Annotated in this window: 47 protein-coding genes, 1 pseudogene and 1 riboswitch (1 of these 49 running past the window's edge); of the genes and pseudogenes, 18 read left to right on the top strand and 30 right to left on the bottom strand. The window is 56.0% G+C overall.

The window, feature by feature from the left end:
- Nucleotides 1–91: 91 nt before the first annotated feature.
- The 12 genes from recD to rppH form a co-directional block, all read right to left on the bottom strand.
- Nucleotides 92–1930 (bottom strand): exodeoxyribonuclease V subunit alpha, encoded by a 1839-nt coding sequence (recD, locus tag V6944_RS20530; protein WP_333500301.1) that lies wholly within the window; start codon nucleotides 1928–1930, stop codon nucleotides 92–94.
- Nucleotides 1927–5466, bottom strand: a complete 3540-nt coding sequence (gene recB / locus V6944_RS20535) for an exodeoxyribonuclease V subunit beta (protein ID WP_333500302.1) — start codon at nucleotides 5464–5466, stop codon at nucleotides 1927–1929. Before recB ends, recD begins: the two co-directional genes overlap by 4 nt.
- Nucleotides 5463–8348, bottom strand: a complete 2886-nt coding sequence (ptrA, locus tag V6944_RS20540) for a pitrilysin (protein WP_333500303.1) — start codon at nucleotides 8346–8348, stop codon at nucleotides 5463–5465. The genes recB and ptrA overlap by 4 nt, the downstream gene beginning before the upstream one ends.
- A gap of 154 nt (nucleotides 8349–8502) precedes the next feature.
- On the bottom strand, nucleotides 8503–11874 hold the full coding sequence (gene recC / locus V6944_RS20545) for an exodeoxyribonuclease V subunit gamma (protein ID WP_333500304.1): 3372 nt from the start codon (nucleotides 11872–11874) through the stop codon (nucleotides 8503–8505).
- A gap of 12 nt (nucleotides 11875–11886) precedes the next feature.
- Complete coding sequence (locus tag V6944_RS20550; RefSeq protein WP_333500305.1) at nucleotides 11887–12207, bottom strand: prepilin-type N-terminal cleavage/methylation domain-containing protein; 321 nt, start codon at nucleotides 12205–12207, stop codon at nucleotides 11887–11889.
- Nucleotides 12192–12596 carry a DUF2509 family protein gene (locus V6944_RS20555; RefSeq protein ID WP_333500306.1) on the bottom strand — a complete coding sequence of 135 codons (405 nt, stop codon included), beginning with the start codon at nucleotides 12594–12596 and terminating at the stop codon, nucleotides 12192–12194. The genes V6944_RS20550 and V6944_RS20555 overlap by 16 nt, the downstream gene beginning before the upstream one ends.
- Entirely contained in the window at nucleotides 12593–13147 is a 555-nt protein-coding gene (locus tag V6944_RS20560; RefSeq protein ID WP_333500307.1) for a prepilin peptidase-dependent protein, read from the bottom strand. Before V6944_RS20560 ends, V6944_RS20555 begins: the two co-directional genes overlap by 4 nt.
- Entirely contained in the window at nucleotides 13141–13605 is a 465-nt protein-coding gene (locus V6944_RS20565) for a prepilin peptidase-dependent protein (protein WP_333500308.1), read from the bottom strand. Before V6944_RS20565 ends, V6944_RS20560 begins: the two co-directional genes overlap by 7 nt.
- Before the next feature lie 205 nt (nucleotides 13606–13810).
- Complete coding sequence (gene thyA / locus V6944_RS20570; protein WP_123650647.1) at nucleotides 13811–14605, bottom strand: thymidylate synthase; 795 nt, start codon at nucleotides 14603–14605, stop codon at nucleotides 13811–13813.
- Between the two features lie 6 nt (nucleotides 14606–14611).
- Nucleotides 14612–15484, bottom strand: coding sequence for a prolipoprotein diacylglyceryl transferase (gene lgt, locus V6944_RS20575; protein WP_185667950.1), 873 nt, complete (start codon nucleotides 15482–15484; stop codon nucleotides 14612–14614).
- 233 nt (nucleotides 15485–15717) lie between these two features.
- Nucleotides 15718–17964 (bottom strand): phosphoenolpyruvate--protein phosphotransferase, encoded by a 2247-nt coding sequence (ptsP, locus tag V6944_RS20580; protein WP_333500309.1) that lies wholly within the window; start codon nucleotides 17962–17964, stop codon nucleotides 15718–15720.
- A gap of 12 nt (nucleotides 17965–17976) precedes the next feature.
- Nucleotides 17977–18507: an RNA pyrophosphohydrolase gene (rppH, locus tag V6944_RS20585; protein WP_035893962.1), complete on the bottom strand. Its 531-nt coding sequence runs from the start codon at nucleotides 18505–18507 to the stop codon at nucleotides 17977–17979.
- A 441-nt stretch (nucleotides 18508–18948) separates the two neighbouring features.
- Here rppH and V6944_RS20590 point away from each other — a divergent pair.
- From V6944_RS20590 to V6944_RS20610, 5 genes and pseudogenes are all read left to right on the top strand, one after another.
- Nucleotides 18949–19059, top strand: a pseudogene (locus V6944_RS20590) (hypothetical protein); the annotation flags it as partial.
- A 131-nt stretch (nucleotides 19060–19190) separates the two neighbouring features.
- Complete coding sequence (gene mutH / locus V6944_RS20595) at nucleotides 19191–19886, top strand: DNA mismatch repair endonuclease MutH (protein WP_333500310.1); 696 nt, start codon at nucleotides 19191–19193, stop codon at nucleotides 19884–19886.
- 193 nt (nucleotides 19887–20079) lie between these two features.
- Nucleotides 20080–20793, top strand: a complete 714-nt coding sequence (locus tag V6944_RS20600) for a TerC family protein (RefSeq protein ID WP_333496605.1) — start codon at nucleotides 20080–20082, stop codon at nucleotides 20791–20793.
- Between the two features lie 123 nt (nucleotides 20794–20916).
- Complete coding sequence (locus tag V6944_RS20605; RefSeq protein ID WP_333500311.1) at nucleotides 20917–21135, top strand: YgdI/YgdR family lipoprotein; 219 nt, start codon at nucleotides 20917–20919, stop codon at nucleotides 21133–21135.
- Between the two features lie 126 nt (nucleotides 21136–21261).
- Nucleotides 21262–22302: an NADP(H)-dependent aldo-keto reductase gene (locus V6944_RS20610; RefSeq protein WP_333500312.1), complete on the top strand. Its 1041-nt coding sequence runs from the start codon at nucleotides 21262–21264 to the stop codon at nucleotides 22300–22302.
- A gap of 87 nt (nucleotides 22303–22389) precedes the next feature.
- On the opposite strand, the gene lplT is transcribed toward V6944_RS20610, so the two are convergent.
- Nucleotides 22390–23583, bottom strand: a complete 1194-nt coding sequence (lplT, locus tag V6944_RS20615) for a lysophospholipid transporter LplT (RefSeq protein ID WP_333500313.1) — start codon at nucleotides 23581–23583, stop codon at nucleotides 22390–22392.
- Nucleotides 23576–25735 (bottom strand): bifunctional acyl-ACP--phospholipid O-acyltransferase/long-chain-fatty-acid--ACP ligase, encoded by a 2160-nt coding sequence (gene aas / locus V6944_RS20620; protein ID WP_333500314.1) that lies wholly within the window; start codon nucleotides 25733–25735, stop codon nucleotides 23576–23578. The genes lplT and aas overlap by 8 nt, the downstream gene beginning before the upstream one ends.
- Before the next feature lie 614 nt (nucleotides 25736–26349).
- On the opposite strand from aas, the gene galR reads away from it, so the two are divergent.
- Nucleotides 26350–27366 carry an HTH-type transcriptional regulator GalR gene (gene galR, locus V6944_RS20625; RefSeq protein WP_333500315.1) on the top strand — a complete coding sequence of 339 codons (1017 nt, stop codon included), beginning with the start codon at nucleotides 26350–26352 and terminating at the stop codon, nucleotides 27364–27366.
- Here the strand turns inward: galR and V6944_RS20630 are convergent.
- Nucleotides 27327–27803, bottom strand: a complete 477-nt coding sequence (locus tag V6944_RS20630; RefSeq protein ID WP_333500316.1) for a GNAT family N-acetyltransferase — start codon at nucleotides 27801–27803, stop codon at nucleotides 27327–27329. The two genes, galR and V6944_RS20630, sit on opposite strands and share 40 nt — an antisense overlap.
- Before the next feature lie 185 nt (nucleotides 27804–27988).
- Between V6944_RS20630 and V6944_RS20635 the strand changes: the two genes are divergently transcribed.
- Nucleotides 27989–28999, top strand: coding sequence for a LacI family DNA-binding transcriptional regulator (locus V6944_RS20635; RefSeq protein WP_333500317.1), 1011 nt, complete (start codon nucleotides 27989–27991; stop codon nucleotides 28997–28999).
- Between the two features lie 75 nt (nucleotides 29000–29074).
- Here V6944_RS20635 and lysA read toward each other — a convergent pair whose 3' ends face one another.
- Entirely contained in the window at nucleotides 29075–30331 is a 1257-nt protein-coding gene (gene lysA / locus V6944_RS20640) for a diaminopimelate decarboxylase (protein WP_333500318.1), read from the bottom strand.
- A 120-nt stretch (nucleotides 30332–30451) separates the two neighbouring features.
- Between lysA and V6944_RS20645 the strand changes: the two genes are divergently transcribed.
- Nucleotides 30452–31378, top strand: coding sequence for a LysR family transcriptional regulator (locus tag V6944_RS20645; RefSeq protein ID WP_333011378.1), 927 nt, complete (start codon nucleotides 30452–30454; stop codon nucleotides 31376–31378).
- Here V6944_RS20645 and V6944_RS20650 read toward each other — a convergent pair.
- Nucleotides 31375–32067, bottom strand: a complete 693-nt coding sequence (locus V6944_RS20650) for an aspartate/glutamate racemase (protein ID WP_333500319.1) — start codon at nucleotides 32065–32067, stop codon at nucleotides 31375–31377. The genes V6944_RS20645 and V6944_RS20650 overlap by 4 nt on opposite strands.
- Before the next feature lie 143 nt (nucleotides 32068–32210).
- Here V6944_RS20650 and V6944_RS20655 point away from each other — a divergent pair, with 143 nt between their 5' ends.
- The 6 genes from V6944_RS20655 to V6944_RS20680 all read left to right on the top strand — a co-directional run bounded on the left by V6944_RS20655 (nucleotide 32211) and on the right by V6944_RS20680 (nucleotide 38609).
- The gene (locus V6944_RS20655; RefSeq protein WP_333500320.1) at nucleotides 32211–32537 is read left to right on the top strand and encodes a cupin domain-containing protein; all 327 of its coding nucleotides are present in this window, start codon (nucleotides 32211–32213) and stop codon (nucleotides 32535–32537) included.
- 648 nt (nucleotides 32538–33185) lie between these two features.
- Nucleotides 33186–34076 (top strand): carbohydrate ABC transporter permease, encoded by an 891-nt coding sequence (locus V6944_RS20660; RefSeq protein WP_185670025.1) that lies wholly within the window; start codon nucleotides 33186–33188, stop codon nucleotides 34074–34076.
- On the top strand, nucleotides 34069–34971 hold the full coding sequence (locus V6944_RS20665; protein ID WP_185670024.1) for a carbohydrate ABC transporter permease: 903 nt from the start codon (nucleotides 34069–34071) through the stop codon (nucleotides 34969–34971). The genes V6944_RS20660 and V6944_RS20665 overlap by 8 nt, the downstream gene beginning before the upstream one ends.
- 12 nt (nucleotides 34972–34983) lie before the next feature.
- Entirely contained in the window at nucleotides 34984–36111 is a 1128-nt protein-coding gene (locus V6944_RS20670) for an ABC transporter ATP-binding protein (RefSeq protein WP_185670023.1), read from the top strand.
- A gap of 14 nt (nucleotides 36112–36125) precedes the next feature.
- A complete protein-coding gene (locus V6944_RS20675) occupies nucleotides 36126–37412 on the top strand; it encodes an ABC transporter substrate-binding protein (protein ID WP_185670022.1) in 1287 nt (428 codons plus the stop codon).
- Nucleotides 37413–37481: 69 nt separating this feature from the next.
- Nucleotides 37482–38609 carry an oligogalacturonate lyase family protein gene (locus V6944_RS20680; protein ID WP_333500321.1) on the top strand — a complete coding sequence of 376 codons (1128 nt, stop codon included), beginning with the start codon at nucleotides 37482–37484 and terminating at the stop codon, nucleotides 38607–38609.
- A gap of 88 nt (nucleotides 38610–38697) precedes the next feature.
- Here the strand turns inward: V6944_RS20680 and araE are convergent, their stop codons facing one another.
- The 3 genes from araE to kduI all read right to left on the bottom strand — a co-directional run bounded on the left by araE (nucleotide 38698) and on the right by kduI (nucleotide 42095).
- Entirely contained in the window at nucleotides 38698–40116 is a 1419-nt protein-coding gene (gene araE, locus V6944_RS20685) for an arabinose-proton symporter AraE (protein ID WP_333500322.1), read from the bottom strand.
- Nucleotides 40117–40432: 316 nt separating this feature from the next.
- On the bottom strand, nucleotides 40433–41194 hold the full coding sequence (kduD, locus tag V6944_RS20690; protein ID WP_185670018.1) for a 2-dehydro-3-deoxy-D-gluconate 5-dehydrogenase KduD: 762 nt from the start codon (nucleotides 41192–41194) through the stop codon (nucleotides 40433–40435).
- Nucleotides 41195–41258: 64 nt separating this feature from the next.
- Nucleotides 41259–42095 carry a 5-dehydro-4-deoxy-D-glucuronate isomerase gene (gene kduI, locus V6944_RS20695; protein ID WP_333500323.1) on the bottom strand — a complete coding sequence of 279 codons (837 nt, stop codon included), beginning with the start codon at nucleotides 42093–42095 and terminating at the stop codon, nucleotides 41259–41261.
- A gap of 476 nt (nucleotides 42096–42571) precedes the next feature.
- On the opposite strand from kduI, the gene V6944_RS20700 reads away from it, so the two are divergent.
- Nucleotides 42572–43747, top strand: a complete 1176-nt coding sequence (locus V6944_RS20700; RefSeq protein ID WP_185670016.1) for an oligogalacturonate lyase family protein — start codon at nucleotides 42572–42574, stop codon at nucleotides 43745–43747.
- A 279-nt stretch (nucleotides 43748–44026) separates the two neighbouring features.
- Here the strand turns inward: V6944_RS20700 and V6944_RS20705 are convergent, their stop codons facing one another.
- The 3 genes from V6944_RS20705 to V6944_RS20715 form a co-directional block, all read right to left on the bottom strand.
- A complete protein-coding gene (locus tag V6944_RS20705) occupies nucleotides 44027–44743 on the bottom strand; it encodes an oligogalacturonate-specific porin KdgM family protein (protein ID WP_333500324.1) in 717 nt (238 codons plus the stop codon).
- A 478-nt stretch (nucleotides 44744–45221) separates the two neighbouring features.
- On the bottom strand, nucleotides 45222–46406 hold the full coding sequence (locus tag V6944_RS20710; RefSeq protein ID WP_333500325.1) for an acetyl-CoA C-acetyltransferase: 1185 nt from the start codon (nucleotides 46404–46406) through the stop codon (nucleotides 45222–45224).
- 111 nt (nucleotides 46407–46517) lie between these two features.
- Complete coding sequence (locus V6944_RS20715; RefSeq protein ID WP_035897651.1) at nucleotides 46518–47387, bottom strand: LysR family transcriptional regulator; 870 nt, start codon at nucleotides 47385–47387, stop codon at nucleotides 46518–46520.
- A gap of 94 nt (nucleotides 47388–47481) precedes the next feature.
- Between V6944_RS20715 and V6944_RS20720 the strand changes: the two genes are divergently transcribed.
- Both V6944_RS20720 and V6944_RS20725 read left to right on the top strand, forming a co-directional pair.
- A complete protein-coding gene (locus V6944_RS20720) occupies nucleotides 47482–47943 on the top strand; it encodes a multidrug/biocide efflux PACE transporter (RefSeq protein WP_333500326.1) in 462 nt (153 codons plus the stop codon).
- A 111-nt stretch (nucleotides 47944–48054) separates the two neighbouring features.
- A complete protein-coding gene (locus tag V6944_RS20725) occupies nucleotides 48055–49284 on the top strand; it encodes an amino acid permease (protein WP_333500327.1) in 1230 nt (409 codons plus the stop codon).
- A 184-nt stretch (nucleotides 49285–49468) separates the two neighbouring features.
- Here the strand turns inward: V6944_RS20725 and mqo are convergent, their stop codons facing one another.
- From mqo to V6944_RS20760, 7 genes are all read right to left on the bottom strand, one after another.
- Nucleotides 49469–51124: a malate dehydrogenase (quinone) gene (mqo, locus tag V6944_RS20730; RefSeq protein ID WP_333500328.1), complete on the bottom strand. Its 1656-nt coding sequence runs from the start codon at nucleotides 51122–51124 to the stop codon at nucleotides 49469–49471.
- Nucleotides 51125–51316: 192 nt separating this feature from the next.
- Nucleotides 51317–52087 (bottom strand): ABC transporter ATP-binding protein, encoded by a 771-nt coding sequence (locus V6944_RS20735; protein ID WP_333500329.1) that lies wholly within the window; start codon nucleotides 52085–52087, stop codon nucleotides 51317–51319.
- Complete coding sequence (locus V6944_RS20740) at nucleotides 52087–53058, bottom strand: ABC transporter substrate-binding protein (RefSeq protein WP_333500330.1); 972 nt, start codon at nucleotides 53056–53058, stop codon at nucleotides 52087–52089. Before V6944_RS20740 ends, V6944_RS20735 begins: the two co-directional genes overlap by 1 nt.
- Before the next feature lie 51 nt (nucleotides 53059–53109).
- The gene (locus V6944_RS20745) at nucleotides 53110–53940 is read right to left on the bottom strand and encodes an ABC transporter permease (protein ID WP_333500331.1); all 831 of its coding nucleotides are present in this window, start codon (nucleotides 53938–53940) and stop codon (nucleotides 53110–53112) included.
- Nucleotides 53941–53949: 9 nt separating this feature from the next.
- Nucleotides 53950–55296 (bottom strand): LLM class flavin-dependent oxidoreductase, encoded by a 1347-nt coding sequence (locus tag V6944_RS20750; RefSeq protein ID WP_333500332.1) that lies wholly within the window; start codon nucleotides 55294–55296, stop codon nucleotides 53950–53952.
- A 142-nt stretch (nucleotides 55297–55438) separates the two neighbouring features.
- Nucleotides 55439–56758 carry a voltage-gated chloride channel family protein gene (locus tag V6944_RS20755; RefSeq protein WP_333500333.1) on the bottom strand — a complete coding sequence of 440 codons (1320 nt, stop codon included), beginning with the start codon at nucleotides 56756–56758 and terminating at the stop codon, nucleotides 55439–55441.
- Between the two features lie 70 nt (nucleotides 56759–56828).
- Nucleotides 56829–56890, bottom strand: a riboswitch (Fluoride riboswitch).
- A 45-nt stretch (nucleotides 56891–56935) separates the two neighbouring features.
- Nucleotides 56936–57400, bottom strand: coding sequence for an Lrp/AsnC family transcriptional regulator (locus tag V6944_RS20760; RefSeq protein WP_333500334.1), 465 nt, complete (start codon nucleotides 57398–57400; stop codon nucleotides 56936–56938).
- A gap of 138 nt (nucleotides 57401–57538) precedes the next feature.
- On the opposite strand from V6944_RS20760, the gene V6944_RS20765 reads away from it, so the two are divergent.
- A protein-coding gene (locus V6944_RS20765) for a LysE family translocator (protein WP_333500335.1) crosses the window boundary here: on the top strand, nucleotides 57539–57671 show its 5' end (the start). It continues 479 nt past the right edge of the window; only the first 133 of its 612 coding nucleotides appear in the window; it begins with the start codon at nucleotides 57539–57541; its stop codon lies beyond the right edge, outside the window.

The raw sequence follows: 57671 nt of genomic DNA on the forward strand, positions 1-57671 counted from the left end.
TAACTGTTACCCATGTATCCGGTCTAAAGTGTTACCTATGTTTCCGGTTTGTACCGACGCTCGCCCGGGCTACACCGAGCACCGTGCCAACCTATTCCATCTCTGCAAAAATCGCCGACAGGCCGCTGCGTCGTTCGGTTCGCGTGGCGATTGCCTGGATAAGCAGGTTTTTATCGGCGTACATCGACAGCCGCGCTTTCGCGCGGGTAATCGCCGTATACACCAGCTCACGACTCACCACCGGGACAATCTGCGTCGGCAGCACCAGCGCGGCGTGGGTGAATTCGGAACCCTGCGATTTATGCACCGTCATCGCCCAGGCGGTGTCGTGCTCCGGCAGACGGCTTGGCTGCACCGATTTAATGGTGCCATCCGGCATCGGGAACCAGACGCGCATGCCGTCACCGCGATCCAGCGCCACGCCGATATCACCGTTAAACAGCCCCAGCGCGCTGTCGTTACGTGCAATCATCACCGGACGGCCTTCATACCAGCGGGAGTGACGCTGCGGCACTATCTGCCGGTGACGCGTCAGCAGCTGTTCAAACTGTTGGTTAAGCCCGCTCACTCCCCACGGCCCTTCTCGCAGCGCGCACAGCAGTTGGTATTCGCCAAACGCCGCCAGCACGACCTCAGGGTCGGCCTGCTCGCGTAACAGTTGAAGATAATGGCCGTAACCCGCTCGCGCATCGTCGAGCATCTCGGCGTAGTCGTCCGTCGAGTGCTGCGGTTTCAGTTCAATATCGCTAAAGCCGCGGGTAAACACGGCGTCGACCTCTTTCTTATCGCCCCGGTTCACCGCGCTGGCAAGCTGGCCGATACCGGAGTCGCTGCCAAAGCGGTAGCTGGTGCGCAGCAGGCAAAGGCTGTCGCGTAACGCCCCTGCCGTCTGGCCGTCACCGGCGGGAACCGTAGCCCCAACCAGGCGGCTAAGCTGCGCGGCGCGCTCTACCGTATAGCCCGCGTTCACCCAGCTACAGATATCGCCGAGCACCGCTCCGGCCTCCACCGACGCCAGCTGGTCGCGGTCGCCGAGAAAGATTACCCGCCCGTGCGGCGGCAGCGCGTCAATCAGCCGCGCCATCATCGGCAGGTCAATCATTGAGGCTTCGTCCACCACCAGCACGTCCAGATGCAGCGGGTTTCCGGCGTGGTAACGCATCTTCTGGCTGGCGGGCTGCGCGCCCAGCAGACGGTGCAGCGTGCTGGCATCGGTTGGCAGCATCGCTTTTTGCGCATCGGTTAAATCGAGTTTTCGCAGCGCCGCACCCAGCGATTCCGTCAGGCGCGCCGCCGCTTTACCGGTTGGCGCAGCAAGGCGAATACGACACTTCTCCGTTCCCGCCATCTGAACCAGCGCCGCCAGTAGTTTAGCAACGGTGGTGGTTTTCCCGGTGCCGGGGCCACCGGAGATAACCGAAATACGGCGCGTCAGCGCCACGGCGGCAGCCACTTTCTGCCAGTCGATCGTATCGCTTACCGGGAACAGCGCGTTGAGCGTTGCTGCAAGCTGGGCTTCATCGACGGCAAACGGCGCGTTGGTTTCGCTAAAGAAACGCGCCACGGTGAGTTCGTTACGCCACATGCGGTTGAGATAAAGCCTGCCACGGCTCAGGATCAGCGGCGACGGGCGTTCTCCACCGCTAACGGCCTCAGAGCTAAGCAAAAGGGTTTCCCACTCCTCCGGCACGTTCGCTTCGGCAAACAGCTGCTGCCAGAGTTCGCGGGCGCGGCCTTTCGGCTGCATAGAGGGGCTGAGATGGGAGAGCGGCAAACAGACGTGCCCTTCCCCGGCGTCGCGGCTCAGCATCGCAGCGGCGAGCATCACCGCCGGATGCTCATCTTTTGCCACCATCAGCGCAAACTGCACGTCGAGCGGGCGCAGCAGCTTCTGCTCGGCGGCTTCCAGTAAACGTTGTTCGAGCGTCATACGTTGCTCTCCTCTCCGGCAAACAGCGCGTCCATTGCCGTTATCAGCGCCGGGTCGGGCCGGGTGGTAAAGATTCCCTGCTGTCCCGCCTCGCCGTCCACGCCGCGCAGGAACAGATAAATCACGCCGCCGAAATGACGCTCATAGTCATAGTCGGCCATGCGATGGCGCAGATAGCGGTGCAGCGCCAGGCTGTAGAGCTGATACTGCAAGTCATAGCGGTGAGACTGCATTGCTTGCGCCATCGCCTCTTGGGTATAGGCTTCGCCGTTTTCACCGAGCCAGTTGGACTTATAATCCAGCAGGTAGTAGCGGCCATCGTGGCGGAACACAAGGTCGATAAAGCCCTTCAGCATGCCGCGCACCTGGCGGAAATCCAGCTCCGGGCAGCCTGCCGACAACGGGTCATAGCGGCGAGTCACCGCGTCCAGCGCACGCGCGTCGAGCGTTTGGCTGATAGGCAGATAAAACTCCATCTCCACCTGTTTTTGCCGCGCGCTAAGCTGATTCAGCGCAATGCCGATATCCGCCAGCGGCGCAGCCAGCACCTGGGTTATCCAGCGGGTCAGCACCGGCTCCCAGGCTTCATCAAAGCCGTTGTTTTGTAGCTTTTCGCGCATCCATTCCGGCGACACCGGCTGGGTGAAGTCGAGGTCTTCAAACAGGCTATGCAGGAAGGTTCCCGGTGAGGCGCCGCGCGGGAAGTGGTGTGGCGTCATCTCCGGCTCAGTTGGGGAGTCCACGGTACCCGAGGCGTCAATATCGATACGCGGTAGCAGGTCCTGCGCCACGCTATGCCCGCGCTGCTGTAAGCCGGAGTAACTGGTAACACGCCAGTCATCAACCACGCGGCGTAGCACCTGACGCGCCGCCAGCTCAGGCATCTCTGATTGGGTCGCCTGCCAGCGAGCGTCGTCCGGCGCGGTGGCCAGCGTCAGGGAGATATGTTCGTCACATACGGCCTGCAGGCAGGCGTGCAGCCCGGAAGCGTCCAGCACTTCACCTTTTTGCAGCAGCCTTCCCGGCGCGCTGTGGTGTAATTCCGTGTCGGTCGGTTTATCGCTGCGCCGGGCAGTTAGCGGGGCGATACCCAGACTGCAATGCCAGATGGCGCGCGTTAAGGCCACATACAGCAGGCGCAGGTCTTCCGCCAGACGCTCGGCCTCTGCCAGCTCCAGGCTCTCGTCGCTTTCGTTGAGATCCAGCACCGCTTTGAAGGATTCACGGTCATGGTAAAACGCCTGTTTCTCTTTACGGAAACGGGCGATAAACGGCAGCCAGACCAGCGGGTACTCCAGCCCTTTTGACTTGTGAATAGTGACTATTTGCACCAGATGTTTATCGCTCTCCAGACGCATCTGCTGACTGGAGGCATTGGTGTCCGGCTCGGCGACCTGCTGGTTAAGCCAGCGCACCAGCGCATGCTCGCTTTCAAGCTGGGTGGCTGCTTCCTGCAGCAGCTCGCTCAAGTGCAGAATGTCGGTTAAGCGTCGCTCGCCGCCGTGGGTCGCCAGCAGATTTTCCGCCATTGACCGTGCGCTCATCAGGGCGCGAATCATCGGCATCACGCCGCGCCGCTGCCAGATAAGACGGTAGTCGCTAAACTCTTCCACCAGCGCATCCCAGGCGTTTTCATCCTGGTTCAGCCGTTCGATATCCTGCGCGTTCAGGCCAAACATCGCCGTCGCCAGCGCGCTACGCAGCGTATTTTCTCGCTCAGGCGTCAGCACCGCCTGAAGTACCCACAGCAGTTCCTGCGCTTCCGGGGTTTCAAACACGCTGTCGCGGTTGGAAAGGTAGACCGACGGGATCGCCAGCGCGTTCAGGGCATCGCGGATTAGCGACGCTTCCTGGCGGTTACGCACCAGCACGGTGATATCCGACGCCTGTACCGGGCGAGCGTTGTCGCCTCGCCACAGCAGCGCTCGGCCCTGCTGGCCGCCGGTCAGCCAGTCGCGAATTTGCGCCGCGCACTGCTGAGCCATAACGTTCTGATAATCCCCCGCGCTGATGCCTTCGCCGGGCATCAGCCGCAGGTTCATCGCCGGCTGATTTTCACCGTCAACCTCAAAGCGCAGCGAGGCGTTTTTGGGTGCGGATTTTACCGGCAGGAACGGAATATCACGGAACATAAAGGGGTTATCAACCAACCCGAACAGGCGGTTGACGCTCTCAACCATGCCCGGTGCAGAGCGCCAGTTGGTGTCGAGGGTATAGTGGGCCGCTACATCGCTGCGCGCGCGCATATAAGTAAAAATATCCGCGCCACGGAAGGCGTAAATCGCCTGTTTCGGGTCACCGATAAGCAGTAGTGCGGTGTCCGGCTGCTGTCGCCAGATACGGCGGAAGATGCGGTACTGCTGCGGGTCGGTGTCCTGGAATTCATCGATCATCGCCACCGGGAATCGCTGACGAATAGCGGCAGCCAGCGCGTCGCCGCTGTCGCTCTCCAGCGCTTCATCAAGGCGGCTGAGCATATCGTCAAAGCCCAGCTCACCGCGTCGGCGTTTTTCGCGGGCAACCGCTTCACGGATCTCTTTCATCGCCTGGGCAATCACCAGATCGTTAAGCGTCAGCGGCGTAGACAATAACTTCTCAATGGCACTGAACAGCGGATGAGTAGGGACTTCACCGCCCGCTTTGGTGCGCTCGGCGAGGAACGCCTGGCTGAATTTTTCCAGTGCGTCGGGCAACTGGTAGTTTTTGCTCTCTTCCTGCGCCCAGGTGCTGATCTTGTCGATCCACTTCCCCTGATTGCCGCGATTGAACTTACGCCGGTCGATGCCGGAATTTTCCAGCAGCGCATCCAGTTCGCCCACGCTCGCCAACCAGTGACGTTTGATCTCGGCGATGTGCGCAAGGATCTTCTGGTGACGTGACGCTAACGTTTCGGCGTCGCCGAGCGGTATCTTAAGCTCCGGCGCTTCACCCTGAAGGTAGCGGTCGATAGATTTGAGCAGGTCCTGCGGCCCTTTCCACGATTCAACGATCACCTGGGCAATCTCGCGATTGAGCGGGTAGCAGTGGCGTCGCCAGAAATCGGCGCAGGCCTGATAGCGGAGCTGGGATTCGTCTTCAATCAGCTGCTGTTCAAACAGCATGCCGGACTCAAAGGCGTTAAGGCTCAGCATGCGCTGACAGAAACCGTGGATGGTAAAGACGGCGGCATCGTCCATCTGACGCTCCGCCAGCAGCAGCACGTTGGCCGCCTGCTGGAGGTCGTCAATTTCCGCCAGCAGGTTGGCATAGAGCGGGTTGTCGGTGGCGTTACGCAGGCAGGCAACGCGCAGTTCGTGAATGTTGCTACGAATACGCCCGCGCAGCTCTTCGGTGGCGGCCTCGGTGAAGGTCACCACCAGCAGCTCTTCGACATTGACGGGCCGAGGAAAAGCGGCTTCGCCACCCAGCCCCAGCAAAAGCCGCAGGTAGAGTGCGGCGATGGTGAAGGTTTTTCCGGTGCCCGCAGAGGCTTCAATCAGGCGCTCGCCGATAAGGGGTAAGCGCAGGGGATCAAGGGACTCGGCGGTTTCGGTCATTCGTCTTCTCGTCGTAAGGGTAAGGTTTGCTGCAACTCAGTAATGCTCTGCCACACTTTCCAGCCTTCAGGGTGCGCGTAGTCGGTTTTACCATTCTGGCTACCGGAGACCTGCGACAGCACCGTCATGCCCTGCGGGGCAACCACCGTCTGGTGGAAGAAGTCGGCCAGTTTTTGCGGCGTTAACAGCTTAATCTGGGCCACTACTTTAGCACGTGAATCAAAGGCCATATTACCGCGATCGAAATCTTTGCTCAGTTGCGAGGCTTCATCGCTCAGCGTTTGCGGCGCCTGCAGCATGTCAGCGACGACCGATTGCTGGATCTGGGCAAACTCTTCTGGCTTCATCGCGCGCAGTTTCTGTTCGGCGGTCGGGAAGAAGGCTTTGAAGCGCTCCCACAGGAACGACGGCTGCTTATCGTTACTTTGCAGCAGGAACCCCATTCCCCACTGACGGCCGACGTTCATCGAGAAGGCAAAGACGGCATAGCCTAACTGTTCTTCGGTGCGCAGCTGCGTGTAGAACCATGGCTGGACGATTTGCGCCAGCATGGCGCTCGCCGCCGAGCTTGAGAACTCATCGACGTTTGGCGGCACAAACACCGCAGCCAGCGCCGAGTCGGTGCTGGCACCTGCTTTCTCAAAGATAACGTTTTGCTGTTTATCGACCAGTACATCTTTGTTGCGACACCATTCGCTGCCGTTGGCACCAAGCTGAGTCTGAATGCTGCGTGCAAGGGTCGTGGACTGGTCGGCGCTCAGGTTGCCAATCACCATAAATTCTGGACGCGCCCCGGCTTTCAGCCGATCGCGGTAGTCCATCACCTCTTTGAGCGTAATCGACGGCAGCAGCGCCTTGCGGTCTTCGCGCTGGAAATAAGGCACCTGCGATACCATCTGCACCGGCATAATCGCCTGTTCGTAGGCTTTGCCTTTATCGGCAGAGTCCATCATCTGCAGGTACCAGGATTTCGCCTGTTCCAGCTGCTCTTCGGTTGGCGTGTAGCTGAAATAGCCCTGCAACAGGGCGTCAAACAGCTGCGGCAGACGCTGGGTGTAGCCGTTGGCGTTGAGCATCAAGCCGTTATTCGCGCCGGTCGAGAAGCTGATCCCGCCGACGGCAGCCTGGTTGCTCAACTGATCGAGCGCAATACCGGCCAGGTAGTCATTCAGCGCAAACATCACCTGGTTACGGGCGCTATCCATCGCTTTCGGATTACGCAGAATCAGCGTGATATCGGCCTTCGGTTCACTGGCAAAATAGCGGCTCGGCATATAGACCAGACGCAGGTTTTGCTCATCAACAATCAGCTCCGGATGCGTGTACTTTTTCTCGCTTTTAATCAGCGTGAAGTCGTCCGGAATATACGGGTTGAGCTGCGGCAGATTCAGCGTAATGCCGCTGGCAGCCTTCTGCCATTTGGCGAAGGTGTCAGCGCTGATTTTATCCACCTGATACGGCGCCTCAACAAAATAGGCCGTCTTGTTATGCGGTTCATTCGGGCTGATATACCAGATGCGCGCGTTCTGCGGTGTCATCATCGCCAGACGATCTTTTATTGCCTGCGGGTCGTACTGGTCGGCAATGTTAACCGCGTCCAGGGTATGCGCGACCGGCACACGAATCATGGTGTCCGCCAGCCATTCGACGTAGCCCATATCACGGGTGATGGACGGGTAACGGAAATCGAGGTTCAGCACGTGCGCCAGCTCGTCAAAGTCGCTTTTGTCGATGCCTTTCTGGCGCAGCATATCAAGATAGCTAAAGATAGCGGCGACCACTTCGTCGCGGTGAGCCAGCCCTTTATCGGTTAAGGTGGCGGAAATCGCCAGCACGCCGCTGTTACCGTTTACCACCGGATCGGAATCAGCGCGAATACCCTCTACCAGCCCCTGCTTTTGCAGCCAGTCGGACAAGGTACCCGGCGTACGGTTGCCGATAAGATAGGTGATCAGTTCGTCGGTTTTGCTGCGAAACTGCGCAGAGTTGTTATCGATGCGGAATTCCACGCGCAGCACTTTACGCGGCAGCGCTGGCACGTAGTGAATGATGATGCCTTTCTGCGCATCGGTGACCACTGGGACGGTGATTTCCGGGCGTTCGATAGATTTGTTCGGCACACGGCCGTAGGTTTGCGCCGCAATCTGCGCCAGCTCAGGCAGCGGTTTGTTGCTGTAAATCACCGCCTTCATCAAGTTCGCAGAGTAGTACTGGTTGCGAAACGCCAGCAGTGCTTCATACACCGGGCTGTCGGGCTTGTCGCTCAGCGTTTCGAGGTTACCGCCAGAGAAGCGCGCGCCGGGGTGAGCCGGGTTGATGGTTTCAGCACTGACCTGCGCCATGCGCATACCGTCGCGGGTACGCGCCATGGTCAGCTCAGCGTTGACAGCGTTACGCTCGCGGTCGGCGTATTTCTTTTCCAGCAGCGGGGCAGCAATGGCGTCCGCCAGGCGGTCTACCGCCCCCTGCAGCGCATCGTTTTCCACTTCCAGATAGAACGCGGTGCGATACGGCGCGGTACTGGCATTGTGGCTGCCGCCGTGCATTTTTAAGAATTCAGCGAGGTTGTCAGGCTGTGGGTAGTTTTTCGAGCCCATCAGCGTCATGTGTTCGAGGAAGTGCGCAAGGCCCGGATGCGAGTCAGGATCTTCCAGCGAGCCGACGGGCACCACCAGCGCCGACAGCGATTTCACCGCCTGCGGATCGGAAACCAGCAGGACGACCATCTTATTGTCGAGCGTAATCGCTTGATACTGACGGGTGTCTTTTTCGCTTTTGCGGATGGTTTCCTGAATCGGTTGCCATCCGGTTTCTGCCTGACCTACGGTCGCCCAAAGGGCGGTGACGAAAACAACAATACTCAACCAGATACTGCGGGGCATTCACGGACCTCACCATTAACAGATACTTCAAAAATCAGCATGCTCGTGCGGGCAGCTCCAGCCTCGGCGTACCGCTTCGTCTGGCTGCCACTCATCAGTCCGTGACACGTGCGCATAGTAAATGAACCGATTAACTTGCGCAATTTTTATACAGTCACGATGACTGGTTGAAGCGGAATACGGGCAGCAGGTACGGTGTTGTTTGCGCGATAATCGCTTCATATTGCGCAGGTTCCAGGGCGCGCCATAAACGCTGATACCAGACGTCAGCCCCTTCGCCGCTGACCACCATATTGCCTTCGTAAGCCTGTAAAAACTTACTGCGTGCTTTCTGCAGTGATTCTTCGTCTTCTAAGATGGCATCATTTTCGGCATCGTAACAGGCTTTTATCCATGCACCGCCGCTCTCCGGCAGGAATAACAACGGCTGGCTCATTCCCTGGCGGTAGCCTGCGACCAGCTGTGACAAATACGCGTTGGCCTCCTCAGCCGCCAGCGGCGGGAAACACCACTCCCCGTCTTTGCGCAGCAGCAGGCGGCTTTCGCCCGTACCACCACTTGCACAGTAGACAAGGTGTTCCAGCCAAAGTTGCATCCCCTGCGAAACGCTAAGCAGCGAAGGACGCCAGCGCAGCAGGCCGTTTTCCTGTACCTGCGGCAGCCAGCCGGTGATATTCACCCCATCACAGTCCAGATCGATCTCCATGCTCTGCCCGCTACGACGATACTCAATCACCCGACTCGCCAGCGCGCTCATCTCCTGGTGCTGCGCTTCCCAGGCAATCTCACCAAACGGGCCGTAGGGCAACTCACCTGCGGCACGATAGCGGCGGAACATCTGGCCAGCATCCTGCTGTTCAATCAGAGTGTTCAGCAACTGTTGGTTAAGCTGGTAGCGCGTTAATCCTTCCAGAGTGAACGGTTCGGTATCGGGAATATCGCTCTCTTCATTACGGAAATTGACCTGCAGGCGCATCTGGAAAAAGGCGCGCACCGGATGTGCCCAGAAGCGCTGAAGCTGTTCGAGCGGCAGCGTGGTTATCGTCAGTGGTTCCAGCGGCTGGATAAAGTCGGCATGCGCTTCGCCCTGCTGGCTTGCTGCCGCCAGCCACTCCTGAGCATAGCTTTGCTGCTCACCGGCTTTGTAGTTGTCGGCATCAAACGGCATGCGCGGGTGCAGATGCATCACGTGACGTTTCACCCGCTGCTCGCTTTCGTCACAGTTGAGCGTTTCATCGCCCTCCAGGCAGTGGCTCTGCCCGATATAGTCCATCAACTCCTGCACCAACACCGACGGGTAGCGTTCACTGTTATCCTGAATGGAGCGGCCGATATAGCTGATATAGAGCGCTTTTTCCGCTGACATCATGGCTTCAAGGAACAGGTAACGGTCATCGTCGCGGCGGCTTCGGTCACCACGTACCGGTTTCTGGCTCATCAGGTCAAAGCCGAGCGGCGCCAATGCGCGTGGGTAAATACCGTCGTTCATGCCCAGCAGACATACCACTTTGAACGGGATCGAACGCATCGGCATCAGCGTACAAATATTGATTGGCCCCGCAAGGAAGCGCTGACTGATGCGTTCCTGATCGAGGCGCTGCGCCAGCTCGTCGCGCAGCAGCGTCAACGGCACCTCTCCGGCGTACTGCGACTGTACGCCCTGCGCGATAATCGCCTGCCACTGCTGCTCTATCAGCGCAAGAGCAGCTTCCGTGTCCTGATCCGGCAGGAAGAAGTCGTTTAGCATCTCTCGACATACCGGCAGCCATTCCTCCAGCGAGCGCGTCTGCGTCAGCACCTGCCGCCAGCGGTTAAGCTGCATCAGCAGCGAGGCCAGGTGCCCCACCAGTTCGGCAATCAGGCCGCTGGACTCATCATACGGCAGCACCTCCTGCCATTCGCCCTGCTCGCTCTCCATCGCGTAGCCCAGCAGCATACGCGTGAGGCCAAAGCGCCAGGTATGCTGCCCGGTAGCCGGTAGGTCCATTTCACGGACGTTATCGTCGTCCATCCCCCAGCGTACGCCAGATTCGCTAACCCACTGACGCAGATGAAGCAGGCCCGCCTCATCAATGTTAAAACGCGCCGCCAGTACAGGCACATCAAGCAGTGCCAGCACGTCTTCGCTGGTAAAGCGGCTATCGGGCAGCGACAGTAGAGTGATAAACGCCTGCATCGCCGGGTGAGCCTGACGGGCGCGACGGTCCGAAATCGCGTATGGCAGATAGCGTTCACCAGTGGCGCTACCGAACACGGCCTGAATAAATGGGCTGTAGCTGTCGATATCCGCCACCATGACGATAATGTCGCGCGGCGTCAGCGTTGGGTCGGCCTCCAGCATCGCCAGCAGGCGGTCGTGCAACACTTCAACTTCGCGCTGCGGACTATGGCAAACGTGGACGGTCAGGCTGCGGTCATCTCGCGCCAGCGGGCGCTTGTTGCCGCTGTGGGCAAACTCTTCGGCGGTGCGACCGGCAACGGCGGCGTTTTTCAGTTCCAGTACATCGTACTGAAGGTTGTGTAACAGGTTGTCGGGGTCGATATCGACAAATGCATCCAGCTCCTGATAGCGCTCAAGCCCCGCCAGCAGGTAGATATAGTCGCGCCCCAGCTTGCCCCAGGAGGCCAGCATCGGGTTGCCGACGTCCTGTTCGCCGTCGTCGTTAAACAGCCCCGGCGCGTGGCTGGCATCCTGGAACAGCGGCAGTTCACGCTGTTCACGGTAGTGGCGACGCTGGCGCGCCATCAACCGCGCCAGGAACGCTGGATCTTTAATATCGCCCCAGTAGTAGCGGCATGGGTTGGTGAACAGCACATAGATATCGACGTGTTTGCCCAGCGCCTGCAGTGCGTGCAGATACACTGGCGGCAGCGCGGAGATGCCGCAGATAAAGACGCGCGCTGGCAAACCAGCGGGCGGCTCGTTGCTCTTTTCCAGGGTGTCGATAAAACGCTGATAGAGGTTAGCACGATGCCACAGCGGCTGGCCCAGGGCGGCGGTGTGCTCAACCAACGCTTTCCACAGCGGTGCTTGCCACACCTGCGCCTCGCCCACGCCGTCGACTAACCTTCCCGCTTCCCACTCCGTCAGCCATTGAGGGCGGTAAACCAGATACTGGTCATAGAGGTCAGCGACGCGAGAGGCCAACTGGAACAGCTTGCGCTTGTCGGCATCGTCAGTCAGATAGTGGCGCAGCGGCGTAAAGGCTTCATCATCCAGCATACCCGGCAGCAGGGTCATCAGCTTCCAGCTCATGCTCTGTTTGTTAAAGGCGCTCTCGCCGGGGATTTCGGGCAACACGCGGGTAAACATGTCCCAGATAAAGCTCGCGGGCAGCGGGAAGTCGATATTCGCGGCAATGCCAAATCGCTGGGACAGCGTCATCTGCAGCCACTGCGCCATCCCGGTACTTTGTACGAGAATCATTTCAGGCTCGAAAGGGTCCGCCAGGCGGTCCTGCTCAACGATGAACTCCATCAATGCTTCCAGCACGTCCAGACGGTTGGAGTGGTAGACCCTTAACATATTCGCTCCTGACTACTGACTGACCGGGCAATGCAGGCGGGACATGCGCCCCTGCTTACCCATTGGGGTGGTAATAGTAGCATTGATGCTGACACAACGTTGTGACGATGTCTGTCCCCGCTGACTCGCCCAGCCCACAGGCAGTGCCAGTGCCTGCTGCTGCGTTTGCCCCCAGGCGTAGCGCCACATCTGACGGTACTGATTAAGCTCAAGACTGCTGGTTGCCAGCACGCGATAATAGCCACCGAGCGCCGTGACAACGCTGACCATCAGGAACATCGCCAGCACCACTTCCGGCAGGCTAAAGCCCCGCGCTTTCAGGGTATCTGGCATCGCGTCACCTCCTTTAACGGGCAAAAATCGCTCCAGCCATGCGCGGAAAAACGGATACTTCCCGCCGCCCAGCGTCCCGATTGCCAGAGCATGAGCGTCTCGTTTTTGGCCACCAGAAGCAGCGTGCCGTCATCAAAGAGACGCAGGCAGACCCGCGTTATATCACCGTGCACCAGGCATTGCGCCCCGGCCTCCGCCGTCCAGCTCTGGACTTTTCCCCACTGCAACGCGGTATGAACCTCCGCGGCGCGCTGAAGCGCGCGACTCTCCGCACTGACGTTAGCGGTCTGCTGCCGCAGCGCCTGGTTCAGCCCTTGCAGCATCAGGCTGCCGGTAACCAGCAGCATCAGCACCATCGCCAGCGACGAAATCCCACGCTGGCGATTCATAGGTTGTACCCCGTCACACCATACTGCGCGCTGGCGGCGACTCCGCCCGTCGTTGTGGCCGATAAGCTAATCAACAGCTCCGGCGGAAACCCGCTGAAGGCCTGGCGCGACACCTGAAAATTCGTGACAGTCGCCGCCGCCGGGTCGGTCATTTTATCCCAGCCGCTGCCGCTACAGGCTTTCGCCCCACGCAGCGTCTCCAGCACACCGGACTTCAGGCGAAAGCCAATGCTATCTGCGCTCTCCGTCGGCGACGCTTCCCAAAGGCCGTTGCTGTTGCCATCCCAGCGGGCAATAACACACTGTCCTTCATCTGCAATCGTCAGCGCTTCGCCCTGGCAGCTATCGCCACCACAGTAGCCTGCGCGCTGAAGATGCTTTGCGACCGTATAGGTGCTTTGCCAGAGATCGTCTTCCAGCGTTTGCTGACGCATTTGCAGGAATATTCCCCGCTGCAGCGCGGGCTGGAAGCGAGAAGCACCCAGCAGTAATACGCTGCTAATCGCCATCGCAATCAGCACTTCCAGTAGCGAAAACCCGCGCATCAGCATGTTCCCCCTTCGCATAGCCGCACTCGCCCCCCGTTTGAGATAACCACCGTCCAGCGACCCACGTCGCTAACCAGCGTTACGTTGCCCGCCCATGCGGTATTCCGCAGGCCAAAAAAGGCCAGGTTAGGCGTGATATGGCTGACGCTCACCTCCTCCCACATCGGGCGAAATACGGCGGGATTACCCGTTGGGCAGCCTGCCAGAACCGCCTCATCGGCCACCACGCACCATCCGCTTTCGTGGCGGTGTAACCGGAAGATACGATCGCGGTTATGCCAGTTGGCATCGCTACGCATCGCCATCAGGTAGCCGCGCAGTTCGCTGGCGGTTTGCCATAGCCGCTGCGACTGCTGCCAGTGATGCCAGCCGTACAGGCCAGTTGCGCTGAGAATAAGCACCAGCGTCAGCGCTACCAGGGTTTCAATGAGGGTATAGCCCCGTTCTCTTTCTCTGTTCATAGCGGGCAGTATGGCGCGCGCGCCAATGGGGTGCGAGGCTGGTATTTGGCTTTTACGAGTCGCCTTCAGGGGAAAATAGTGGTTTACAGCAACGCGGGGGAAAACGTGGAAAGCGCTTCGCAAAACGGCGGCTTACGGCGCCAGAAATACCGTCAACACGCATAAAAAAACGGCACCTAAGTGCCGTTTTTTTATGACCGTGAGATTAAATCGCCACTGGCGCTTTGATCCCCGGGTGCGGGTCGTAGCCTTCAATTTCGAAGTCATCAAAGCGGTAGTCGAAAATAGACTCCGGCTTACGTTTAATCACCAGCTTCGGCAGCGCACGCGGTTCGCGGGTCAGCTGCAGCGCGGTCTGTTCCATGTGGTTGCTGTACAGGTGGGTATCCCCGCCGGTCCAGACAAAATCGCCCACTTCCAGGTCGCACTGCTGCGCCATCATATGCACCAGCAGCGCATAGCTGGCGATGTTGAACGGCAGGCCGAGGAACACGTCGCAGGAGCGTTGGTAGAGCTGACAAGAGAGTTTACCGTCAGCCACGTAGAACTGGAAAAACGCATGGCACGGCGCCAGCGCCATTTTGTCCAGTTCACCGACGTTCCACGCGGAAACGATAATACGGCGCGAGTCCGGATCGTTTTTCAGCTGGTTCATCACGGTGGTGATCTGGTCAATATGGCGACCATCTGGCGTTGGCCAGGCGCGCCACTGTTTGCCGTAAACCGGCCCCAGGTTGCCGTTCTCATCAGCCCATTCATCCCAGATGCTGACGTTGTTTTCGTGCAGGTAGGCAACGTTGGTGTCGCCCTGCAGGAACCACAGCAGTTCGTGGATGATGGAGCGCAAATGGCAGCGCTTGGTCGTCACCAGCGGGAAACCCTCTTGCAGGTTAAAGCGCATCTGGTGGCCGAAAATGGAGACGGTGCCGGTACCGGTACGGTCGTTTTTCTGGGTGCCCTCATCGAGCACCTTCTGCATCAGTTCAAGATACTGTTTCATGCTTCCTCAGGAGATCTGTTGCTGCGGACGGCGAAACGCCCAGACCATCATAATGATACCCGCAAGCACCATCGGAATCGAAAGAATCTGCCCCATGCTGATGTACTGCACCCACTCGCCGGTGAACTGCGCATCCGGCTGGCGGAAGAATTCAGAAATGATACGGAACAGACCGTAGCCAATCAGGAACAGACCGGAGACCGAGCCCGCCGGGCGTGGTTTACGGATAAAGAAGTTCAGGATCAGGAACAGCACCACGCCTTCCAGCGCCAGTTCGTACAACTGGGACGCATGACGCGGCAGCGAGCCGTAGGTATCAAACAGCGTTTGCCATTCCGGGTGAGACGGCAGCAGCGCCAGGTCTTCCGCACGGGAACCTGGGAACAGCATAGTGTAGTGGAAGCTTGGGTCGACGCGGCCCCACAGTTCGCCGTTGATAAAGTTCCCCAGACGACCGCAGCCCAGACCGAACGGGATCAGCGGCGCGATGAAGTCAGAGACCTGGAAGAAGGTACGCTTGGTACGTTTGGCGAAGATAATCATCACCACGATCACGCCAATCAGGCCACCGTGGAAGGACATCCCACCGTCCCAGACGCGGAACAGATAGAGCGGATCCTGCAGGAAGGAGTCAAAGTTGTAGAACATCACGTAGCCGATGCGCCCGCCGAGGAATACCCCGAGGAAGCCCGCATACAGCAGGTTTTCAACTTCGTTTTTGGTCCAGCCGCTGTTTGGGCGATTCGCTCGACGCGTCGCCAGCCACATAGCGAAGATAAAGCCCACAAGGTACATCATGCCGTACCAATGCAGGGAAACCGGTCCGATGGAGAAAATTACCGGATCAAAGTCCGGGAAACGCAGATAACCACTATTCATCTGTCACCACAAATGCTTGTTATTCCGCCGAAAGTGGACAGCGGTAGAGATGCGCGCCGGAAGCTTCAGGCGCTCCAAAGGTGCGAATGATAGCACAGGGGAGATGAGAGATGATGCGGAGAAGATGTAAAAGATATGTATAAACGGGTGCTACGGGAGATCCCGGCGTCGCTTCGCTCGGCCGGGCTACGAGGTGGTGCAGAATGTACATCCGGCAATGTGCGCCGGGCTGCCTACAGGCCGCCGCGAATCAGGCCACCGAGGCCGCGACGTTCCATAAAGGCCGCCACCTGATGACGCACTTCGGTCGCCATCTGCGCCTCAAGACTGCGGCGCGCCAGGGTTTCGGCATCTTCGAGATCGATATTGCGCAGCAGATACTTCACGCGCGGCACCGAGCGACCGTTCATCGACAGATGACGGAAGCCGAGGCCCACCAGAATGGTGACACACATTGGGTCGCCCGCCATTTCGCCGCACAGGCGTAAATCAATGCCGTAGCGCTCCGCTTCCTGGACAATCATCGACAGCACCCGAATCATGCCTGGGTGCAGGCTGTCATACATGCTGGCAACGCGCGTGTTGTTGCGGTCAACCGCCAGCACGTACTGAGTCAGGTCGTTGGTGCCCACCGAGATGAAATCGACGCGGTTTGCCAGATTCGGCAGCATAAAGACCATCGACGGCACTTCCAGCATGATCCCGACACGTGGTTTGGGAATCGCATAGCCGATCATCTCTTCGACTTCGCGTCCGGCGCGGTCGATCAGGCGACGAGCTTCGTCCACCTCTTCAAGATTGGTGATCATCGGTAGCAGAATGCTTAGATTGCCGGTTGCCGCATTGGCGCGCAGCATCGCACGCACCTGGATCAGGAAGATCTCTGGCTGATCGAGCGTGATGCGGATCCCACGCCAGCCAAGGCACGGGTTCTCTTCGCTAATCGGCATGTACGGCAGCTGTTTATCTGCCCCGACGTCGAGCGTACGCAGCGTCACCGGCTTGTCGTTAAACATCTGCAGCATGCCCTGATACTGCGCCACCTGCTCCTCTTCCGACGGGAAGCCGCTTTGCAGCATAAACGGAATTTCGGTGCGATAGAGGCCAATGCCGTCGATGCGACGACCCAGCTTCTGCTCATGTTCCGGGCTTAAACCAGCGTTGAGCATCACCTTCACACGCTCGCCGCTTTTCAGCTCCGCCGGACGTTCAACGTCCCCTTCCGCCAGGCGGCTAAGTTCGTTCTCTTCACTAATAAGGCGCTGGTATTCCTGCACCAGGATCGGTTCGGGATCGACCAGCAGTTCGCCGCGATAGCCGTCCACCACCAGCGTGCGTCCATGAAGGATCGCAGGCTGAATATCCGCCCCCATCACCGTCGGAATGCCCAGCGCACGCACCATGATTGCCGCGTGAGAGTTAGCGGCGCCGTCGCGAACGACCACACCCGCTAAACGATCCTGCGGCACTTCCGCAAGCGTCGCGGCAGAGAGTTCATCAGCCACCAGCACAAACCGCGCGGGCCAGCCGTTAGCCCCCTGTGTGGTGTCATCGAGGTGGAACAGCAAACGCTGCCCGAGCGTGCGTAAATCGCCCGCCCGTTCTTTCAGATAGCCGTCGCTCAGGGCAGCAAACTGTTCGGCGAACTTCTCGATAATTTTTTTCACCGCCCATTCGGCGACCGAGCCTTTATCGACTTCCGCGAACAGTTCGCGGCGCAGGCTGGCGTCAGAGAGCAGGTGTGAATAGAGGTCAAAAATCGCCGCCGTCTCTTTTTGCGCCCCGGCGGCATAGCGTTTGCTGTAGCGACGAAATTCGTTCGCCGCCTCTTCCAGCGCCGCAGTTAAGCGCTCACGCTCAAGGGCGGTATCCAGCGATGAGGCTTCGTAAACCTGCTCCATCAGCGGCAGGGTGGCGTCCATCCAGCCTTCGGCGATCGCCACACCCGGCGAGGCAGGCAGCGCGCGGATGCGTGTCTGACGATACTGACCAAACAGCGCCGTCAGCTGAGATTGAGAGAGGATCGCCGCCATCTGGGTGGCGAGCGTCACCAGAAATGACTCTTCGCTTTCGTCGAACTGACGCAGCTCGCGCTGCTGTACCACCAGTACGCCCAGCAGTTGGCGGCGCTGAATAATCGGCACGCCGAGAAAGGCCCGGAAGCGCTCTTCTTTTACTGAGGGGATATATTTGTAGCTGGGGTGTTTTTGTGCGTCGGCAAGGTTGATGGGTTCAGCCAGTCGGCCAACCAGGCCAACGATGCCTTCATCAAAGGCGAGCGTAATGGTACGACCGCGTGGCTTTTTCAGCCCGCGGGTCGCCATCAGGTAAAAGCAGCGTCGATCGTTGTCGGCAAGATAGACCGAGCAAACCTCCGTCTCCATTGCCTGGCAGACATCGGTAACCAGAATATCCAGCGCCTCGTTCAGACGAGGCGCACTCGCGACCTTCTCAACAATTTCGCGTAAGCGCGTGAGCATAATATGCGTGGCTTAACCTCTTTTGCGTCGATAAGCAGGCGCGCTTTGCGGCTTTGGCGCGCTCTCCGCAAGCGCCATCACTACACTGGCGAACTCTTTCATCACCCGGCGGTAGACGTCGCGTTTAAACGAGACGACCTGACGCACCGGATACCAGTAACTCACCCAGCGCCAGCCGTCGAACTCCGGCGTGCTGCTGGTTTGCATATTGATATCCGCGTCATTGCCGATCAACTGCAAGAGAAACCACTTTTGTTTCTGGCCGATACACACCGGCTTAGTGTCCCAACGCACCAAACGTTTTGGCAACTTGTAACGCAACCAGTTTCGGGTCGAAGCGAGGATCCGCACATCCTTGCGGCTTAATCCAACTTCTTCGAACAGTTCCCGATACATCGCCTGTTCTGCTGTCTCACCGGGGTTTATGCCCCCCTGGGGAAATTGCCAGGAGTGCTGACCATAGCGTCGGGCCCACATTACCTGACCCTGACGATTGCAAATTACAATACCAACGTTCGGGCGGTAGCCATCGTCATCAATCACCGGACTACCTCAAAATAAGCTTCAATGTGAATGATTGTTTCACACTCGCTGGAAACGGTAAACCACTCTATTACGCCTCTACCAACGAATAACATTTGAATAACTCACAGTAATCATCAGAGTTATAAACAGAGAACCGCGCTGGTCAGCGATTTTATTCACTTTTTCTGTGGATAGAGTTGTGAAGAAGTACGGAATTACCCAGGGAAAACCCAGAGTACTCTGAATAATCGCATGACACCCACGTTCAGTAAAATGATATTTTTCATTATGTTATTATAGTTAATCTTGATGTATTAGCGCATAACGTGACGATCATCACATGGGCGATCCTTCAATTGATGAAAGATCGAACAACGTTGGTTTTATCCACAGATTGTGCAAACATCTTAGACATCTTTTGTGCGAAAATTCGATTTTCGTCGCACGTCAAGGCTGTAAATTGAAACAGTAGTCAGGCTTTTCCCCAGTTATCCCACTTTTCTGTGGATAACATGGTGTAAGATCCTGTTCATTGTCAGTGACCAGATTTGGAAAACCTTTTTTCAGCGGATTTTTTTATGTAATTTCTGCGTAAAAAAACGATGATAATCATCACCTTGGTTTATTTACTCAGAAAAAGTTAAACTCTATCCACACCCGGTAAAACTGTCGTTCATTTTTTCACCAAAAGGCGCATTGTTATGTCAACCCTCGCACCGCTTCCCGAATCGCCCAAAACTCAGGCTGAGCTGCTCGCCCAGGCGCAGCGTCTGGCGGGCTATTCGTTAGGAGAGCTGGCAGCGATGGCCGGTATCGTCGCGCCAAAGGATTTAAAGCGCGATAAAGGCTGGATTGGCGTGCTACTGGAGATCTGGCTGGGAGCCAGCGCCGGCAGCAAGCCCGAGCAGGATTTTGCCGCGTTGGGGGTGGAGCTAAAAACCATTCCGATCGATGCGCAAGGCCGCCCGCTAGAAACCACCTTCGTGTGCGTCGCACCGCTGACCGGCAATTCAGGCGTCACCTGGGAAAATAGCCACGTGCGCCATAAGCTCAAACGCGTGCTGTGGATCCCGGTCGAGGGCGATCGCGCCATTCCGCTTGCCGAGCGCCGGGTGGGCGCGCCGCTGCTATGGACACCAAGCGCGGAAGAAGAGCATCAATTGCAGATGGACTGGGAAGAGCTGATGGATCTGATCGTGCTCGGCCAGGTGGAGCGTATTACCGCCCGCCACGGCGAGGTGCTTCAGCTCAGGCCAAAGGCGGCCAACAGTAAAGCGTTGACCGAAGCTATCGGCGCACTGGGGGAGCCCATCATGACGCTACCGCGCGGTTTTTATCTCAAAAAGAACTTCACCGCCGCCCTGCTGGCCCGCCATTTTATGTTACGCACCGATTAATTTTTTTGTCCTGCTGCGCTGCGGGCTTATACTCCTCCCTGCTGCACGTGACGGGCTCGCTGGTACGCCTTTGCCCTTTCTCTAAAGCGATAGTATTCGTTTCAAAGGATGGGCCGGTGCCAGCAGCGGTTACGGGGAAGCACATCAACGTACATCGATTAACGCTTTTGTTCTATTTGGCAGGACTTATCTAATGTTATTTGCATGGATCACCGATCCCAATGCCTGGCTTGCGCTCGGCACGCTGACGATTCTGGAAATCGTTCTGGGCATCGACAATATTATTTTCCTCTCTCTGGTTGTGGCTAAGCTTCCTACTGCTCAACGTGCTCATGCCCGTCGTTTGGGGTTGATGGGGGCGATGGTAATGCGTCTGGCGCTGCTGGCCTCCATTGCCTGGGTGGTGAAGCTGACTCAGCCGCTGTTCACGCTGTTTGGTCAGGCCATTTCGATTCGCGACCTGATTTTACTGGTTGGGGGGCTGTTCCTTATCTGGAAAGCCAGTATGGAGATCCACGAGACTATCGAAGGTGATGAAGAGAGCATGAAAACGAACGTCCATTCGTTTTTGGGCGCCATCGTGCAGATTATGATGCTGGACATCATCTTCAGCCTCGACTCGGTCATTACCGCCGTGGGCCTCTCTGACCATCTGTTCATTATGATGGCCGCCGTGGTGATTGCCGTGTGTGTGATGATGTTCGCCGCGCGCTCGATTGGCGAGTTCGTCGAGCGTCATCCATCGGTGAAGATGCTGGCGCTATCGTTCCTGATTCTGGTTGGCTTCACCCTAATCCTCGAAAGCTTCGATGTGCATGTGCCAAAAGGCTACATCTACTTTGCAATGTTCTTCTCTATGGCGGTCGAGAGCCTCAATCTGCTGCGAAGCAAGAAAAATCCCCTTTAATCGTTCATCAACAGCCCTCAATTGAGGGCTGTATCGGTTTTTTTTAAGATTTTCCTGCTTTATGCTGTTCCCTGAGTCGGTTATTACTAGACTATTAAAAGTGCGGCGATGAAGGGGATAACGATGACAAAATGGGCAGTGTTGATTTCCGCAGTAGGTTTAGCCTTTGCAGTTTCCGGCTGTAGCAGCGATTACGTGATGGCCACAAAAGACGGTCGGATGATCCTGACCGACGGTAAACCGGAAGTCGATGACGACACCGGGCTTATCAGCTATGAAGATCAGCAAGGTAATAAAATGCAGATCAACCGCGACGACGTGTCGCAAATTATCCAACGATAATCAGAGAGGTCAGCCGTCTGCTGGCCTTTTTTCATTTTCTGCTTTCCCTTTTTCTCCCCCTCTGCCATTTTTATATTCCTTTGTCGGGACTCTCTCCTGACGCTGTTGATAAAAGGAAGCCGGCTTATGCAGTACCACCGTATCCCCCACAGCTCGCTTGAGATAAGCACCCTCGGGCTGGGCACTATGACGTTTGGTGAACAAAATAGCGAAGCCGACGCCCACGCACAGCTTGATTATGCCGTTAGTCAGGGCATCAATCTTATCGATGTCGCCGAGATGTACCCCGTTCCTCCGCGCCCGGAAACCCAAGGGCTGACCGAGACCTATGTCGGTAACTGGCTGGCGAAGCATGGCAACCGCGAGAAGCTGGTGATCGCCTCGAAGGTGAGCGGCCCTTCACGCAACAACGACAGCGGCATTCGCCCAAATCAGGCGCTGGACCGCAAAAACATTCGCGATGCGCTGCACAACTCGCTGACGCGCCTGCAGACCGATTATCTCGATCTCTACCAGGTGCATTGGCCGCAGCGCCCGACTAACTGCTTTGGCAAACTGGGCTACACCTGGGCCGATTCAGCACCGGTCGTGTCGCTGCTGGAGACACTGGAAGCGCTCACCGAGTACCAGCGCGCCGGCAAGATTCGCTATATTGGCGTGTCGAACGAAACGGCGTTTGGCGTGATGCGCTACCTGCATCTGGCGGATAAACACGACCTGCCGCGCATCGTAACCATCCAGAACCCGTACAGCCTGGTGAACCGCAGCTACGAAGTGGCGTTGGCGGAAGTGAGTCAGTTTGAAGGCGTTGAGCTACTGGCTTATTCCTGCCTGGCCTTCGGAACGCTCACCGGTAAGTACCTGAACGGCGCGAAGCCTGCGGGCGCACGTAATACGCTGTTCAGCCGATTCACGCGCTACAGCGGCGAGCAGACGCAGAAAGCCGTGGAGGCGTACGTCGATATCGCCAAACGTCATAACCTCGACCCGGCACAAATGGCGCTGGCGTTCGTTCGCCGTCAGCCGTTCGTGGCCAGCACGCTGTTGGGCGCGACGACGATGGAGCAGTTGAAAACCAACGTTGAAAGTCTGCATCTGGAGCTAAGTGCGGAAGTGTTGGCGGAGATTGAAGCGGTGCATCAGGTTTATACCTACCCGGCACCTTAAGTTCGAGCAGTCCCGGGGTCGCTTGCGCTCGCCCGGGCTACATTGATAGTGGTAGCCCGGCCAAGCGCAAGCGCCGCCGGGTTTACATCAACGGCGCTTACCCCACAGCCACAGCGCGAGAATCGCCAGCGCAAACAATACGCCAAAACCAATCCCCACGCCGACTACCGGAATATTAACCGCCACCGCCAATGAATAGAGCCCCAGCATAATCAGCATGGCGCTGTTTTCACCGAGGTTTTGTACCGCTATCGCATTACCGGAACCCACGGTCTGTTTACCGCGATCCTGCAGCAGGGCATTGAGCGGCACCACGAAGAAACCGCCGCAGATACCGATGATAAACAGCAGCACGTATGCGGGCAGCAGCGCATGCTGGAAGGCAAAAATGGCGACCACAACGCCAATCAACACCCCGGCAGGCATACAACGCGCCACGGTGTCGAGCGTGACCAGCTTTGCCGCCGCCCCCGCGCCGACGACAATCCCGACGGCAACCATCGCATTCAGATAGGTTGGCGTCGCATTGTCGGTAATTCCCAGCGCCACCGGCACCCACAGCACCAGCAAGAAACGCAGCGTCACCCCAGCCCCCCAGAACATGCTGGTACCGAGCAGAGAAAAGCGCGTTTCACCGTTGTGCCATAGCACGTTACAGGCGTTAAAGAAGCTGCGGGTCATGGGGCGGAAACGCCAGGACTGGCCCGGGCGCGCCGCAGGCAGTTTCGGAATGAAGATGTTGGCCACCACCGCCCCGGCATACACCACCGCGCAGAGCACCAGTGCCCCCACCACGCTCCAGTCAGCCACCACGCCGCCAGCGACGGAGCCAATCAGAATAGCGGCAATGGTCGAGGCTTCCATTAAACCGTTGGCTTTCACCAGCTTATCACCCGTAGTGATTTCACCGAGAATGCCGTACTTAGCCGGAGAGTATGATGCCGCGCCAATGCCCACCAGCGTATAGCCGATAAACGGGTTCAGGCCCGCGCAAATTGTCGCCGCACCGATAAGCTTCAAGCCGTTGGCGAACATCATCACCCGACCTTTGCCAAAGCTGTCTGCCACCTGGCCAACAAACGGGGCAAAGATGATGTAAGCGCCCACAAACACCATTTGCAGAACCGGCTGGCTCCACTCCGGGTAGAACTGCTGCTTCATCAATGCCAGCACGGCAAACAGCAGCGCGTTATCGCCGAACGCCGACAAGAACTGGGCCACAATCACTGCCATCATGCCTTTTGACAGCAGGGAGTTGTTAGTGTGTACTGACTCACTCATTCGGATGTTCCGTCTCTGCGACCATGCTCTTAAGGGTGACGAAATCCGGTTTACCGCTACCAAGCAGCGGCAGCTGTTTCAGCCAGCGAATATCTCGCGGCACCGCCAGCTCCGGTACGCCGTGGGCCCGCGCATACTGCAGCAGTTTGTCGCGGGTGAGTTCATTATCGGTGGTAAACAGCACCAGTGCCTCGCCTTTGCTGGCGTCGGTTTTCACCGCCGCGGCATGCATCTTCTCAGGGGATACGCCCAGCGCCAGCTGCTCGACTATCTCCAGCGATACCATTTCGCCGGCAATTTTGGCAAAACGCTTCGCTCGCCCCTGAATTTGCACAAAGCCCTGTGCATCAAAGGCGACGATATCACCGGTGTCATACCAGCCGTTTTCCAGCTCACCGTGCTGATTTTCCGCCATCGGCACTTCCAGCACGCCTGGATTCTCAACGCGCAGATAGCCCGCCATGATATTCGGCCCTTTCAGCTGCAGGCGACCGCCCTGTTCAATGCCCGGCACCTCCAGCAAACGTGCGTCCATGCCAGGCAGAATGCGCCCCACCGTACCCGGCTTCGCCGCCATCGGTACGTTGATGGAGACCACCGGCGCGCATTCGGTCACGCCGTAACCTTCGAGAATGCGCAGGCCAAATTTGTCTTGCCACAGTTCTTTGGTGCTCTGCTGCAGCTTTTCCGCCCCCGCCACGACATAGCGTAGACGATAGAAATCGTACGGGTTGGCGAAGCGCGCGTAGTTGGCTAGGAAGGTGGAGGTACCAAACAGCACGGTGCAGTTACGGTCATAGACCAGTTCCGGCACCACGCGATAGTGCAGCGGGCTTGGGTAGAGGAACACTTCTGCGCCGGTCAACAGCGGTGTGAATAGCCCGACCGTCAGGCCAAAGGAGTGGAACAGCGGCAGCGCCGACATAAATCGATCGTTGGCGGTGAAGTCAGCGATGGTTTTAATCTGCTCCACGTTCGCCAGGATGCTTTTATGGCTGTGCACCACCCCTTTCGGATGGCCTTCAGAGCCGGAGGTAAAGAGGACGATCGCCGGGTCTTCCGGTTTCTGTGGCACCTGCGCCAAACGTGGCAGCAGCACGCGGGAGAAGATCCACAGCTTATCTGCGGTAGTCACATCGCCTTTTAAATCTTCGAGGAATACCCAGCGCACCTGGGTGAGTTGCTCAGTCAGGTGCCAGAGTTTGCCTTTATCCAGGAAAGTACGGGAGGTAAAAATGGTGCCAATCTGCGCGGCGGTAATCGCGCTGGTCAGCCCTTTGACGCCTGCGGTGTAGTTCATCATTGCCGGGATACGTCCACGGGCAATGGCGCCAAAAATCACCGCGGCACTGATGCCCGCGTTCGGCAGCATCAGGCCAATTTTCTCGCCCTGCTTGCTGTATTTTTCCAGAATACGCGCCACAAACAGCGTTTTGGTCAGCAGCTTACGGTAGCTATCCGGCTGAAAGTTAATGTCTTCCACGCACGGTTTTTTCTCGCCATAACGGTGCATGGCGGTCAGTAATGATTCATACAGGGTTTCGCGCGGGCGTACCGCCATGCGCGCTTCCATCATAATCTGGTGCAGCATTTCACCGGCAATTTTGCGGCGGTCACGCGCACGCGGCGCTTCCGGCATCGGCAGCGTGGTTGGCGGCAGCAGATGCAGCGAGATGCGGGGGAACAGACGTTGCTTTACCAGCCCTTTCAGGCGGCTGAAGTGGGTCAATTCCGCGCCTTCAATGCGGAGTGGAATAATCGTCGCCCCGGACTTCGCTGCCACGAAGGCCGCGCCGTCATAAATCTTCATCAGCGAACCCGAAACGGAGATTCGCCCTTCCGGGAATATCACCACCGGGCGGCCCTGTTCAATCAGGCGCACCAGGTGCTTGATGGACATTGGCTTTGTCGGATCTAACGGAACGAAATCGATGATTGGCGTCAGCCACCGCATAAACCATTTTTGTGAAATTGAGGTGTAGACGGCGAAAACCGGACGAACGGGGAGAAACAGCGCCAATAATATGCCGTCGAGAAACGATACGTGGTTCGGGGTAATCAGCACCTTCGGCTGGTTCAGCGCGTCGGTGTTTCCCGTCATCCTGACTCGAAAGAGCACCTTAAATAGCTGTCGGAAAAAACAGAGAAGCATACAAACTCCTTTTGCCATAGTTTTGTCATTGAAGGTTACACGAGAAAACTGAGGAAAAGCAGTACGTGGCAAGATCGAGATAAAAAAAAACCTGCGCATCTGCGCAGGTCGGTGTAAGTGATGAGTACGCAAAGCGCACTATGAAACATTCACCAATCAATACCTCTGGGACCGCTATTGTCGCGCCCTCCCCACTCTGCAACCAGCGGAAAAGCGCAAGAGAATGAGCGCAAATGAAACGAGGTATTGCGATTGTCGGGAACTGTAACAGGTGGGCATGAGGCAAAAAAAAACCTGCGCATCTGCGCAGGTTGGTGTAATCAAGTGGTCAACCTTGTGGGGCGACTTCACCTATCAATACCTCTGGGATAATCAGATTAGCAACTCCCGTTACGCATCCTCCAGCAGACATTCGCAACAGCGTTTCGCAAAGTGTAAGCAAACGTTTGAATTCTCGCGTTTCGTTGCAGGGCTGGCGTCACTTTTCCACAGAATGTCACGTTTGCATCATCATTGTGCAATTCGCCGTTCCGCTCTCCTTGAATAGCAGGGGAATTTCCGTAACACTGTTATGGTGTAAGCGTTTACCCTCTGAATTTTGATTAAGGCATATTATGGCGACAATTAAAGATGTGGCCCGGCTTGCAGGCGTCTCCGTCGCCACCGTATCCCGCGTCATCAATAACTCCCCAAAAGCCAGCGATGCCTCGCGCCAGGCCGTATTCTCCGCGATGGAATCGCTCAGCTATCACCCGAATGCCAACGCCCGCGCGCTGGCCCAGCAGTCGACCGAAACCGTCGGCCTGGTCGTCGGCGATGTCTCCGATCCTTTCTTCGGCGCAATGGTAAAAGCCGTGGAGCAGGTGGCCTACAACACCGGTAATTTTTTGCTGATCGGTAATGGTTACCATAATGAAACCAAAGAGCGTCAGGCGATTGAGCAGCTCATTCGCCACCGCTGCGCGGCGCTGGTCGTGCATGCCAAGCTTATTCCCGACGCCGAACTGGCGGATTTAATGAAGCAGATCCCCGGCATGGTGCTGATAAACCGCATTCTGCCCGGCTTTGAGAAGCGCTGCGTGGCGCTGGACGACCGCTATGGCGCCTGGCTTGCCACTCGCCATCTGATTCAGCAGGGCCATACCCGCATCGGCTATATCTGCTCAAACCATATGATTTCGGATGCGGAAGATCGTTTGCAGGGCTACTACGATGCCCTGAAAGAGAGCGGCCTGCCGTGCAATGAGCGACTGGTCACCTTCGCCGAGCCGGACGAAAGCGGCGGCGAGCAGGCGATGACCGAACTGTTAGGCCGTGGTAAGCAGTTTACCGCCGTAGCGTGCTATAACGATTCGATGGCCGCAGGTGCGATGGGCGTGCTCAACGATAACGGTATCGATGTACCGCAGGAGATTTCGCTAATTGGCTTCGATGATGTGCTGGTTTCTCGCTATGTACGTCCGCGTCTGACCACCATCCGCTACCCGATTGTCACCATGGCAACCCAGGCAGCGGAGCTGGCGCTGGCGCTGGCGGATAACCGCCCGCTACCGGATATTACCCACCTATTCAGCCCGACGCTGGTGCGCCGTCATTCGGTGATTGCGCCGGGTGAAGAGGTAAAGTCGTAGCGATATAAATGCACGGTGGTGTCCGGGTAGTCCAGCGCATCACCGATGTACCGCCAGCCAAAGCGTTCGTAAAAATCCCGGCAGGCGGAATAGAGGAAAAGCTGGTCAAAGCCCTGCTGACGGGCATAGTCGATGACATACTGCTGAAGCTTCCCCGCAAGCCTTTGCCCGCGCGTCGATTCATCCACGTACAACGCCGCCATCCACGGCCAGAGATCCTGGCGGCTTATCAGGTCGCAACGCCACAGCCCGACCGTGCCGAGCAGCCTTTCCCCTTCGGTTGCAATAAACGTTAACGGCAGCGCACCTGGCGTTTGGCTATGCGCAATAATGCTAGCAAAAAAGTCGCGCGACAGCCCATCACCAAACGCCTGCCAGAGCCAGTCGGTGACCTGCGGGGCGTGTTGAGGCGCATTGTAGAGCGGTTGAATGTTCATATGGCAGTCTCGTTGTCGGCCATCAGGCACAATCGGTTATGGATTATTCGCTTACACAAGGTGGATATTCTACCCGGCAGCGCTAAAAAGCGTGATCCCGGTGGTTATTTGCCGCTTTCATAGAGCTTATGCCACTGAATGTCTGTGATAAACTGCGGAACAAAACGTAGTCTCAGGAAATAATAATGGCAACAATGCTGGATGTCTCAATACATGCTGGGGTCTCAAAAGCGACGGTTTCCCGCGTGCTGAATGGTACGGGCCAGGTGAAAGAGAGCACCCGCCAGCAGGTGTTCAAAGCAATGGAAGAGTTAGGCTATCGCCCCAACTTTCTGGCGCGTTCGCTGGCTAACCGTACCAGCAACAGCATTGGCCTTGTGGTTTCCACCTTCGACGGCTTCTACTTTGGTCGACTGCTTCAGCAGGCTTCCCGCCAGACGGAAGCCTGGGGCAAGCAACTGATCGTCACCGACGGTCACGATACCCCAGAGCGGGAAGAACAGGCGGTGCAGATGCTAGCCGACCGTCAGTGCGATGCCATCGTGCTGTACACCCGTCATATGAGCGAAAAGGCGATCATGTCGCTGGTCAACAGCACGCCGATGCCGCTGGTCGTCATCAACCGTGACGTCAGCCAGGCGCGCGAACGCTGTGTCTTCTTCGAACAGCAGGATGCTGCATTTCAGGCCGTTGAATACCTGATTAATCAGGGTCACCGCGATATCGCCTGTATTACCGTTCCTATCCACACACCAACCGGTAAAGCGCGTTTACAGGGCTATCGCCGGGCGCTGGAGCAAAACGGTATCAAGTGGGACCCGGCAAAGGTGAAGCACGGCGATTCCACCATGAACTGCGGCTACGACATGTGCAATGCGCTGCTGGAGGAGAAGGTGAAGTTCAGCGCGCTGTTCGCCTGTAACGACGATATGGCGCTCGGTGCGTCAAAAGCGCTACATCAGGCGGGGCTTAAGATCCCGCAGGATATTTCACTGTTCGGTTTCGATGATGCGCCTAGTGCCAAATGGCTGGAGCCGGGGCTCTCTACCGTCTATCTGCCGATCGATAATATGATCGTTACCGCTATCGATCAGGCGATTAAGCTGGCAAGCGGGGAAGAGATCGAGACGATCCCGCCGTTTACTGGTACGCTGGTATTGCGTGATTCGGTGACGACGGGGCCGTATTACAAATAGTGCGAGTTCCGGGGTCGTTTCACTCGCCCGGGCTACATTTCCGGGCGAGCGCAGCGACCCCGGGAATTCTTGCTATCAGATAAGCTCCAGCGCCAGCAGCTCTTCAATCGTCTGACGACGACGAATCAACCGCGCCACGCCGTTATCAAACAGCACCTCCGGCAGCAGCGGGCGGCTATTATAGTTCGATGACATCGACGCGCCGTACGCGCCGGTATCGTGCAGCACCAGGTAATCGCCCGGTACCACCGCTGGCAGCAGGCGCGTTTCGACTTTACCGCCCTCCTGCTGGGTAAAGACATCGCCCGATTCACACAGCGGCCCGGCCACGACGGTCTCAATTTGCGGCACTGCGTCCAGCGCGCGACCATCGCCCGCCAGCGCGGAAATATGGTGATAGCTGCCGTACATCGCTGGGCGCATCAGATCGTTAAAGCCCGCGTCGATCAGCACAAAGTGACGGCAGCCCATCTCTTTCACGCTACGCACCTGCGCCACCAGCACGCCGGATTCCGCCACCAGGAAACGCCCCGGTTCCAGCTCCAGCTTCACCGGATGGCCCAGGTGTTTAGCAATCTGCTCACGCGCGGCGTTCCATAAACCGAAGTAGTGATCGGTGTCGATCGCCTCTTCCCCTTCGCGATACGGGATAGATAAACCACCGCCCGCGGAGATCGCCTCCAGATCCTGACCAAACTCAATCACCTGGCGCACCATCGCACCGCACACCTGCTCCAGATGACCGTAGTCCACGCCGGAACCAATGTGCATGTGAATACCCACCAGCTTCAGCTGATGACGCTGGATCACCTCAAGCGCCGCCGGAAGGTCGCTATACCAGATCCCGTGCTTGCTGTTTTCACCGCCGGTATTCGTTTTCTGACTATGGCCGTGACCAAAGCCTGGGTTGACGCGCAGCCACACGCGGTGCCCTGGGGAAACCTGGCCAAGCTGCTCCAGCATATCGATAGAGCCCGCGTTGACCGGAATGTGCAGCTCGCGCACGCGGGCCAGCGTGGCCTCATCAAGGGTATCGGCGGTAAAGACGATATCGTCCTTACCCGCTTCGTAACCGGCAACCAGCGCACGTTCGATTTCACCTAAAGAAACAGAATCTACCTTTACGCCCTGCTCGCGCATCAGGCGCAGAATATGGATATTCGAGCACGCCTTCTGGGCAAAACGTACCACGTCAAACTGATGCAGTTTGGCAATCTGCGCGCGAATAATCTGCGCATCATACACCCACACCGGGCAGCCAAATTCGGCAGGCAGGCGCAGCAGGTTGTCGGCGGTGAGGTCGGTTTCAGTATTGTTGAGCGGGCGTGGCATGGGCGAACTCCGGTAATCATCTTTTTAATGATTACGCCACAGCGTGAACCGAATAAAAAATATCGTTTTATCGCGAGTCTATGCAAAAATGATATAGAATGCTTAGCCCGAGGGTCGCCCATGCCAGCCGTTAACCTACGCCATATCGAAATTTTTCACGCCATCATGACGGCGGGTAACCTGACGGAAGCCGCCCGCCTGCTGCACACCTCGCAGCCCACGGTCAGCCGCGAGCTGGCGCGCTTCGAGCAGGTGCTAGGGCTTAAGCTATTTGAGCGCAGCCGTGGTCGCCTGCATCCCACCGTTCAGGGGCTGCGACTGTTTGAAGAGGTACAGCGCTCCTGGTACGGGCTGGATAGGATCGTCAGCGCTGCGGAAAGCCTGCGTGAGTTCCGCCAGGGCGAGCTGTCGATTGTCTGCCTGCCGGTCTTTTCCCAATCCTTTTTGCCACCGCTGCTACAGCCGTTTCTGACCCGCTACCCGCAGGTGAATATTCAGATCGTGCCGCAGGAGTCGCCGCTGCTGGAAGAGTGGCTGTCGGCGCAGCGCCATGATTTGGGCATTACCGAGACGCTGCATACGCCAGCAGGCACCGAGCGTATGCCGCTGCTGACGCTAAACGAAGTCTGCGTATTGCCGCAGGATCACCCGCTGGCGGAAAAAGCGGTGCTGACGCCCGCTGATTTTCAGGGTGAGAACTACATCAGCCTGTCGCGCACCGACAGCTATCGCCAGCTGCTGGACACGCTGTTTAATGAACAGCAGGTGAAGAGAAGGATGGTGGTGGAGACGCACAGCGCCGCTTCCATTTGCGCGATGGTCAGAGCCGGCGTCGGCATTTCGGTGGTCAACCCGCTGACCGCGCTCGACTACGCCAACAGCGGCGTGGCCATTCGACGCTTTAGCATCGATGTGCCGTTTACCGTCAGCCTGGTTCGCCCGATACACCGCCCCCGCTCCGCGCTGGTCGAGGCCTTTACGGCCCACCTGCAGCAGAGTCTGTCACAGATAACGACGCCGCTGGAGGCGGTGCTGAGCGAGCGTTAAGAGAGCATAAATTCAACTGCGTCCGCCGCATGAATCGCCGCGGTATCAAACACCGGCAGCGGGCTCAGCGCTGTCGGCACCAGCAGGCCAATCTCCGTGCAGCCGAAAATCACCCCTTCCGCCCCCTGACGCGCCAGCGTTTCAATCACGCTTAGGTAATAGTCGCGCGAGGCGTCGCTGAACTCGCCCAGGCACAGCTCATCGAAAATAATCTGGTTAATCTTCTGACGTTCATCCTGCCCAGGAATCAGCGTGTTAATGCCAAATTCCTGCTGTAAGCGCCCGCGATAGAAATCCTGTTCCATGGTATAGCGCGTGCCGAGCAGCGCCACGTTGGTCATCTTCCGCTGGCTGATAGCGCGGCCAGTCGCATCGGCGATGTGCAGGAACGGCACGTCACAGGCGGTTTCGATAGCTTCGGCAACTTTATGCATGGTGTTGGTACACAGCACGATACCTTCGGCTCCCGCCTGCTGGAGACCTACCGCCGCCTGGGCCAGAATGTCCCCCGCTTTCAGCCAGTCCCCCTGAGACTGACAAAGCTCAATCTCGTGGAAATCCACGCTGTGCAGCAGGATCTGCGCCGAATGCAGGCCGCCGAGTCGTTGCTTCACCCCTTCATTAATCAGGCGATAGTAAGGAATAGTGGATTCCCAGCTCATGCCGCCCAGAAGACCGATCGTTTTCATGCCGTTTACCTTGTTTGGTGTCGTACCGCTAGTGAACCAAAGTTGTGATCAACTTTCCACATCTGCGGCGATAGATTTCTTTTTGATCGTTTCTGAGATAAATTTAATGAAACAACGTTTCAACATACTAACAGGACCGCCTGATGTTTATTTTTCATAAAGAAACCACCCTTGAAGATCTGGGCAATGGCGTAACCCGCCGCATTCTCGCGCACGATGGCAAAATGATGGCCGTTGAGGTGAACTTCGAACAGGGCGCCATTGGCCCGATGCACAACCACCCGCACGAGCAGCTGACCTACGTACTGTCCGGTGAATTCGAATTCACCATCGGTGACGAAAAGCACTTGGTTGGCGCGGGCGATACGCTGTATAAGCAGCCGAACATCATGCACGGCTGCGTGTGTCTGAAAGCCGGTACGCTGCTGGATACCTTTACGCCGGTGCGTCAGGATTTTCTTAAAGCCTGATACCGCATAAAAGCAGCCGGGTGTCGTTTCACGATCCCCGGCTGCTTTTTTATTTATATATTTGTCGTAGCCCTGCTTTTCCGCACGTTAAATATTCGTTATTTCCTACAAAAACGATCATACCTACTCATTATCCGCGTACCAATGAACGGCAAATTAATGTATTCATTGCGTTGTCCGGCCCTATCTTTATTGCTACAGATACCTATTTCCTGCACCGCTAAAAATTAGTGGGTTAATCATTTTAACGATCAACTATATCGCTTTTTTTTGGCCGTCAACTTCCATACCAGATCCCTCTGAAAGCGCCGTATTCTCGGCAAAAACGCCATCGCCATCACTTTAATGAAACATCGTTTCGACTTCGATCACACTTTCACGATTAATCGAATGACGCAGAAACAAATCGCAATAAAATAAATTTAAAACGGCGTTTTATAAAAAAACCCTCACAAAGAGCAAGATTTTAAAACACCAACGAACCAGACGATGGATAGCGAAAAAAGATTTTGAATTACATTTACTTACAGGGAAAGGCTGAATGACCGATAACAAGCTAACACTTTAAACACCCAGGCGCCAGTAGGCGCGGGGGGATGTAACAGACACCCAATCCGTTTGACACACTTGTTCGCCAGGTAGGTATGTATGAATGAAAACAGAATGTTGGGATTGGCCTGGATTTCACCCTATATCATTGGGTTGATAATCTTCACGGCCTTCCCGTTCGTTTCATCTTTCTTCCTCAGTTTTACTGAGTATGACTTGATGAGTCCGCCGGTATTTAACGGCATTGAGAACTATCGCTACATGTTTACAGAAGATGCCCTCTTCTGGAAATCCATGGGCGTCACGTTCGCCTACGTATTTTTAACTATCCCATTAAAGCTCGCTTTTGCTTTAGGGATTGCGTTTGTTCTGAACTTTAAATTACGCGGTATCGGCTTCTTCCGTACGGCTTACTATATTCCGTCTATCCTCGGTAGCTCCGTGGCTATCGCCGTATTGTGGCGCGCACTCTTCGCCATCGACGGCCTGCTGAATAGCTTTATCGGCGTGCTGGGCTTCGATCCGGTTAACTGGCTGGGCGAACCTTCACTGGCGCTGATGTCCGTTACCCTGCTGCGCGTATGGCAGTTCGGTTCCGCGATGGTTATCTTCCTGGCCGCACTGCAAAACGTACCGCAGTCCCAGTATGAAGCCGCGATGATCGATGGCGCATCCAAATGGCAGATGTTCATGAAAGTGACCGTGCCGCTGATTACGCCGGTTATCTTCTTCAACTTTATCATGCAGACCACCCAGGCATTCCAGGAGTTTACCGGCCCGTACGTGATTACCGGCGGCGGCCCAACCTACTCGACGTATCTGTTCTCGCTGTACATCTACGACACAGCATTCAAGTACTTCGATATGGGCTATGGCGCAGCGCTGGCATGGGTTCTGTTCCTGGTGGTTGCTGTCTTCGCAGGCATCGCCTTTAAGTCTTCAAAATACTGGGTGTTCTACTCCGCCGATAAGGGAGGCAAAAATGGCTGATATCCAACAAATCTCCGACGCAAGAACCATCGCAGAGCGTGAGGTTGCCCGCACCCTTCGTCGCGAGAAGATCAACGCCTGGATCCGTTACGTCATCCTGTTGATCGTCGGTCTGTTAATGCTTTACCCGCTGGCCTGGATGTTCTCGGCGTCGTTCAAACCGAACCACGAGATCTTCACCACGCTGAGCCTGTGGCCAGCACACGCCACCTGGGATGGCTTTATTAACGGCTGGAAAACCGGTACCGAGTACACCTTCGGTCATTACATGCTGAACACGTTCAAGTATGTGATTCCTAAGGTCATTCTGACCATTATCTCTTCCACCATCGTGGCGTACGGCTTTGCTCGCTTCGAGATTCCATGGAAGAAATTCTGGTTTGCTACGCTCATCACCACCATGCTGCTGCCGAGCACCGTACTGCTGATTCCTCAGTACCTGATGTTCCGCGAAATGGGCATGCTGAACAGCTACATGCCGCTGTACCTGCCGCTGGCCTTCGCCACGCAAGGGTTCTTCGTCTTCATGCTGATTCAGTTCCTGCGCGGCGTACCGCGTGACATGGAAGAAGCGGCGCAGATTGACGGCTGTAACTCCATCCAGGTGTTGTGGTACGTGGTAGTACCGATTCTGAAGCCAGCGATTATCTCCGTCGCACTGTTCCAGTTCATGTGGTCCATGAACGACTTTATCGGCCCGCTGATCTACGTCTATAGCGTTGATAAGTATCCGATTGCACTGGCACTTAAAATGTCCATCGACGTGACCGAAGGCGCGCCGTGGAACGAAATTCTGGCAATGGCGAGCATCTCCATTCTGCCATCTATCATTGTGTTCTTCCTGGCGCAGCGCTACTTCGTACAGGGCGTTACCAGCAGCGGAATTAAAGGTTAAGAGGGATATATCATGGCTGAAGTTATTTTCAACAAACTGGAAAAAGTGTACTCCAACGGCTTCAAAGCGGTACATGGTATCGACCTGAAAATCGCTGAAGGTGAGTTCATGGTGATTGTCGGTCCATCCGGCTGCGCCAAGTCCACCACCCTGCGTATGCTGGCTGGCCTGGAAACCATCAGCGGTGGCGAAGTCCGCATCGGCGAGAAAATTGTTAACAACCTCGCGCCAAAAGAGCGTGGGATTGCGATGGTGTTCCAGAACTATGCGCTGTATCCGCACATGACCGTGCGTGAAAACCTGGCGTTCGGCCTGAAGCTGAGCAAGCTGCCGAAAGCGCAGATTGACGCACAGGTTAACGAAGCGGCGAAAATCCTCGAACTGGAAGAGCTGCTCGACCGTCTGCCGCGTCAGCTCTCCGGCGGTCAGGCACAGCGCGTGGCGGTAGGCCGTGCGATCGTGAAAAAACCCGACGTGTTCCTGTTCGATGAACCGCTGTCTAACCTGGATGCCAAGCTGCGTGCGTCAATGCGTATCCGTATTTCCGACCTGCACAAGCAGCTGAAGAAATCCGGCAAGCCTGCGACCACCGTCTACGTGACTCACGATCAGACCGAAGCGATGACCATGGGCGACCGCATCTGCGTGATGAAGCTGGGTCACATCATGCAAGTAGACACTCCGGACAACCTGTACCACAAGCCGAAAAACATGTTCGTCGCCGGCTTTATCGGCGCACCGGAAATGAACATCCGCTCCTGCAAGCTGGTGAATAAAGAAGGCACCCTGAACCTGGCGATTGGCGATGAGTTCATGGCGCTCAGCGAAGGGCTGAACCAGAAACTGGCCGGTCACGACAATGAAGAAGTGTTCTACGGTATCCGTCCTGAATTCGTCTCGCTGTCCGACGAGCCGTTTGCTGAAGGTGGCTGCAGCGGTGAAATGGTTCGCGTGGAAAACATGGGCCATGAGTTCTTCGTTTACCTGAAAGTGGCGAACTACGAGCTGACGGCACGAATCCCTTCAGATGAAGCTAAACCAATGATTGATAAGGGGCTTCATCGTAAGGTGTACTTCAAGTTTGATATGAATAAATGCCATATCTTTGATGCTAAAACTGAACAGAACCTCTCCCTATAATCTGGAGTATTAAAATGAAAAAAGTGCTTTTAAGCGCAGCAATCTCCGCCACTCTGGGTCTTACCGCCCTTCCTTCGATGGCAAAGGATGTTGACCTTCGTATGTCCTGGTGGGGCGGCAACGGCCGTCACCAGGTGACTCTGAAGGCGCTGGAAGAGTTCCACAAGCAGAACCCGGACATTAACGTGAAGGCCGAGTACACCGGTTGGGACGGTCACTTATCCCGTCTGACCACTCAGATTGCTGGCGGCACTGAACCGGACGTGATGCAGACTAACTGGAACTGGCTGCCGATCTTCTCGAAAAACGGCGACGGCTTCTACGATCTGAACAAAATGAAGGACGTGATCGACTTAAGCCAGTTCGATGCCAAAGAGCTGCAGTCCACCACCGTGAACGGCAAGCTGAACGGGATCCCAATCTCCGTTACCGCTCGCGTGTTCTACTTCAACGATGAGACCTGGAAACAGGCAGGCGTAGCCTACCCGAAAACCTGGGACGATCTGCTGGCGGCGGGTAAAACCTTCGAAAGCAAGCTGGGAAAACAGTACTTCCCGGTGGTTCTGGAGCACCAGGATACCCTGGCGCTGCTGAACTCTTATATGACGCAGAAGTACAACATTCCGGCCATCAACACGGACACCAAGAAGTTTTCCTACTCCAAAGAGCAGTGGGTTGAGTTCTTCCAGATGTACAAAAAGCTGGTCGACAGCCACGTGATGCCTGATACCAAGTACTACGCGTCCTTTGGTAAGAGCAACATGTATGAAATGAAGCCGTGGATCCAGGGCGAATGGGGCGGTACTTACATGTGGAACTCCACCATTAACAAGTACTCCGATAACCTGAAGCCACCAGCGAAGCTGGAGCTGGGTAGCTATCCAATGCTGCCGGGCGCTACCGACGCAGGTCTGTTCTTCAAACCAGCACAGATGCTCTCCATCGGCAAATCCACCAAGAACCCGGAAGCCGCGGCGAAAGTCATCAACTTCCTGCTGAACAGCAAAGAAGGTGTCGATACCTTAGGTCTGGAACGTGGCGTGCCGCTGAGCAAAGTCGCGGTGAAATACCTGACCGAAGACGGCATCCTGAAAGAGAGCGATCCTTCCGTTGCGGGCCTGCGTCTGGCGCAGTCTCTGCCAGCGAAGCTGAGCGTCTCTCCTTACTTTGACGATCCGCAGATCGTTGCCCAGTTCGGCACCACGCTGCAGTACATCGACTACGGCCAGAAATCCGTAGAAGAAGCCGCAGCGGACTTCCAACGCCAGGGCGAGCGTATTCTGAAACGCGCTATGCGCTAATCGCGATTTAGCTATCAATACCCTGCAACTTCCGGTTGCGGGGTATTTTTTTATTCAAGGAGAAAGCACATGAAAGGCAAAATCATCCCGCTGAATTTCCGTACGCAGAAAGACAGCGAAACCGGTCACGAGGTGATCCGGATGACGCCACCGCACATTATTTGCCACCGAAACTACTTCTACCAAAAATGCTTTACCCGCGACGGCGGCAAGCTGATTTTTGGCGGCGCATTCGAGGGGCACTGGAACTACTATTTACTGGATATTGCTGCTCAGCAGGCGACCCAGCTTACCGACGGCGCGGGGGATAACACCTTCGGCGGCTTCCTGTCCGACGACGATCAATCTTTATGGTACGTGAAAGACACGCGCCAGCTGAGACGCCTGGATCTCTCGACGCTGGAAGAGTACGTGGTCTACGAAGTGGACGATGAGTGGGTTGCCTACGGCACGTGGGTCGCGAACTCAGACTGCACGAAGCTCGTCGGCATCGAAATTAAAAAAAGCGACTGGCAGCCGTTAACCGACTGGTCGAAGTTCCGCGCCTACTACTTTACCAACCCGGAATGCCGTCTGATTAACATCGACCTGAAAACCGGGGAACAGCGGACCATTCTGCAGGAAAAACGCTGGCTCGGGCACCCTATCTACCGCCCGTTTGACGATAAGACCGTGGCGTTTTGTCACGAAGGCCCGCGTGACGCCATCGACGCGCGCATGTGGCTGGTCAATGAAGACGGCAGCCACGTTCGCTGCGTGCGTCAGCATCAAAAAGGGGAAAGTTTTACCCATGAATTCTGGGTGCCGGACGGCTCTGCGCTGTACTACGTGGCGCATCAGGAGAACAGCCCGCACCGTTATCTCTACAGCGCCGACCCGCAGACGCTGGAAAATCGCCAGCTGATGGCGATCCCGCCCTGCTCTCACCTGATGAGTAACCACGACGGTTCCCTGGTGGTTGGTGACGGCGCGCCGCATAACACCGGCGACATCAGCCTGAACGATCCGTTTATCTGGGTATTCAATTTGAAAACCGGGGAGAAGACGGCGATTTGCCAGCATAACAGCAGCTGGAAGGTGCTGGACGGCGACCGTCAGGTCACCCATCCGCATCCGTCGTTTTCGCCGGACGGTGAGTGGGTGCTGTATACCTCGGACGCTGAGGGAATGCCGGCGCTGTATTTAGCGAAGGTGTAGAACGGAGCTTTCCCGGCGGCGCTGCGCTTGGCCGGGCTACGTTTAGATTCTAGTAGCCCGGCCAAGCGCAGCGCCGCCGGGTTCATGATTAGACGCCGATATCCCGCAATTTCTCGCCTTTCATCAGCTTACGTTCAATGTGCTCCAGCGTAACGCCTTTGGTTTCCGGAATCAGCCAGAAGGTTACGCCGATAAAGGCCACGTTCAGCACGGTATAGAGCCAGAACGTCCCCGCCGCGCCAATGGAATCCAGCAGCGTCAGGAAGGTCGCGCCGATAATCATGTTCGACACCCAGTTGGTGGTGGTGGACCAGGTGATACCGAAATCGCGGCATTTCAGCGGCTGAATTTCAGAGCAGAGGATCCACACTACCGGCGCCGCACTCATCGCATAGCCTGCAATGCACATCATGGTCATACCGACGGAGAGCCAGGAGAGCCCGCTGCTCGCGGTGCCATTATCAAACTGCATCAGGCAGTAACCCAGCACCAGCGTACCGATAGCCATCACCGTAAAACCAATTTTCAGCGCCGGTTTACGCCCGGCTTTATCGACGGTAAACACCGCAATAAAGGTGGCGAACATAAAGGTTAAACCGACCACCAGGGTGGCAATCATCTGCTGTTCAGTCGTGGTGAAGCCCGCCATTTTGAAGATGCGCGGCGCGTAATACATGATGATGTTCATGCCGGTAAACTGCTGCATCGCCTGCAGCAGCATGCCGAGGAACACCGCGCGGCGCACGTTGCGATTCACCTTAAACAGCGCCCAACCGCCCTGCTTCAGCTTCAGGCTTTCACGAATTTCATTCAGCTCGTCGCGCGCTTTTTCAGACGTGTCACGCAGCATGCGCAGCACCTCTTCCGCTTCAATATGACGGCCTTTTTCCGCCAGCCAGCGCGGGCTGTTCGGCAGGAACACCACCAGCACAATCAGCACCAGAGCAGGCAGCGCCAGCACGGCGAGCATCGCGCGCCAGTTGCCGCTGTAGCTAAACGCGGTGTCAGAGAGAAACGCCATCACGATGCCCAGCGTCACCATCAGCTGGTACATGCTGATCATTTTGCCACGCACATTTTCACTCGCCATTTCAGACAGATACAGCGGCGCGGTATACGAGGCGATACCCACGGCAACGCCGAGGACAACCCTGGCGACCAGCAGCATTTCCACGTTAACGGCAAAACCGGAGCCCAGCGAACCGGCCACAAACAGCACGGCGCCAACCATCAGGCTGTATTTACGGCCCAGGCGGAACGACAGCCAGCCGTTGAAGAGCGCACCAATGGCGGCCCCCAGCATCATACTGCTGACCACCCACTCCTGCAGGCGGTTAGAGAGCACGAAGTGATCGGTGATAAAGGGCAGCGCCCCGGCAATCACCCCGATATCAAGGCCAAAGAGCAGCCCCGCCACCGCAGCGGCAAAGGAAACAAACATATTCATGCGCCGGGTATCGCGCTGGGCGTTCGGCATTAACGTTGAATCGTTGCTGATTGAAGTCATTTTTTTCCTGCCAGACAAAGTAAGACATGGAATGAAAATACGAGATAGGCGCGCCAGACCGTCAGGCCATAAACGTTATTAATATGGATGATATTGCTGCATAGGTCGGTTTTGTGATGGACATTCGACTTTCGCATGGAAGTGAAACCCGTTACATATCGTCAAAAAACCCTATTACATATGCGTTACTATTTTCTGATAGGGAGAAGGTCATGGACTATATGAATATGTTGATATGGATGATTAAGGACCCCGGGGATCCCACAGGCATAAAAAAACCTGCCGAAGCAGGTTTTTTTATCATCCAGCCGCGAACTTAGCGCGCCAGCCAGCCGCCATCCACCGCTACGGTGTAGCCGTTGATGTAGTCAGATGCCGGAGAGGCCAGGAAGACGATTGGCCCCATCAGGTCGCTTGGCAGACCCCAGCGACCTGCCGGAATACGGTCAAGGATCGCCGCGCTACGCTCTTCGTCAGCGCGCAACTGCTGGGTGTTGTTGGTAGCCATGTAGCCCGGTGCAATCGCGTTCACGTTGATACCGTGTTTTGCCCACTCGTTCGCCATCAGGCGGGTTACACCCATTACGCCGCTTTTGGATGCGGTGTAAGACGGAACGCGGATACCGCCCTGGAAGGAGAGCATGGACGCGATGTTGATGATTTTGCCGCCGTTACCCTGCGCGATGAAGTGCTTAGCCGCCGCCTGAGACATGAAGAACACGCTCTTGATGTTCAGGTTCATGACGTCATCCCAGTCTTTTTCGCTGAAATCGATCGCGTCTTCACGACGAATCAGACCCGCGTTGTTCACCAGGATATCGATATGGCCGAATTCAGCTACCGCGCGCTCCAGCAGTTCTGGAATGCCATCGATTTTACGCAGGTCAGCGGTCAGGCTCAGGAAGCGACGGCCCAGTGCGGTAACGCGTTCGATGGTTTCGGTTGGCTCAACGATGTTGATACCAACGATGTCGCAGCCCGCTTCCGCCAGACCTAACGCCATACCTTGACCCAGACCGGTATCGCAACCCGTCACCACGGCAACTTTGCCCTGCAGAGAGAATGAATCCAAAATCATTTTATATTCCTTGTCGTTTTGCGCCTGTACCGGACAGGCATTGTTGATCTAATGCTGTCCGCGACTAGCGCAGATCCCTAACTGCTACATGATCCATGTCATCAAAGACCTGGTTCTCACCCACCATTCCCCAGATGAAGGTGTAAGCCTTCGTACCGACGCCGGAATGGATTGACCAGCTCGGTGAAATCACCGCCTGTTCATTGTGCATAACGATATGACGCGTTTCCTGCGGCTGCCCCATCATATGGAACACGCAGCTGTCTTCATCCATGTTGAAGTAGAAGTACACTTCCATGCGGCGCTCGTGGGTATGGCACGGCATGGTGTTCCACAGGTTACCTGGCGCCAGTTCGGTCAGGCCCATGCTGAGCTGGCAGGTTTCCAGCACATCAGGAACAAAGTATTTATTGATGGTACGGCGGTTGCTGGTGAGGTTATCCCCCAGCGTGACCGGCGCAACGTCTGCAGGGGTGACCTTTTTGGTCGGGTACGTGGTGTGGGCCGGAGCGCAGTTGTAGTAAAACTTCGCTGGTTTCGCCGCATCAATGCTGGCGAACACCACTTCTTTCGCACCTTTACCGACGTACAAAGCATCGCGATGGCCAATTTCATAGCACTGGCCGTCAACGGTAATCGTGCCCGCACCGCCAATGTTGATGACACCCAGTTCGCGACGCTCGAGGAAATAGCTGACGCCAAGCTGTTTGCCGACTTCGCCGCCGACGGAGACCGTTTTCGCTACTGGCATAATGCCGCCAACGATAATGCGGTCAATATGGCTATACACCATGGTGTATTCATCAGCAGTGAAAACCTGTTCAACTAAAAACTCGTCTCGAAGGCCCTGCGTATCCAGCGTTTTAGCATGAGCGCTATGAATGCTCTGTCTTACTTCCACCTGAACCTCCAGGAAAATGTGGTTTTATCTTCTATTTTAGAAACGAAACTGCGTTCCGCTTTGTTTAATGCTTGTATCTTATCCCTGATGAAATGGGTTTTCAATTCCAAATAAAACGTTGTTTCATTTTTTCTGCGTAATAATATCAAAAATGCAAAAGCGATCACGAATACGCGCTTTTATCGCGTAACGAAAAAACAAAAAATACTATTATTCATTCAGTTACAGGTTTCTTTGAAAAAATACCACTTTAGTAGAAAGGACGTCGCGAAAACAAAGGCGAGCTTGACAAGCTGCAGATCGGCTACACAAAAAAGTAGCAGAAATGATGATTTTTCGTATAAAGTGCGTCTGACATCACAAACAATGAAACAGTGTTTTGATAAATTGACACCCAGTTTTTAAAACAACATCAGAATCGGCCAGCAAGGGAGATAGCCCCCTGCGACCGCGAGAGTGAGTGAAAGGAGAGCATCATGGCTAAAGGCATGCGGGTTAAATTGAACTATGAGGTCAGCCGCGACCCCGATACTGGCGCGGAAGTCACCCGCTTAACGCCACCGGAAGTAACGTGTCATCGTAACTACTTCTATCAGAAGTGTTTCTTTAATGATGGCAGCCACCTGTTATTTGCCGGCGAGTTCGATGGTCACTGGAACTACTATTTACTGGATGTCGCCAACGCCGAAGCCGTACAGCTGACCGAAGGCGCGGGTGACAACACCTTTGGCGGCTTCCTCTCTCCGGACGATAAATCACTCTACTATGTGAAGAATGACCGTACCCTGCTGGAAGTTAACCTGAAAACCCTGGTTGAGCGTGAAGTATACCGCGTGCCGGATGAGTGGGTTGGCTATGGCACCTGGGTATCGAACAGCGACTGTACCAAGTTGGTTGGCATCGAAATCGCGAAGAGCGACTGGACGCCGCTGAACGACTGGCAGCTGTTCCATGATTTCTTCCATAAAGGCCCGCACTGCCGCCTGCTGCGCGTTGACCTGAAAACCGGTGAAAGCGCGACGATTCACGAAGAAAAAATCTGGCTCGGTCACCCAATCTACCGTCCGTTCGACGACAGCACCGTGGCCTTCTGCCACGAAGGCCCGCACGACCTGGTCGACGCACGTATGTGGCTGGTTAATGAAGACGGCAGCAACGTTCGCAAAGTCAAAGAACACGCGGAAGGCGAAAGCTGCACGCACGAATTCTGGGTGCCAAACGGCTCCGCGTTGGTGTACGTCTCGTACCTGAAAGGGCAACAGGGCCGCACCATCTACCGCTTTAACCCGGACACCAACGTAAACGAAGCGCTGATGCAGATGCCAGCCTGCTCTCACCTGATGAGCAACTTCGACGGCACGATGCTGGTTGGTGATGGTTCAGGTACGCCGGTTGATGTGAAAGACACCAGCGGCTACACCATTGATAACGATCCTTACCTGTACGCGTTCGACGTAGCAAAACAGGCTTACTTCCGCATTGCTCGTCACGATACGTCATGGGCAACGGTACAAAACAGCCGTCAGGTAACGCACCCGCATCCGTCCTTTACCCCAGACGACAGCGCGGTGCTGTTCAGCTCTGACAAAGACGGTAAGCCGGCGCTGTACATTGCCAAACTGCCTGCTGAACGTGTGTTAGTAAAAGCGTAATAAATCTAAGTTTTGTGTTTCTGTAACTGGCCTTGCCCTCCTCTGGAGGGCTTTTTTTTGGGCTGTTTTTTCGGTTGGAGCAGGAACCCTAACCCTCTCCCTTAAAAAGGGAGAGGGAATATTCCGTGCGGAAATGACTAACTGCACCCAACACCCAACGCTCCCCTCGCCCCTTTGGGGAGAGGATTAGGGTGAGGGGAAAACTCGCCCCCCGCGCCAAAAACGAAAACCCCCGGCTAAATGCTCCGGGGGGGAAAACGGATGAGGGTCCGAATTTATTTAGAAGGAGTAAGCAACGCCCACACGTAAACGGGTCTGACGCTCATCGGTAGATTTCACGCCCACGTTACCCACTTCAAAGTACGGGGACCAGTTCTTATCCCATTTGTACGCCAGCTTAGCGTTATACTCGGTGCTGTACGGTTTGTTGTTGTTACGATACAGGCTCTTATGCTGATCGTCGGCTACCGTACTGCGTGCATACACGTAGTTCAGCTCCGCACGCCAGTCGCCCATCGCCCAACCAACCCAGGTATCCACTTTGTTCACTTTATCGTCAACGCCGCCGCCGTTGCTAGAGGTTGCCGGTACGCGGGTGTATTCATAACGATAACGGGCTGCTACGTAGAAACCGTTATCAAAGCTGTACTGCGCATGCAGATAAGGTTTGTAGATTGAGAAGCTGTCCTTACTCTCAATGTTAAAGCCTGGGTTCAGGGCAAAGTTATCTGTCGCCTTCCAGCGCCAGTTGATGGACTCTTCATGACCATTACCCACCATTTCGTTAAACGGACGATCCTGTTTATCAGTATCGCCACCCGTTTTCCATTTTGCTTCCACGCCAAAACCAAGACCGTTATCAAAACGATGGGACACCGCAACACGGTCTGCGTTGGAGCCGCTGTCAATATATTCATGACGCAGGTCAACGGTTACCGCAGATGCAGCGAAAGACATACCCGATAATACGGCCAGGGCCAGAGTTTTCTTAAACATTTGCCATCCCTCAATTAAAATTATGTTTCTTTTTTATGAAATTGGATTTTATTTTTTCCGGTTGTGTATTTTAGTGATCAAGATCGTAATTATTTGTTTCATAAAATCCGGCACAAGAAGGACGTGATAAAGCTCAACAAAAAATTGAAAACACCCCTTAAAAATAAAACCCAGATCACAAATATTTATATAATCGTATTATAAATAAGTAGAATAACCATAAATAACAATTAGTTACCAAAAAAACAAATAACTATAGTTATTCTTAGCAATAGTAATAATTTATGTTTTACTAATAATTTACCTAAGCGTTATCTCATGCGCGTCATTTACAACTGATACAAATAAACATAAATGCATAAGGGAATGAACTAGACAGAAGTCCATTTCTATTCTCATAAACTCAGGCATATAAACAAAAAAAGACCTCAATTGAGGTCTTTCTGGAAGGGGGAATTAAGGGGAAACTAAAGCGTGATTACTGAATATCACGTTCAACAGCAAGCGCCACGCCCTGACCGCCACCGATGCACAGCGTGGCCAGTCCTTTACGGGCATCGCGTTTCACCATTTCGTGAACCAGCGACACCAGGATACGGCAGCCTGAAGCACCGATAGGATGCCCTAATGCAATCGCCCCGCCGTTGACGTTGACCTTCTGCTCGTTCCATTCCAGCATTCTGCCCACCGAAATGGCCTGCGCAGCAAACGCTTCGTTGGCTTCAATCAGATCAACATCGCTCAGTTGCCAGCCGGCTCGTTCAAGGCAGCGGCGAGTCGCATAGACCGGTGCGATGCCCATCAACGCAGGGTCGACGCCAACGCTGGCGAAAGCGCGGATCCTGGCAAGGATCGGCAGCCCCAGCTCCAGCGCTTTGCTTTCACTCATCATTAGCACCGCCGCCGCGCCGTCATTAATGGACGAAGCGTTGCCCGCGGTCACGGAGCCCGCCAGATCAAAAGAGGGAACCAGACGCGCTAACGCTTCTGCGCTGGCATCGGTTTGCGGCTGTTCATCGGTATCGACAATGTGTGAACCGCCAGGCTGTAGATTAACGACCGGGACAATTTCATCGCGAAAACGTCCAGAGTCGATGGCCCGACGCGCTTTGTGCTGTGAGCTAAGCGCCCACGCGTCCTGCTGCTCGCGGCTGATACCATACTCACGCGCCAGGTTCTCCGCCGTCACGCCCATATGGTAATCGTTGAAGGCATCCCACAGACCGTCGTGCACCAGACTATCAATCAGTTGGCTATTGCCGAGCTGCGCGCCGGTGCGGCTATCGGTCAGCACGTGTGGGGCGCGGCTCATATTCTCCTGCCCACCGGCAATCACCACGTCGGCTTCACCGCACTGAATCGCCTGAGTGGCCAGATGCAGCGCTTTCAGACCTGAACCACACACATCATTGATGGTAATCGCCGACACGGTGTTCGGCAGGCCGCCTTTAATCGCAGACTGTCGCGCCGGGTTCTGTCCGGTTCCCGCCGTTAATACCTGACCAATGATCACCTCATCGATGGTCGCGGCGGAAATTCCGCTACGTTCGACCAGGGCATTAATCACCAGGCTCCCCAACTCCACGGCAGAATGGCGGGCAAGCGCCCCCTGAAAACAGCCTATGGGCGTGCGGACAGCACCTACGATAACGACGTCTTTCATCTCGACCTCAGCGCAAAATTATCCGCGTATAGTAGATGATTGTTATCAACTATTTTCGTAATTGTTTAAAAAAAGTGAGTTCTATCACAAAGGAAATTCACCCCGTTTCATTCAGGCTGAAACCTGCTGCAAATACTGACGCAGCCAGCTTCCCGCCGCCCCCAGCGGTGAGGCTTTATGCCATAGAAGGTCGGTCGATACCGAGATTGGCCAGCCCACAATATCCAGCATAGTCAGCTCCGCCGAGCGCGCAAATTCATCCACCAGCGCACAAGGCAATGCACACCAACCTAGCCCCTGCGCCGCCATGCTCAGCAGCATCAGATAGTTTGGCGCAGACCACACTGGCCCACGCGCAGGGGTAGTGTGGTTCTCCAGATAAGTATTCAGCCGCAGCTCTCGCCAGGTGCTCAACTGCTCCCACTCCAGCCCTCGCTCGGCGGCCAGGGGATGCGTCGGCGACACGTAAATCGCCATGCGTGTCTGCATCGGCAAACGGGTGTGGCCGATATCGGTAGGATAGCTATCCCGTGCTTCAATTAAGCCAACCTGCGCACGCCCTTTTTGCAGCAGGTCCACCACATCGTCGTCTTCCCCCACCAGGCACTCAAACTCCGTGTGCGGAAAACGGCGGTCAAACTGGGCCAGCAGATCTTCGAGTACGTCGGGATGCAGCGTATCGGAAAGCACAAAGGTAAGCCGCGCCTCGGTCTCACCGCTAAGCGACACCGCCAGCTCATCCAGCCGTTCGCTGGCGCTCAGAATGGCCTGTACGTAGCTCAGCACCCGCTGCCCTTCGGCGGTGAGCAGCGGCTGGCGCGTGGAACGGTCAAACAGCGTCACGCCAAGATCCGCCTCAAGATGAGCAATGGCGGTGCTGATGGTGGACTGGCTTTTCCGCAAACGGCGCGCCGCCGCAGAGAAAGAGCCGCAGGAGACGGTTTCAACAAAGGCGGTCAGAGCTTCAGGAGAATAGCGCATGATGTATCTACTTTATCGATGGTTTCTATCTTTTACTTATCATATTTATCCATAAAATGCCCACTATCGCATTCCATAAATCAAAGGTCACAAGATGCAAAACGATTCATTACATCGCAGAAAACTCCCGGAGCGTATCTTCCATGCCGTGTGCTTCGAGGGGATCGCCACCGCGATCCTCGCCCCTACCGCGGCTTACCTGATGCAACGCTCCGTGCTTGAAATGGGCGGGCTGACGGTCATTCTGGCCACCACTGCGATGATCTGGAATATCATCTATAACGCTGGTTTCGACCGCTTCTGGCCGGTGACCCGCGTTATCCGTACCGCTAAAGTCCGTGCGCTGCACGCGCTCGGCTTCGAGTGCGGGTTTATCGTCATCGGGGTGAGCATCGTGTCGCTGGTGCTGGGCGTGACGCTTCTGCAGGCCCTCACGCTGGAGATTGGTTTCTTCTTGTTCTTTCTGCCCTACACCATGCTCTACAACTGGGTTTACGACACCCTGCGCGATCGCATTATCAAGCGCCGTCAACAGAACCTTTACGCGAGAAATTAATCCGCTTTTCAGGCCGATAACAATCGGTCTGAAAATGTTCAGCCACACGAAAAGCTAATTATGGTAAATTATCCGCCATTTTTTTGGTTTTATGGTTGATATATTCAGATAATGTCTAAAATTTGGTCTAAAGAAGAGACGCTATGGAGCTTTGCCTTATATGGCACTGCCGTCGGCGCGGGGACCCTTTTCCTGCCCATCCAGCTTGGCGCCGCGGGTGCCGTGGTGCTGTTTATTACCGCCCTCGTCGCCTGGCCCCTGACTTACTGGCCGCATCGCGCCTTATGTCAGTTCATCCTGTCCGCTAACACCCCGGCAAGCGTTGGCATCACCGGTGCCGTCAGCCACTATTACGGCAAAAAGATCGGCAGCCTGATTACCACGCTCTACTTCGTTGCCTTCTTCGTGGTGGTATTGATCTACGCGGTTGCCATTACCAACTCGCTGACCGAGCAAATTGGTCACCATATGCCGGTCGATCTCACGACACGAGCATTGGTGAGTCTTGGCGTCGTGCTGTTGCTGAACCTGATCTTCCTGACGGGCCGTCAGACCACCATCAAAGTGATGGGCATGCTGGTCTTCCCGCTGATTGCCTACTTCCTGTTCCTGTCTATCTACCTGACCGGAAGCTGGCAGCCGTCGCTGCTGACCACGCAGATGGAAGTCAGCACCCATACCTTGCATCAGGTGTGGTTATCCATTCCCGTGATGGTTTTCGCTTTTAGCCATACGCCGATTATCTCCACCTTCGCCATCGACCGGCGGGAGAAATATGGCGAGCAGGCCATGGGTAAATGCAAAAAAATCATGAAGGTGGCTTATCTGGTCATCTGCCTGAGTGTGCTGTTCTTTGTGTTCAGCTGCCTGATGTCGATTCCGCCGTCTTATATCAATACGGCGAAAGCCGAAGGCGTGACCATTCTTTCCGCGCTGTCGATGATGCCGAACTCTCCGAGCTGGCTGTCGATTTCCGGGATTGTGGTCGCCGTGGTCGCGATGTCGAAATCGTTCCTCGGCACCTATTTCGGGGTGATTGAAGGGGCCAGCGAGATGGTGAAATCGTCGCTGAACCAGGTCGGCGTTCGCAAGAGCCGCTCGTTTAACCGCGGGCTCTCTATCCTGCTGGTGTCGGCGGTGACCTTTATCGTCTGCTGCATTAACCCGAACGCGATTTCGATGATTTACGCCATCAGCGGCCCGCTGATTGCCATGATTCTGTTTATCATGCCAACGCTGTCGACCTACCTTATTCCGTCGCTCAAGCCTTACCGTTCTATCGGTAGCCTGATTACGCTGATTGTCGGCCTGCTGTGTGTGTCGGTGATGTTCTTCGGATAAGTACATCACGGATGTAAAAAAGGCCTGTCGGGGAAACCCAGCAGGCCTTTTTTGTTGGCTAAATCATGGTAGCCCGGACGAGGCGTTTACGCCGACTCCGGGGAGGTTCGATACCGTATGCAGGCTTGTCGCACTCCCCGGCGGCGCTTCGCTTGGCCGGGCTACGGTTCTAAACAGCCTGCTATTACAGCGCCATATCGTGCTGCGGTGACGCGCTCGCTGGTTGCTCTGCCGGTTTTGCCTGAGCAACTGGGGCGGCTGGCATCTGAATCACCGGCGGCTTAGTCAGCTCCAGCGTGGCAGCGGTGTCATCCCAGACCTGCTGGGTCAGCGCGACGTTGCCGTTCAGGTTCTGGCCAAAGCTCGGCACGATACCGCGAATTTTGCTCTGCCATTCCGGTGAGTTGAACTGCTCCGGGAACAGCTTTTTAATCACGTTCAGCGTGATTGGCGCAGCGGTAGAGGCACCCGGCGATGCGCCCAGCAGCGCAGAGATGGTGCGCTGTTGGTCAACCACCACTTCGGTCCCCAGCTTCAGCACGCCGCCTTTGTCGGCATCTTTCTTGATGATCTGCACGCGCTGGCCTGCCTGAATCAGCTTCCAGTCCTCTTTACGCGCCTCGGGGTAGTACTCTTTCAGCGCGGCAAAGCGGTCGTCATCGCTCAGCATCACCTGGCTCACCAGGTATTTCACCAGGTCGAAGTTATCCAGGCCCACATGGGTCATCGGCATCACGTTGCTGGTGGTGGTGGTACTCAGCAGGTCAAAGAACGAACCCTGTTTGAGGAACTTGGTGGAGAAGGTTGCGAACGGCCCAAACAGCACCACGCGCTTGCCATCGATAAAGCGCGCATCGATATGCGGCACCGACATCGGCGGCGCACCCACGGAAGCCTGACCGTAGACTTTTTCCATATGTTGACGCGTAACGTCTGGGTTTTCGGTCATCAGGAAAGAGCCGCCGACCGGGAAGCCCGCGTAGTTGTCTGCTTCCGGAATGCCGGTTTTCTGCAGCAGCTTCAGCGCCCCGCCGCCCGCACCGATAAAGACATACTTCGCGTCGATAGCGTGCTGCTTACCGCTGTTCACGTCTTCAATGGTGACGTGCCAGGAGTTATCGCCGTTGCGTTTGAATTCAGTTACTTCAGAGGAGGTTTGCAGCGTGAAGTGGTTGTTCTTCTTCAGGCTGCCGATCAGCTGACGGGTAATTTCGCCGTAGTTAACATCGGTGCCGACCGGCGTCCAGGTCGCAGCGACCTTTTGCTGCGGGTCACGACCGGCCATCACCAGCGGCGCCCACTGGGCAATTTGCTGATGATCGGTGGAGAATTTCATGCCCTGGAACAGGGTGGTTTTTTGCAGCGCGTCGTAGCGCTTGCCGAGGTACTCCACGTTTTTATCGCCCCAGACAAAGCTCATATGCGGCGTGGAGTTAATAAAGGCATGGGGATTATTCAGAATGCCGCGCTTCACCTGCGAGGACCAGAATTGGCGGGAAATCATAAACTGTTCGTTAATTTCCAGCGCCTTAGTCACGTCGATGGTGCCGTCCGGGCGCTCCGGCGTGTAGTTCAACTCCATATTAGCGGAGTGGCCGGTACCGGCGTTATTCCAGCCGTTAGAAGATTCCATCGCGACTTTATCGAGCTTCTCCACCATCACCTGTTTCCAGTCAGGCTGTAATTCCTGTAACCAGGTGCCCAGTGAAGCGCTCATGATCCCGCCGCCAATCAGCAGGACGTCGGTTTTTTCAGTGGTATCGGTATCTGCGTAAGCCGCTGAATTGACCAGCAGCGCGATGGTCGCCAGAGTAAATAGTTTTTTATTAATAGCAGGCATAATGATGATATTCGCATAGCTAAATGTAATGTGTGCGCTAATAGTAGCGCACTTTTACATTATTTTAAAATACCACTCACTTTCCACTTATAGTTATTAACAAATTACCCACTCTGCTTTTTTAAATTAAAAAAAGCATCCGCATTATTTGCGTGGAAATAAAATTTAAATAATTTGAGTTTAATTCAGCAATTAATGCAGGCCGAATTCCGCCATAAGCTGCTGGCGTAACAGAACAAAATCCGTGCTGCTACGTTCACGCGGTCGCGGTAATGTCACCTCAATGGTGCGAATCGGGTCGCCTTTCATTTTTGGCAAAATAATCACCCGATCGGCAAGGTAAATCGCCTCTTCCAGATCGTGCGTCACCAGCACCATCGTCATCTTTTCCGCATCACGAATGCGCGCCAGCTCTTCCTGCATAGTGATTTTAGTCATCGCATCCAGCGCCCCGAGCGGCTCATCCAGCAGCAGAATTTCCGGCTGAATGGTCAGCGCTCGGGCAATGCCGACGCGCTGGGCCATGCCGCCGGAAAGCTGGTTGGGCAGCGCCTGCTCGCAGTGGCTGAGCCCCACCAGCTCAATCGCCTCTTTCGCCCGCGCCCTGGCCTGCTTACGCGGCACGCCCTGCACATCGAGGCTGAAGCTGACGTTTTCCAGCACCGTCAGCCACGGCAGCAGGCGGGGCTCCTGGAAAATCACCGCCCGCTCGCGGCTCATGCCATGTACCGCCTGGCCGTCAATCACCACGTCGCCCGCATCCGGCGTTTCCAGCCCCGCGAGAATTCGCAGCAGCGTGGTTTTCCCGCAGCCGCTGGGGCCGACGATGGCGATACTCTGCCCACTTTCAATCTGTAAGTTAAGGTCGCGGAAGACATCAAACGGCTTCCCCTCGAGGGAAAAGGTCTTGCGTAAGCGGCGAATCGAGATGTCGCCACGGGCGGTCTGCGTGGTTGATGTCATTATGCACCTTCCGTTTTCAGCAAAATATTTGACGCTTTAAGCTGGCCTTTTTTCAGTACGCCGTCGCGCTCAAGAATATCCAGCCAGAACTGCACATCATGAGGTTCCGACAGTCCGCCTTTGCGGACACCGTAGCCGGTGAAGTACTGCGCCACGTCAGGGTTCTCGCCGCGTTCTTTCAGGATCTTCGCCATAATGTCACGCACCTGCGCCGGGTTATCGCGGGCATAATCCAGCGCACGAGCCGATTCAACCACGAAGATGCGCGCCGCATCCGGGTGCTGTTTGACGAAGTCTGAACGCAGCACCGTAAAGCCACCGGCAATCGGCCCCAGCACATCCGCATCGTTGAAGATTGGGCGCAGGCCGCCGTGGCTGCGCGCCACGCCTTCGAAGGTGGTCTGCCAGTAGCCAAAAGCAGCCACGTCGACCTGACCTGAACGCAATGTCTGCTCAAGCTGCGGGCCCGGAACCGCGACCGGTTTGGCGGCGTTTTCCGGCAGGTTCGCCTGATGCAGTGCTTCACGCAGGGTATAGTCCAGATGCGCGCCCAGGGTGTTTACTGCCACGCTTTTTCCGACTAAATCTTTGATCGACTTAATCGGGCTATCCTCCTTCACGTAGAAGATAGATTTGGTGGTTTCGTTGATGCCGTTGGTCGGGTAAGCCGCCACAAAGTCGTTACCGTTAGCGATGGCATTAATCACCGCTGGCGTCGCCGCTGAACCAACATCAATGCTGCCGGACGCCAGAGCAAATAAAGACTCAGGTCCACCGCTGGCGTAGCCGGCATTTTTAATCGACACGCCGGTGCCTTTAAAATATCCCAGCGCTTCCGCCAGTTCGTGAGCGGAAATACCGCCATAGCTCGCCATATAGCGCATCGTTACTTCATCCTGAGCACGAACCGACGCACTAGCACCCAATAAGAAAAGCACCGCAACCCACGCTGAATAGAACTGTTTTTTCATTATAAAAATTCCTTTATGGCGATAAGTAAAAACGCAAAATAACGTACAAAATTAACGGCTACGGATATTCCATCGACACAGGCGACGTTGCAGTACCACCAGAATCGCGTTCGCTAATAACCCGGCAAACGCCAGCAGGAATATCGCGGCAAACATCATGGGTATTTGGAAGTTATATTGCGCATTCATCACCCTGAAACCGATCCCCTGATTCGCCCCGATCATTTCGGCGGCAATCAGCAGCAGCAGCGCGGTGGTGGCCGACAGGCGCAGGCCAATAAAAATAGAGGGAACGGAAGCAGGAACGATCACCCGGTAGAACAGCGTCAGGCGTCCGGCGCCAAAGGTACGCGCCATCTCCAGCAGTTTGGTATCCACCTCTTTCACGCCGCTGATGGTCGACAGCAGAATCGGGAACAGCGCCGCCCAAAAGATCACGAACACTTTGGAGGTTTCCCCTAAGCCCAGCAGCAGGATAAAGATCGGATACAGCGCCAGCGCCGAGGTCTGGCGGAACAATTGCAAGATAGGATCCAGCGCCTGCTCCAGCGGGCGAATCTGGCCCATAAACAGCCCCAGCGGGATCCCCACCACGATAGCCGCAGCGAAAGCCAAGCCGGCACGCTGAAGGCTGATGGTAATATCACCCAGCAGCGCACCCTGAGTAATACCGTTCCACAAGGCGACAAAGATTTTATCCAGCGGCGGGATGATCGCCGCGTTCAGCCAACCGGCGGTGCTGGCAATCTGCCAGCCGGCAAAGAACAGCACCAGCAGGCCGTAGCGCGCAATCAGCGACAGGCTGCGCTGATACCACACCAGGTAAGCAGGCTTAGCCTGTACGCGCGCCTTCAGGCGAATTCGGGTCGTGGAATAGAACATTGCGCCTCCTTAAGCCACTTTGCTGTTACGCACGGCGCTGTAGCGGTTGCTGGCAAACGGTAGCCCCAGATTTTCACGCAGCGTTTTGCCCTCGTACTGAGTACGGAACAGCCCGCGTTTTTGTAAAATCGGCACCACCAGCTCAATAAAGTCATCCAGTCCGCCCGGAAGCCACGGCGGCAGCACATTGAAGCCATCGGCGGCTTCGTTTTCAAACCACTCCTGCAGCGTATCTGCCACCTGCTCGGCGCTGCCCACCACGGTGAAATGACCGCGCGCGGTCGCCACCCACTGGTAGAGCTGGCGAATGGTGAAGTTGTTTTCATCGGCAATCTGGCGAATCAGCTCGGGGCGCGATTTCATCCCTTCGGTCACCGGCAGCGGTGGCAGCGGGCCGTCCGGGTCGAATTTCCCGAGATCGATACCGCCACCGGCCAGGCCATTCAGCAGAGCGATGCCGTCGGCTTCGACAATCAGCGAGGTCAGCTTGTGGTACTTCTCTTTCGCCTCTTCCTCCGTTCGCCCAATGAACGGCGCGACGCCTGGCATAATCAGCACATGGTTCGGGTTACGGCCGACGGCGCGAGCGCGTGATTTGATATCGCGATAGAAGTCCTGCGCGGTGTCGAGATGCTGATGTGAAGTAAAGATCACTTCGGCCGTCGCGGCAGCCAGCGCTCGGCCGCTTTCAGATTGCCCCGCCTGCACAATCACCGGCTGACCCTGCGCCGAGCGCGGCACGTTCAGCGGCCCACGCACTTTGAAGAATTTGCCGACGTGATCGGTGTTGTGCACCTTACTACGGTCAAAGAACTGGCCCGAGGCTTTGTCACGTAAAAATGCGTCGTCTTCAAAGCTATCCCACAGTTTTTTCACCACTTCAACGTGCTCTTTCGCCCGCTGGTAGCGGTACTCATGCGGATGCTGGGTATCCAGATTAAAGTTGTGCGCCGCCGATTCGGTGGCGGTGGTCACCACGTTCCAGCCCGCGCGCCCGCCGGAGATGAGATCCAGCGAAGCAAACTTGCGCGCCAGATTGTAGGGTTCTTCGTAGGTGGTGGAGGCGGTGGCGATAAAGCCGATATTTTGCGTCAGCGGCGCCAGCGCCGAAAACAGGGTGACCGGCTCGAAGCCCGCCACTTTCGCGGTACCACCGTCGGTCACGCCGGAAGCGGGGATCGCCAGGCCGTCAGCCAGGAAGTAGGCATCAAACAGGCCGCGTTCGGCGGTCTGGGCAAGCTGCTTATGGAATTCAAAACTGGTCGCGCCATCCGCGGGAGCGTCAGGGTGACGCCACGCCGCGATATGCTGGCCGCCGCCGGGAAGGAAAGCCCCTAATTTGATCTGTCTGCTCATTCTGGTTTCTCCTGATTCGATGCCGAAAGTGGGCTGAAACCAAGATAGCCAAAATGCGCGGCCATTCTGAAATAACAAATATTGAGTTAGTTATTTACATTTTTGCAATAAAGCCAGTGAAGGCCTGTTGGCCGGATAAGCGTCAGTTATCCTCTTTAGCTTCGATAACGACAGTTTCCGGGCGGCGGTTTTCACGCTGCCAGGCAGGAAGCTCCGCCAGCTTTATTCCTTCCGGCACAATGCTGTGCTTCAGGCAGGCCACCCGCTGCGAGCGATAAATACTGGTGTAACCTGAAACCAGATAGGCCACGACGCAGGCCATCGCGGCATACACGCCGATATCCGCGCCGAACAGTTCAATCGCCATCAGCGTCGAGGCAATTGGTGTATTCGCCGCACCGGCAAAGACCGCCACAAATCCTAGTCCCGCCAGGAAAGCAAACGGCAGATGCAGCAGCGGTGCCAGCGCATTGCCAAGCGTAGCGCCGACGTAAAAAAGCGGCGTCACCTCCCCGCCTTTAAATCCGCTGCCGAGCGAGGTGACGGTAAAGACCAACTTGCCAAGGAAATCCCACGGTGCTAGCGGGTGCTGGAACGCATCCACAATCACCGGAATACCAAGACCAATGTAGCGGTCGGCATGCAGCAGATAGACCGCCGCAGCGACCACTACCCCACCGATAAATGGGCGCAACGGCGCATAGGCAATCCGTTTTTTCATCATGCCGCCAATCAGGTGAGTGGCATCGGCAAACACCCGGGAAGCCAGGCCGAAGCAGCAGCCCGCCACAATAACGGCACCCAGTACCCAGACCGACATCGTCGGAATAGATGACATCGCGTAATGCGTATGGTGCACGCCCCACATCAGGCCGACCTGATCCGCCACCACCGCCGCGACCAGGCAGGGGAAAATCGCGGTGTAGTGCATGCGGCCTATCGCCATCACCTCAAGGCCGAAAATTGCCCCGGCAAGCGGCGTACCAAATACGGAAGCAAAGCCCGCGCTGACGCCCGCCATCAGCACCATACGGCGCGCATCGTTATCCAGCCCTAGCAGCGGCGTGAACCGATCGGCAATCGAGGCGCCCATTTGTACCGCCGTGCCTTCACGGCCAACCGACGCGCCGAACAGATGAGACACCACCGTGCCGATAAACACCAGCGGCGCCATCCGCAGTGGAATGGTGTTCGCCGGGCTATGTACCTCTTCCAGTATCAGGTTATTCCCCGCCTCTACCGAACGGCCGAGGCGCAGATAGATCCAGCCCACGGCAAACCCGGCGAACGGTAGCAGCAGGATAAGCCAGTGATGCTGAAGGCGCGTGGCGGTCGCCCAGTCGAGCGAGAAGAGAAATAAAGCCGATGCAGAGCCGACGAGAACGGCAATAACCACAGCCAGCAGGAGCCACTGTATCAGGAAGAAAAGCGAGTTTTTACGAGCGAAGTGTTCAGAGTGCATTGACGCATCCTTAGATGAATTAATCATCCTGGACGCAGTAGAGGTGTGCCTGTTCATTCCCGGTCCAGGAATACAAACAGGCATCATCAGCCACACGGCGGTTCAAGGGGGAATGCCATCCCCTATGAATGAATATTAGCACACGAATCGTTTCAGCCAAATACTTTGTGCACGGGGTTATTTCAGCGTCTCCAGCGGGAAAGGCCGGTCCTGCACCACCGTTTTCATCACCAGCGTTGAGCGCAGATGCTGCACACCCGGCATCGCCGACAGCTTTTGATCGTAGAGCTTCTGGAATGAGGAGAGATCGCGCGTCACTACCTGCATCAGATAGTCCGGGTCGCCGAACAGCCGCTGGGCCATCACGATCTGCGGGATCTCCCCTACCGCCTCTTCAAACGCGCTAACCGCCTTCCGGTCGCCCTCTTTCAGAGTCGCAAAGACCAGCGCGACGAAGTTAAAGCCCATTTTTCCAGGGTCGAGGTTAGCGCGATAGCCGGTAATCACCCCTTCCTGCTCCAGCGCCCGCAGGCGTCGATGGCACGGCGACAGACTCAGATTTACCCGTTCGGCAAGCTCAGTGATAGATAAACGGCCATCGGCCTGTAGCTGCGCAAGAATTTTTCGATCGATACTGTCCATTTAGAAGATTCTCTCTTTCAGGCCGAGTTTTCAGCATAACATTGAAAGCTCATTGCGCGGTAATACCGATATTCTTTCCTGACATTCAGTGAGGATTTTCGGGGTTAACGTGATGAGCAAACGCGAGGCAATTCGGGTATGGAAATGAGTTTGGTGGCGGGATTCTGGCTGGTTTCGTTTTTGCTTATCATGACGCCGGGGGCCGATTGGGCCTACACCATCAGCGCCGGGATCCACGGGCGCACCATCGTGCCTGCGGTGGCGGGGCTGA

The sequence above is a fragment of the Kluyvera sp. CHPC 1.2972 genome (assembly GCF_036759925.1).
Taxonomy (GTDB): domain Bacteria; phylum Pseudomonadota; class Gammaproteobacteria; order Enterobacterales; family Enterobacteriaceae; genus Kluyvera.

What these genes read in the sequence shown, in the direction of transcription:
- recD (WP_333500301.1), bottom strand. Translation starts at nt 1,930, where the DNA reads ATGACGCTCGAACAACGTTTACTGGAAGCCGCCGAGCAGAAGCTGCTG.
- recB (WP_333500302.1), bottom strand. Translation starts at nt 5,466, where the DNA reads ATGACCGAAACCGCCGAGTCCCTTGATCCCCTGCGCTTACCCCTTATC.
- ptrA (WP_333500303.1), bottom strand. Translation starts at nt 8,348, where the DNA reads ATGCCCCGCAGTATCTGGTTGAGTATTGTTGTTTTCGTCACCGCCCTT.
- recC (WP_333500304.1), bottom strand. Translation starts at nt 11,874, where the DNA reads ATGTTAAGGGTCTACCACTCCAACCGTCTGGACGTGCTGGAAGCATTG.
- V6944_RS20550 (WP_333500305.1), bottom strand. Translation starts at nt 12,207, where the DNA reads ATGCCAGATACCCTGAAAGCGCGGGGCTTTAGCCTGCCGGAAGTGGTG.
- V6944_RS20555 (WP_333500306.1), bottom strand. Translation starts at nt 12,596, where the DNA reads ATGAATCGCCAGCGTGGGATTTCGTCGCTGGCGATGGTGCTGATGCTG.
- V6944_RS20560 (WP_333500307.1), bottom strand. Translation starts at nt 13,147, where the DNA reads ATGCTGATGCGCGGGTTTTCGCTACTGGAAGTGCTGATTGCGATGGCG.
- V6944_RS20565 (WP_333500308.1), bottom strand. Translation starts at nt 13,605, where the DNA reads ATGAACAGAGAAAGAGAACGGGGCTATACCCTCATTGAAACCCTGGTA.
- thyA (WP_123650647.1), bottom strand. Translation starts at nt 14,605, where the DNA reads ATGAAACAGTATCTTGAACTGATGCAGAAGGTGCTCGATGAGGGCACC.
- lgt (WP_185667950.1), bottom strand. Translation starts at nt 15,484, where the DNA reads ATGAATAGTGGTTATCTGCGTTTCCCGGACTTTGATCCGGTAATTTTC.
- ptsP (WP_333500309.1), bottom strand. Translation starts at nt 17,964, where the DNA reads ATGCTCACGCGCTTACGCGAAATTGTTGAGAAGGTCGCGAGTGCGCCT.
- mutH (WP_333500310.1), top strand. Translation starts at nt 19,191, where the DNA reads ATGTCAACCCTCGCACCGCTTCCCGAATCGCCCAAAACTCAGGCTGAG.
- V6944_RS20600 (WP_333496605.1), top strand. Translation starts at nt 20,080, where the DNA reads ATGTTATTTGCATGGATCACCGATCCCAATGCCTGGCTTGCGCTCGGC.
- V6944_RS20605 (WP_333500311.1), top strand. Translation starts at nt 20,917, where the DNA reads ATGACAAAATGGGCAGTGTTGATTTCCGCAGTAGGTTTAGCCTTTGCA.
- V6944_RS20610 (WP_333500312.1), top strand. Translation starts at nt 21,262, where the DNA reads ATGCAGTACCACCGTATCCCCCACAGCTCGCTTGAGATAAGCACCCTC.
- lplT (WP_333500313.1), bottom strand. Translation starts at nt 23,583, where the DNA reads ATGAGTGAGTCAGTACACACTAACAACTCCCTGCTGTCAAAAGGCATG.
- aas (WP_333500314.1), bottom strand. Translation starts at nt 25,735, where the DNA reads ATGCTTCTCTGTTTTTTCCGACAGCTATTTAAGGTGCTCTTTCGAGTC.
- galR (WP_333500315.1), top strand. Translation starts at nt 26,350, where the DNA reads ATGGCGACAATTAAAGATGTGGCCCGGCTTGCAGGCGTCTCCGTCGCC.
- V6944_RS20630 (WP_333500316.1), bottom strand. Translation starts at nt 27,803, where the DNA reads ATGAACATTCAACCGCTCTACAATGCGCCTCAACACGCCCCGCAGGTC.
- V6944_RS20635 (WP_333500317.1), top strand. Translation starts at nt 27,989, where the DNA reads ATGGCAACAATGCTGGATGTCTCAATACATGCTGGGGTCTCAAAAGCG.
- lysA (WP_333500318.1), bottom strand. Translation starts at nt 30,331, where the DNA reads ATGCCACGCCCGCTCAACAATACTGAAACCGACCTCACCGCCGACAAC.
- V6944_RS20645 (WP_333011378.1), top strand. Translation starts at nt 30,452, where the DNA reads ATGCCAGCCGTTAACCTACGCCATATCGAAATTTTTCACGCCATCATG.
- V6944_RS20650 (WP_333500319.1), bottom strand. Translation starts at nt 32,067, where the DNA reads ATGAAAACGATCGGTCTTCTGGGCGGCATGAGCTGGGAATCCACTATT.
- V6944_RS20655 (WP_333500320.1), top strand. Translation starts at nt 32,211, where the DNA reads ATGTTTATTTTTCATAAAGAAACCACCCTTGAAGATCTGGGCAATGGC.
- V6944_RS20660 (WP_185670025.1), top strand. Translation starts at nt 33,186, where the DNA reads ATGAATGAAAACAGAATGTTGGGATTGGCCTGGATTTCACCCTATATC.
- V6944_RS20665 (WP_185670024.1), top strand. Translation starts at nt 34,069, where the DNA reads ATGGCTGATATCCAACAAATCTCCGACGCAAGAACCATCGCAGAGCGT.
- V6944_RS20670 (WP_185670023.1), top strand. Translation starts at nt 34,984, where the DNA reads ATGGCTGAAGTTATTTTCAACAAACTGGAAAAAGTGTACTCCAACGGC.
- V6944_RS20675 (WP_185670022.1), top strand. Translation starts at nt 36,126, where the DNA reads ATGAAAAAAGTGCTTTTAAGCGCAGCAATCTCCGCCACTCTGGGTCTT.
- V6944_RS20680 (WP_333500321.1), top strand. Translation starts at nt 37,482, where the DNA reads ATGAAAGGCAAAATCATCCCGCTGAATTTCCGTACGCAGAAAGACAGC.
- araE (WP_333500322.1), bottom strand. Translation starts at nt 40,116, where the DNA reads ATGACTTCAATCAGCAACGATTCAACGTTAATGCCGAACGCCCAGCGC.
- kduD (WP_185670018.1), bottom strand. Translation starts at nt 41,194, where the DNA reads ATGATTTTGGATTCATTCTCTCTGCAGGGCAAAGTTGCCGTGGTGACG.
- V6944_RS20700 (WP_185670016.1), top strand. Translation starts at nt 42,572, where the DNA reads ATGGCTAAAGGCATGCGGGTTAAATTGAACTATGAGGTCAGCCGCGAC.
- V6944_RS20705 (WP_333500324.1), bottom strand. Translation starts at nt 44,743, where the DNA reads ATGTTTAAGAAAACTCTGGCCCTGGCCGTATTATCGGGTATGTCTTTC.
- V6944_RS20710 (WP_333500325.1), bottom strand. Translation starts at nt 46,406, where the DNA reads ATGAAAGACGTCGTTATCGTAGGTGCTGTCCGCACGCCCATAGGCTGT.
- V6944_RS20715 (WP_035897651.1), bottom strand. Translation starts at nt 47,387, where the DNA reads ATGCGCTATTCTCCTGAAGCTCTGACCGCCTTTGTTGAAACCGTCTCC.
- V6944_RS20720 (WP_333500326.1), top strand. Translation starts at nt 47,482, where the DNA reads ATGCAAAACGATTCATTACATCGCAGAAAACTCCCGGAGCGTATCTTC.
- V6944_RS20725 (WP_333500327.1), top strand. Translation starts at nt 48,055, where the DNA reads ATGTCTAAAATTTGGTCTAAAGAAGAGACGCTATGGAGCTTTGCCTTA.
- mqo (WP_333500328.1), bottom strand. Translation starts at nt 51,124, where the DNA reads ATGCCTGCTATTAATAAAAAACTATTTACTCTGGCGACCATCGCGCTG.
- V6944_RS20735 (WP_333500329.1), bottom strand. Translation starts at nt 52,087, where the DNA reads ATGACATCAACCACGCAGACCGCCCGTGGCGACATCTCGATTCGCCGC.
- V6944_RS20740 (WP_333500330.1), bottom strand. Translation starts at nt 53,058, where the DNA reads ATGAAAAAACAGTTCTATTCAGCGTGGGTTGCGGTGCTTTTCTTATTG.
- V6944_RS20745 (WP_333500331.1), bottom strand. Translation starts at nt 53,940, where the DNA reads ATGTTCTATTCCACGACCCGAATTCGCCTGAAGGCGCGCGTACAGGCT.
- V6944_RS20750 (WP_333500332.1), bottom strand. Translation starts at nt 55,296, where the DNA reads ATGAGCAGACAGATCAAATTAGGGGCTTTCCTTCCCGGCGGCGGCCAG.
- V6944_RS20755 (WP_333500333.1), bottom strand. Translation starts at nt 56,758, where the DNA reads ATGCACTCTGAACACTTCGCTCGTAAAAACTCGCTTTTCTTCCTGATA.
- V6944_RS20760 (WP_333500334.1), bottom strand. Translation starts at nt 57,400, where the DNA reads ATGGACAGTATCGATCGAAAAATTCTTGCGCAGCTACAGGCCGATGGC.